Genomic DNA, 46172 nt, shown 5'->3' on the forward strand with positions numbered 1-46172 from the left:
CATGGACTTTCCGCCGGACTCCGCGATGCGTTTCAGTGCTGTAGGATCTTTTGAAAAGTAGCGCGTTTCCAAAAGGCGGCGCGGTTCTGGTCCGAGTTTGTCCATGCATCGGCGCAAGGCGGAAAGCCTCTCGACCGGGGGCGTCGTTTCCTGGAGTTCCTGAGACACCACGGTATCGGCCAGAGATGAAATGATTTCCGGATCGAGCAGTCGCAGCTTGCTGCGATATTTTTTCCGTACTTCACCCATGGCAATGCGCTTTGCACAGGCGATGCAAAAGCCGAGAAAGGCTTCAGGAGTGGAGTCCTGTGGGCCTTTTTTCCATGCGAGCAAGGCGACTTCCTGAATGCAGTCATCCACCACCGAGCGGTCGCTCAAATAGCTGGTGAGAAATGCTCGAACGGACAGCTGAGCTTCCGCCCAAAGCGCGGTGAATGCTTCCGGCGCGGGCTGGGAAAGCGCTGATCGGGCATTCGTTGGCGGACCTTGCGACATTTGCAATAGCTTGTTGGCCAATGGAAAAGAGTTTCCTGACTCAAAAGGCGTGGGGGCGAAATCAGTCATGAAAAGATCGGGTTCATTCGAGACATTCTTGCCTTCGGCCAATCTACCAACATCAAAAAAACGTTCCGGTAAAGAATGCGTTTCAAAATGGAATCGCGCGGAATTCAGAAAATCTGTCAGAATGGCCGGTGGCGGACACTGCATGGTTGTTCAGCGAAAATTACGCAACGACCTACGACCTGCATTTCAAGATATGATAACTCGCCCGATTTTATGTGCCTTGTTAGGCGGAACCCTTGCCACCGCTTCCGCGGAGACGGTTAGCAGCCCGGATGGCAGAATCTCCGCCGATATCCTGATGAACGGCACGCGGCTTTCCTACACGGTATCGATGGATGGAACCGCCGTTCTGGGAACTTCAGCGCTTGGATTCACATGGAATGGAACCGACGTGGGCGATCAGGTCACCATGGGTGAAGTAACGGAAGAGTCCGTAGATGAAACTTTCGCGTCACGCCATGGAGTTCATGCACAGGCGAGGAACCATTATCACGGGAAACGCATCGAGATTACCCACACGCCTAGCGGGAACACTTACATCCTGAACGTTCGTGCTTTCGACAGCGGGATCGCATTTCGATATGAATTGGCACAAAGCGGAACGAAGAATATCAGCGATGAAAGCACGAGTTTTTCCCTGCTTTCCGGCACGCTGATTTCCTCCCAGCAAGGCAAGGACGTGTATGAAAGTATCCCTTCGTCGACTGATGCCCGGAGGTTTGCTTCAGGAACGATCGCAGGCCCTCCACTACTCGGAAAGCTCGCTGGCGACAGGGGTTACATTGCAATTACCGAGTCAGTTCCGGGTCCACAGTTTGGCAATCCATTCCTGACATCCATGTCAGCAGGTGTGTTGAAAGTCACGTATCCGCAGAACGGCGACGGCACTTACGGAGCATCTACAAGCGGCGATCTGCAAACTCCATGGAACGTGGTAATGGTCGGGAGTGACCTGAATGCACTGGTCAATAGTGACATCGTGGAAAGTCTCGCTCCCGCGCCGGATGCTACGGTTTTTCCTGATGGAAATGATACCGAGTGGGCGAAGCCCGGATACTCGTCCTGGGACTGGATGTCGCGGTTTCCGGGCGGCATCACTGCGGAAAATGCCAAGCTGAATTCGTTCTGGGGGAGCCAGCTGGGCTGGACCTACAATACCATCGATGAGGGCTGGGGGAATTGGAATGGTGGCAATCCATGGCCGGAAGTGAAGGAGGTCACGGACTACGCCACTCCTCTCGGCATCAAAACTTTGCTCTGGACGCGTTCAGCTGACCTCGCAACCGAGGCACAGCGCACGGCCTTTTTTACCAAGCTCCGCGATAGTGGCGTCAGTGGATTCAAAGCGGACTTTTTTGATTTCAATTCGGTTTCCCCGGCCGCGAAAGAGCGCGTCCAGTTGGTCGAATCGATTTTGAAGGAAGCGGCTGCTTACCATTTGATGGTGAACTTGCACGGAGTTGCGAAACCGATGGGGCAGTTCAGAACTTATCCGAACTTGCTCAACTTTGAGTCGGTTTACGGCAAGGAGTCCTATCCAGCCGCCAACGTTACCCTCTACTATCCGTTCACTCGCTTCCTCGCCGGTCCTTCCGATTACACGCCACTTGGCCTTCAGGGAAATTTGCAAGGGGCGCAGACCCAGGCATTCGAAATTGCCAGCGTTGCGACTTTTGCCGGTCCGTTGATCACGATTGCCGAGCGCCCGGATCGTGTGGCGGAAAGCCCGTTTGCTCCGGTGATCAAAGGCATTCCGGTTTGGTGGGATGAAACAAAAGTTCTTCCTCAAAGCTCGGTGGGTAGTGCCTCACTGATGGCCAGGCGCAAGGGCGATACATGGTATCTCGTGGTGATGAACGGGCTCAGTGCGAAGAATTACGAAGTCCCGCTGGATTTCCTCACACCGGGAGTGACCTATCAGGCTGAAATCGTCGAAGACTCCAGTGACGAGCTGGTTCATCGCACCGTGACCAGTGGTGATACTTTGAGTGTTGAAGCAGCCTCAAGCGGTGGATATGTGGCGCGATTCACGATCCCTTCCACGGCGAAAATCGATCAATTCCCTTTTGTCACCCATTTCAATACGGGCCGCGGTTCGGTCTATGCGGAGAATGGTGAAATCCTAAGCGAGGAAAGCTGGGCTTCGAATTTGTTAGAAGAGCCGATGCCCAAGATTCTTTGGGATATTTCCAGTGCGGGAACCTTGTTAGAGCCAAAGCTGGATTTTACGGACCCTTATGAAGGTGGTTCTTCGTTGCGGGTCTCCGGGACTCTGGATGCAGCCAATGATTTGAAATTATATGACGCGGATTTGACGGTGACGACCGATAGTCGGCTGGCGCTTTCATTCAAGCGTGGCGCAGTGACCGACTCGAATTTGCAGATCGGACTCGAGTTCGAAGATGCTTCCGGCTCGCCCATTTTCATTGATGTCGGAGCGGCAGAGAATGCGGGGTGGAATGATCGTGAACTCAGTCTTGCAGCCTACGCAGGAAGAACCATCACTGGCATTTCCCTGCGGTTTACAAGTGCGACGACGATCGCGGATTATTCGATCAAGATCGGGCGTTTGGCGATTTATCATACCTCACTTACCTCAGCCGCACCGGTCACCAATCTGCAGGCTCAGAATGTCGAATTCATCAGCTTGGATTCATTCAATGCAACGCTTCAGTGGACTGCTGCCGAAGGGGAAATCAGTTATTATCGGATCTATCAGAAGAATCCAGTATCAGGCGCCCGCGTGTGGTTGGGGGCAACGGCCGGGAGCTCCTTCGATCTAACCGGTGCTTCACGCAAGGATGCGGAAGCTTCCGCGGTTTTGCAAGTGGTCGCCGTTGGCACCAATGGCATGGCCTCTGATGAAGTGGAAACCGAGATTGCGTTGCCGGAAATCCCATCTCTAACCAATCCTCTTGCTGGAACGATCATTGGCACGACGGGATCGTTTCAAGGTTCGGGAAATACCCGGGACAAGGTTTTCGATGACAATGTGACCACATTCTTCGATGCGGCTGTTAGCGATGGAGTTTGGGCTGGCATTGACCTCGGTGCTGATGGGGCGAGCAAGGTGATCGCGCTGCGTTACTATCCACGCGATAGCTGGTCTGCGCGCATGGTGGGCGGCGTATTCCAGGGCGCGAATCAGGCCAATTTCAGCGATGCGGTTACTCTTTTCACCATCGATCAAACGCCCACCGAAGGAACCTATACGCTGGTTCCCATCAGCGTGGATCAAACCTTTCGCTATCTCCGCTATCTGTCGCCGAATGGTGGATGGGGCAATGTGGCGGAAGTGAAGTTTTACGGCCCGGGGACTCCTGTTGCTCCAGAAGTGAACGGGGCGGACCGATCCGAGGGTTCCGTCATTCTGAAATGGTCGACTGTTGCCGGAGCGGATTCCTACAAGGTCAAGCGGAGCATGGTGTCGGGCGGACCTTACGAAGTCGTGGCAGAGAATCTAACCGAACCGGTTTTCACCGATAGCGGACTTTCGCCAGATAGCTCGTATTACTACGTGGTCGTTGCCGTTTCGTCATCGGACGGCGACGGCGTCGATTCTGCGGAAGTCGAAGCCGTGGACGGATTCGTCGCCTGGGCACTGGGAAACGGTTTGCCTGAGACCGCGGGATTTGACGGGGACGCCGATGGCAATGGCATCAAGGATGGCTTGGAATACGCGGTTCCGGCGGGGTTGCAATTCAATCCACCGGATCAAGCACAGGTCGAGTTGTCCGCCGATTTGCGGAATGATCCATTTCTAACAATGGCACTATTTCATTCGTTCGATCTAACCATCTGGTCTGAAGTTCCCTCACTCGAAGACGTGGAACAAGACGGAGTTCCAAGCGGATTTCATCGGGTGAAATTCTTTGATCAAGCGACCGGAGATTTTCAATCGCGTGGATTTTACCGATTGCAGGTATCCCGCTGATTCATCAATCGGACTGATTTGTCTGTTAGAAATTATAATAAAAAAAGCCCCGGGGTTTGCTGGAACACCGGAGCTTTGGAGGTCGGAAATGAAGTGTTGCGAAATCAGCGGTCGGCCACGGATTCGAGGACGTTTTTGAAAATGGAGAGTCCTTCCTCGATCTCTACGGTTGTTGCATTGAGCGGAGGCAGCCAGCGCACGACGTTCGGGCCGGCGGGAACCACCAGCAATCCGGCGTCGAGGCAGAGTTGGCCGATCCAGATCGATGGCATCGCGCCATTTGATTTCGTCTCAATGAACGGGCCGTTGAGCTCGAAACCGATCATGCAGCCGAAAGCGCGGACAGCTTTCAGGATGGGGAGCTCCCACGAGGTTGCGGTATCGGCGATGGTGCTGCCCAGCTGTTTGGCGTGAACCTGGAGCTGATCGCGAAGGATCACCTTGAGCGTTGCGAGCGCGGTGGCGCAGGCGAGTGGCGAACCGCCGTAGGTGCTGCCATGGCTGCCAGCGGCGAGAATGTCGCAGAGGTCCGTGCCAGCGGCGTCGCCGACAGGGCGTTTGCGAGCCCAGAACGAACCCAGCGCATAGCCACTGCCAATGGATTTCGCCCAGCTGATCGCATCCGGCAAAATTTCGTCACCCGGAACGATGGCACGCCATCCGCCGAATTCACCGGTCCGGCCGAGGCCGCATTGGATTTCATCGAGCAGCAACAGCAGATCGTGTTGATCGCGGAGCTTGGCCGCGGCCCGAAGAAACTCCGGGGTCGCGGGCATGATGCCGCTTTCACCCTGCACAGGCTCCATCATGATGGCCACGGTGTTCGGGGTGATCGCTGCTTCCAGAGCGGCGACATCATTGAAAGGAAGGTATTTGAAGCCAGGCACCAGCGGGCCAAATCCGCCGTGGACTTTTTCCTGCGCGGTCGCCGTCATGGTGGCGAACGTCCGGCCGTGGAAGCTGCCGGTGAAGGTCAGGATTTCATGGCGCGGAGTGCCGTCTGCCGCTGGTTTGGCGATGCCGTATTTGCGGGCGATTTTGATCAGCCCCTCATTGGCTTCGGCTCCGGAGTTGCCGAAAAAGCATTTTCCGGGGATGCCGAGGACATCCTCCACCAGAACTTTCGCCAGCTCGCCTTGCTGCGGAATTTGATACCAGTTCGAGACATGGATCAGCTTTGCCGCTTGCTCTTGAATGGCTTGCACGACTTCCGGGTGGGAATGACCGAGCGGGCAGACTGCCACGCCGCCTGCGAAGTCGAGGAACTTTCGGCCCTCTCGATCCCACAGATACGAGCCTTCGCCCCGTTCGGGAGAGAAATCGTAGCGCCGATAATTCGGCATGGTGTATTGATCGAGATTTGCGTCACTCATGGTCGTTTCGAAAAGGGGGAGACGAATGCCGTTTTTCGGCCCCGGCTGCAATGAGATATTTTCAACCGGTTGACTGGTCTCATGGCTGTGATGGCGATCCGCCCATATCGATGGTGTTAGATGCGGTGATGATCGGTAAGTTGGGCGAATGCTTCTACTCCCAACCTTGGTTCACTTGGGGGCGAGCGGCAGTAGATATTTCTGCCAGAACAGATTGGAGAAGCGATCCGTTGGATCGTATTTACGTTTGAGCGCCGCAAAGTGGGATGCGTTTGGGTAGGCTTGCTGGAATTGTCTCAAAGTGGCATGGGGCCGATAGGGTAGGTAATAGCTACCGTCACAGGCTAAGACCGCATCGATCAGGTCTTGGGTGAGTTTCCGCATTTGGTCATCACCGGTCTGTTGATTGGCATAATTGAATAAGATGACGAGAGCGTAGCGATCCTGCCTGGCGTAGCGTAGATAAGTATCGGGATCAGCGCGGACTTTACGAACCGTGATATTGAGCAAATCCATTTGTGGATAACGTGGAATGATTTCGCGGGCGTGTTCCACGAAGGCGTCGAGTGAATCCGGCGGGACGAAGTATTCGTGCAAAATTTCCGCCCGTGAAGGATCCCGATTTGCAAACCAATCGGCGGATAGATTCATGATTTGGTTTCGATCCTGAGTCGAGTTTGCGGTGCCGCCAAAGTGGGATTCAAAATTCCATCGGAGCTCTTTACCGTATTCGTTACCAACGCCGGAGCGGAAAACTTTACGGGCGAGCTGAAGCTTCAACTTGCTCAACCAACTCGCCTCCGGGCTGTTGGAATTCACTTCGCCACTTTGTTTCTCCAGCACGGTGATGAGCGCTTCGTTGAGATACGAAGGTTTTGCCACGCTGATCCTGCCGTAAGCCATGCCTGCATCATGCTGATGGATCATGGATTCATAGGTCGAATGATAGTTCGATAGGCTCGTCCGGGTGGTCGTTGCGCGATATCGTGCGTTATCGGTGACTCGCAGTTTGACATCGGTGATGATTCCGAAAAGCCCGTAGCCGCCGAGAGCGAGTGAGAACAACTCGGGATTTTGGCGACGGCTGCAGTCTCTTATTTTGCCATCGGCAGTAACGATGGTGAAGGCTTCGACGGTGCTGGCGATCGGTGGGGAATCCGGTTGCCAGCCGTGGCAATTGACCGAAATGCTGCCGCCGATGCTGAAGTCGTTGTTCGATTGCATGACGGCAACTGATTTGCCGAAGGAATCGAGATAAGGAATCACTTCGGACCAACGCGCGCCTGCTCCAGCGGTTAGCAAATGGGTAGAAGGATCAAAACTGAGCCGGTTCACCGGTAGCATGTTGATCACCACGCCGCCCGGGGTGAACGTGTGGCCGCCCATCGAATGTCTGGCTCCACTGACAGAGATTTTCTTTCCCTGGGTTTCTTCGGAACGGATCAACCGGGAAATTTCACGAGCTGCCAGTTCCGGATCGGAGGACGGAGTAAAGACAGTAGCCTGATTGGAATACATCCGGCTGGCATCATTTTGTCCCGGTTGAGTCGCTGGCAGCGGATGTCGCAGGTCATGATAAATCGCAGAAGTTACTGGAGCGATTCCGCAGCTGCTGAGCAAAATGCCTAGCGGCACCGCCAGCACGAAGCGGGATAGGCATGAATGAAACCAGGAAGTGCTTTTTAGCATCTGCAACTTCTTGGAAAATCCCGTCTCGATGGCGAGCCGTTTGTGAAAAACAATCAGCCGCCGTCGTGAAAAGGAAAAGCAGCGGGAAATGTCACCGCATCATCACAAAAATGCCACTGGGCCGCTTGACTGTTTCTGATGAAACGAAGTCGCTGCGACTCAGTGGCGGTGAGATGCTGAAAACGGATCAGGCTTCGTTTTTTAGCGACTGCATGTCGATGACGAAGCGGTATTTGACGTCGCTCTTGAGAATGCGTTCGTAGGCGTCGTTGACTTGCTGGATATCGATCATCTCGATGTCGGAGGCGATGTCGTGCTTGCCGCAGAAATCGAGCATTTCCTGGGTTTCTTTGATCCCGCCGATGAGGGAGCCGGTGAGAACCTTGCGACCAAAGATCAGGCCGAACGCTGCCACTGGGAGTGGTTTTTCCGGCGCGCCCACCAAGGTGAGGGTGCCGTCGATTTTCAGCAGGTTCAGGTAGGTGTTGATGTCGTGGTCTGCGGAAACGGTGTCGATGATGAAATCAAAGCTGCCGACTTGAGCTGCCATTTCGTCTTCGTTTTTCGAAACGACAACTTCGTCCGCGCCGAGGCGTTTGGCATCTTCGGTTTTTCCTGGGGAAGTGGTGAAGAGAACCGTTTTGGCACCAAAGGCGTGGGCGAACTTGAGTGCCATGTGGCCGAGTCCGCCAAGGCCGACGACGCCGACTTTATCGCCGGGCTTGATGCCCCAGCGCTTGATCGGTGAGTAGGTGGTGATACCGGCGCAAAGCAATGGCGCGACGGCAGCCAGTTCGAGATTTTCAGGCACGCTGAGCACAAAGGACTCATCGACGACGACACGGTCTGAATAACCACCGAAGGTATGGCCGTCGGTGTGTTTGTCGGGGCTGTTGTAGGTGAAGATCGCACCTTTTTCGCAGAATTGCTCCTGGTGTGCGTCGCATGAGGCACACTCGTGGCAGGAATCGACCATGCAGCCGACGCCGACGAGGTCACCGGCTTTGAACTTTTTCACATGATCTCCGACCTGGGTGATGCGGCCGACAATTTCGTGGCCAGGCACGCAGGGGTAGACCGTGTTGCTCCACTCATTTCGGGCTTGGTGGATATCGGAGTGGCAGACTCCGCAGAAAAGAATTTCGATTTCGACGTCGTGAGCCGTTGGAGTGCGGCGCTCAATCGCCAGCGGCTTGAAAGTGTCAGTAGGGTTGTGGACAGCGTAGGATTTGGTGGAAGTCATGGATGGGAAGTCGGGTTTAACACTCGGTCCGTTACCGAAAGCATCGGATGGGGAAATGGCAACATGTGGATTGCCGTGGAAGCATGAAAAAGGGAGAGGAACCTCTTCCTCTCCCTGGATAAGCGCTTAGGGTTTTCCGCCGAAGGTGACGTAGTCGTCCAAGTCGAGCAGGTCCGCCCAGGTGGCGATGTCTGCGCGGGTGGTGCTGATATCTCCCAGCATCTTGGCAAAATACTGCTTGGTTTCCACATCGTCAGGCCCGCGTTGTTCCATAAAGGCCGACCATTGGGCGATTTCCCATGGCTTTGGTTTGGTGGTCGAGTTTTCCTGAACCCAGGCGAGGATTTCGCCGTCGCCCAGGCCATTTGCGAGTTGTTGCTTTAACTGCTCGGGATCGATACCGGCGTATTCAAGAAACCGCTGATCGAGTGGGCAATTGTAGTGGTACTCGCCATTCTTGCCGGCGAGTTCGGCACGGCCTTTATCGAGCATGCGCGGGAGTAAGACATAGCCACCGAGGCGGGCGCGTGGGCTACGAGGTGGGCGTTGGGTGAGGTCGGGGGTTGGTTCCATGATGTCTATTAATTAGAGAGTGGGGTAGTCGGTGTAGCCTTTGCCGCCTTGACCGTAGAAGGTCGATGGATCGGCTTCGTTGAGAGGGGCAGCTTTTTGGAGGCGTTCGACCAGGTCAGGATTGGCAATGTAGGGCACCCCGAAGGCGACGGCTTCGGCACCGCCGTCGGCGACGATGGCCTCGGCCGTTTCGCGGGTGAATTTTTCGTTGGCGATGTAGGGGCCGCCAAATGCCTTTTTCATCAGCGGGCTGATGCTGTCGTCCGCCTGCTTTTCGCGAGTGCAGATGAAGGCGATGCCGCGCTTGCCAAGTTCAGCCGCGACGTAGGTGAAAGTTTCTTCAGGGGTGGAGTCTGCCATGTCGTGACTGTCACGGCGCGGAGCGAGGTGCATGCCCACGCGATCGGCGCCCCAGACGGAAACCACGGCATCGGTGACTTCCAGCATCAGCCGGGCCCGGTTTTCAATCGAGCCACCGTATTCATCGGTGCGCTTGTTGGTGTGATCCTGGAGGAATTGGTCGAGCAGGTAGCCATTTGCACCGTGGATTTCAACTCCGTCGAAACCGGCCAACTTGGCGTTTTCCGCGCCTTTGCGGTAGGCCTCGACGATGCTGGGGAGTTCGCTGATTTCAAGCGCTCGCGGCGTCACGAACGGCTTCATCGGGCGGATCAGGCTGACGTGACCTTGTGGGGCGATGGCGCTCGGCGCGACCGGCAGTTCACCATCCAAATAGACTGGATCGGATACCCGGCCGACGTGCCAGAGCTGCAGGACAATGTGGCCGCCGGCGGCATGCACGGCGGAAGTGACCTTTTTCCAGCCTTCGACCTGTTCTTCGGACCAAATGCCCGGGGTGTCCGGATAGCCGACGCCTTGGGGGCTGATTGAGGTGGCTTCGGAAATGATCAGTCCGGCACTGGCGCGCTGGACGTAATACTCCGCCATCAGATCGTTCGGCACGCGGCCTTCGCTGGCGCGGCAGCGGGTGAGGGGAGCCATGACGATGCGGTTTGGGAGTTCCCAGGCACCGATTTTCACAGGGTCGTAGAGGGTTGGCATGGTATTGTTCGATTTGTGCCGAACTGTCAGGCTTTTGCAGAAAGCGTCAAATTTAAATTTCGATAATTGTCGAACCAGATTGTAGTGCTAGGGTTCCTTGCATGAAAGTCTACCATCATCCCTCACTTGCCGAGATTCCGTTGCCAGCGGTGATGCAGGCGCTGTCGGATCCATGTCGGATTGCCATTGTAAAAGAGTTGCTGACAGAAAACCGCCCTTTGGCGTGCAACGAAGTACCATTGCAGATTTCAAAGGCAACCCGGTCCCATCATTTTGAAGTGTTGCGTGAGGCGGGTCTGATCCACACCCGGGTGGAAGGAACCAAGTGCATGACCTCGCTGCGGGCGGAGGAGATTGAAAATCGCTTTCCTGGGCTACTGCAGCTCATCATCGAAAAAGAAGCCGCCTGCGAGGTGGAGGAATGAAGTAATTTTTGGCAGCGCCAGGGATTTTTTCGCAAAAAAGCCCGGATTCGACGATTTTTTCTAAATTTTTCAAATTAGGACTTGTCAGGTTCGGCTTCATTCCTAAGGTCGCCGCCCCCACATCACGGCCTGTTCTCGCAAGCGCGAAGCAAGACCGCCACATCAGGGAATCAAATTTATCGGGTGCAGCTCCGGAAAATAGGCTCCTGCGAGGAATCTCGCCGGTGCACCGGTTTGCCCCAATGACTCAACATCTGGGAAAAACAGAACCACGCAGGAAATCATGCCGACCATCAATCAGCTCGTTCGCAAAGGACGCCTCACTCCGGCCGAGAAGTCGAAGTCACCCGCCCTTGTGAATTGCCCTCAGCGCCGCGGCGTATGTCTACAAGTCATGACCCGCACGCCGAAGAAGCCGAACTCGGCGCTTCGTAAAGTAGCCAAGGTCCGCCTTACCAATGGATTTGAAGTTATCGCCTACATCGGCGGTGAAGGACACAACCTTCAGGAGCACTCGATCGTTCTCGTTCGTGGTGGCCGGGTGAAGGACCTTCCAGGTGTTCGCTACCACATCGTTCGTGGTTCACTCGATACTCTCGGTGTCGATAAGCGTCGTCAATCTCGCTCCAAATACGGTGCGAAACGTCCAAAACCGGGCGCAGCAGCTCCTGCCAAGGGCAAGAAGTAATCTCGTCATTTCATCAATCATTTTACCCTAAAACGCCATGCCACGCCGCAAGCGCATTTTCACCAAGCCTGATCGTAGCGATGCCCGCTATGATAGTCCGCTCGTTGGTCACTTGATCAGCAAAATCATGCGCGATGGGAAACGCTCCCTCGCACAACGCATCGTTTATGCTGCCATCGACCGCGCTAACGAAGGTATCGATACCGTTGATCCTCTCGAGGTCATCACCCGTGCCGTTGAGAACGCCAAGCCACGCGTGGAAGTGAAATCCCGCCGCGTTGGTGGTGCAACTTACCAAGTGCCGCTTGAAGTTGCTGCAGACCGTTCTGAGTCGCTCGCGCTCCGCTGGATCGTGAACTACGCCCGCAACCGCAAAGGCACACCAATGCACGTGGCTCTCGCGAACGAAATCAAGGATGCTGCCAACAACCAAGGCAGCTCGGTTCGCAAGCGCGACGACGTTCACAAGATGGCGCAGGCAAACCGTGCCTTCGCTCACTTCCGCTTCTAATCTACCATTCCGCCTCATCTGAGATCACTCTCCGCCGTTTCGACGGCCTCCCACTGTGAATCCTAACTCTCCAGACCGCCCATACGTGCTCGAGCGCACCCGTAATATCGGGATCGCTGCGCACATTGATGCGGGGAAGACGACGCTCACCGAGCGTATCCTCTTCTATACGGGGATGATTCACAAAATCGGTGAGGTTCACGACGGCGCTGCGACCACCGACTGGATGGAGCAGGAGCGTGAGCGCGGAATCACCATCACCTCTGCGGCGGTGACCACTGAATGGTGGCAGCGCGCTGAAGAGGGAACGGTGAAGCTCTTTCCAGAGCAGAAGCAACGAATCAACATCATCGATACTCCAGGGCACGTCGACTTCACTGCAGAAGTTGAGCGTTCCCTGCGGGTTCTCGATGGTGCCATCGTGGTATTTGATGCCGTCGCCGGCGTTCAGCCTCAAACTGAAACGGTTTGGCGTCAGGCTAACAAATATCACGTTCCGCGTCTGGTGTTCGTCAATAAGATGGACCGCACCGGCGCTGATTTCGACAACGTGGTTGCCGAAGTTAAAGAGAAGCTCGGTGCCAATGCGGTCCGGATTCTCATCCCAATCGGTGCTGAAGATCAATTGATCGGCCAGATCGACGTGGTGAACCAAAAAGCGGTTTACTTCTCGGATGACGATAAATTCGGCTCCACCTACTCCGTTCGCGAGCTTGAAGGTGAGCTGAAACAAATCGGTGAAGCCGCCTACGAGGAATTGGTCGCAGCGGTTACCGACATCGATGAGCAGCTCGGCGAAAAATTCCTTCTCGAAGAGCCATTCACTCTTGAAGAGCTCAAACAAGGCATACGCCGCGCCACCATCGCCAATAAGCTGATTCCAGTTGCTGGTGGCTCCGCTTTCAAAAATAAAGGCGTTCAATACCTCCTGGATGCCGTTATCGATTACCTTCCGAGCCCGCTCGACATTCCGGCTGCCGTCGGGATGGATCCTGAGAATGAGGATCACGAAATCGTGGTGCCTACTTCGGACAACGAAAAGTTCGTTTCCCTCGCCTTCAAACTCTGGGCAGACAAGTTCGTAGGCAAACTGGTTTTCTTCCGCGTCTACTCCGGAGTCGTTAAAAAAGGCGATACGGTTTACAATCCGCGGACCCGACGATCCGAGCGCGTTGGTCGTCTCATTCGCATCCAGTCCAATCAGCATACGGACATTGATGCGTGCTACGCAGGTGATATTGCCGCCATGGTCGGCATCAAGAACGTCACCACAGGCGATACTCTCGCCGCTGAGAAACACGATGTGGTTCTCGAGCCTCCCACTTTCCCGGATCCGGTCATTTCGATGGCTGTTGAGCCGAAAACTAAAGCCGACCAGGAAAAACTCGCCCTCGCCCTGGCTCGCCTCTCTGAAGAAGATCCGACCTTCATGGTCAAAACCGACGAGGAAACCGGCCAAACCATTATTTCCGGAATGGGCGAGCTCCACTTGGAGATCATCGTCGACCGCCTCCGCCGCGAGTTCAAGGTGGAAGCCAATACCGGCGCCCCGCAAATCGCTTACCGCGAAACGATCACTGCCTCAGCGGGTGGTGAAGGCAAGCTGGTCAAGCAATCCGGTGGCCGCGGCCAATACGGTCACGTCATTCTTTCCGTCCGCCCGAACGAAAAGGGCAAGGGACTGACCATCGAAAACAAAGTGATCGGTGGCAGCATTCCCAAGGAATACATCAATGCGGTTTACAAAGGCATCGGCGAAGCGATGACCAACGGCACCGTTGCCGGTTATCCGGTGATTGATGTGCATGTCGACATTCTCGACGGTTCCTATCACGACGTTGATTCCAACGAAAACGCTTTCACCATGGCGGCCATTTTCGCCATGCGAGATGCCTTCAAGAACGCCAAACCGATTCTGCTGGAACCGGTCATGGCCGTCGAGGTTTCCACCCCGGATGACTATCAAGGTGATGTCATGGGAGATCTGAACCGCCGCCGCGGCCAGATCCAGAACATGGAATCGAAAGGCAAGCTCGCCATCGTCCGCGCCAATGTTCCTCTCAAGGAAATGTTCGGCTACTCCACCGCCGTCCGCACCATTTCTTCGGGTCGTGCTTCGTATTCGATGACTCCATCGCATTTCGAGCAAGTCCCGAACAACATCGTCGAAGAAATCGCCAGCGATCGTCTTGGCTGATTACTCGCTCTAAAAACTAATAGTTACACTAGAACCACTCCCTAACCATGGAAAACCAGAAGATCCGCATCCGCCTGCGCGCTTATGACCACCGCGCCATCGACCGCTCCGCAGCCGAAATCGTGGAAACCGCCAAGCGCACTGGAGCCCGCGTTGCCGGCCCGATCCCGCTTCCTACCCGCATCGAGAAGTTCAGTGTTAACCGTTCCGTTCACGTGAACAAGAAGTCCGCCGAACAATTCGAGATCCGCACTCACAAGCGCTTGCTCGATATCGTTGACCCGACCGCACGCACGGTTGACGAGCTGAAGAAGCTCAACCTGCCAGCAGGTGTTGACATCACCATCCGCATCTGAGCTGACCGCCCCGTCCAATTCGTTTCCAATTTTTCAATCTCTTAAATTTTCCAAGCAATGTCCCTCGGTCTTCTCGGCAAAAAAATCGGCATGACCCGCTTGTTCGACGAACAAGCCGGAAGCATGATTCCCGTCACCGTCATCGACGTTTCGGGCAACACTCTGCTCCAATCCAAAACCACCGAAACTGACGGCTACACCGCCGTTCAAGTTGGTTTTGACGATCAGAAAGAGCAACGCGTCAGCAAGCCTGACCTCGGCCGCTTCAAGAAAGCTGGCTGCGCACCAAAACGCATCGTCAAAGAATTCCGCTTCGAAAGCGGCGCAACTCTTCCAACCGAACACACTGGCCTTGAGACTTTCACCGAAGGTCAATTCGTCGACGTGATCGGCACCACCAAAGGTCGTGGTTTCCAAGGTGCGGTCAAGCGCCACGGATTCGGCGGTCTCAAGCAGACCCACGGTTCCATGATGCACCGCAGAACGGGTGCCATTGGTTGCCGCTCCACTCCGGGCCGCGTTTGGAAAAACCAAAAGATGCCAGGTCACATGGGTGATGTGCCACGCACCATTCAAAACCTCAAAGTCGTCGCCGTTCGCCCTGAAGACGGTGTTATCCTGATCTCCGGTGCCGTTCCTGGTGCCAAAGGTGGCTACCTCACCATCCGTGCCGCCAAGAAAAAGTCCGCGTAATCGCTGGACCTTCCTGAAACCTCTCACGCCTTAAGCCATGTCAGCCAAGACCTTTACCGAAGCAGACGCCCAAGCCGCCAACATCACGTTGGTTGGACCTGAGCGCGGACGCCAGGCCGTTCACGACCTCGTGACCGCCTATCGTGCCAATCGCCGCACCGGCTCCGCCAACACCAAGACCCGCGGCGAAGTCAGCGGGAACAACAAGAAGATCTACAAACAAAAGGGCACCGGTAATGCACGTCACGGTGACAAACGCGCTCCGATTTTCGTCGGTGGTGGCGTTGTCTTCGGCCCACGTCCTCGCGACTATTCGAAGAAGGTTCCAAAGACCGTCCGCAAGCTCGCCTTGCGCCGCGTTTTGGGTGACTTGGTCCGCGACGAGAAAATCGTCACGGTTGATTCTTTCGCCATCGAAGACGGCAAGACCAAGTCCTTCGTCGCAGCAGTTAGCGCCATCACTCCAAACGACAAGGTCGTGATCGTCGGCAACAACTTCGACGACGCCACCCGCCGCGCTGCTCGCAACGTTGGCTGGACTCAATTGGTGAGCGGCAGCGACCTCAATGTGGAAGAGCTCCTCCTTGCCAAGACCGTCATCCTCGTTGGTGACGCTGTCAGCACTCTCGCATTCCGCACCGCCTGAACCCCGGACCCCATACCGAGAACATGAAAGACATTTACCAGGTTATCAAAAACGTCCGGCTGAGTGAAAAAGCCACTCTGCTTCAGGAGCTCAACAACGAAGTGGTGATCGAGGTTGATCCTCGCGCCACCAAGGTCGAGATCAAACAAGCGGTTCAGCAATTGTTCGGAAAGACCGTTGTTGGAGTCCGCACTGCCAACTACGACGGCAAGCAACGCCGCAAACGCCGCGCCGATGCTGGAACCACCGCACAGTGGAAAAAGGCCATCGTTCGCCTCAAACAAGGAGAATCCCTCGACCTCGTCTAAGTCACACGGCCCATTTTGGCCCGACGCTCCAAACGTAACACACAACCGTTCCGCGAGTCATGCCCCTTAAAACTTTCAGACCAAACACCCCTCCAGCGCGCTACAAGCAGCTTCCTACTTTCGAGGAAATCACCAAGAGCAAGCCTGAGAAGAGCCTTCTCACTCCGCTCAAGCGCAGCGGTGGTCGTAACAACACCGGCCGCATCACCACCCGTCACATCGGCGGTGGTCACAAGCGCCACTACCGTCTTGTCGATTTCAAGCGCAAGAAGCTGGACGTGCCTGCGACCGTGCTCGGCATCGAATACGATCCAAACCGCACTTCCCGCATCGCGTTGATCCAATACACCGATGGCCAGAAGTCCTACATCATCGCCCCTGTCGGCCTTGAAGTCGGAGCGACCGTCATGTCCGGTGAAAACGCACCTGCGAAACCAGGCAACGCGCTGCCATTGAAGAGCATCCCGCTCGGAACATTCATCCATAACATCGAGCTGACCCCGGGAACCGGTGGCAAAATCGCTCGTTCCGCTGGCCAAGCCGCAGTGCTTTCCAACCGCGACGACGAGTGGGCTTTGGTGAAACTTCCTTCCGGTGAAATCCGCCGTTTCCACCTCGATTCGTTCGCAACCGTCGGCCAAGTCGGCAACCGCGATCACATGAACGAGGTTTCCGGAAAAGCAGGTCGCACCCGCTGGCAAGGTGTCCGTCCTACCGTCCGTGGTATGACCATGAACCCTGTCGACCACCCGAACGGTGGTGGTGAAGGTAAGTCCAAGTCCGGTGGTGGTCGCCAGCACCTTCTTTCCCCATGGGGTCATGCGAAAGGTCAGAAGACCCGCAACAAGAAGAAGGGCACCAGCGTCTTCATCGTCGAGTCCCGCCATCAACGGAAGAAGTAATCCTTCAACCTTTCCGATATTCCTAAACCGAAATCATTCCCATGCCACGCTCACTCAAGAAAGGCCCATTCGTCGATCAGAAGCTCCTCGCCAAGATCGATGCCGTCGCCGAAGCTGGATCCGACCGCAAGCCCATCAAAACATGGAGCCGCAAGTCGATGATCACGCCTGACTTCGTCAGCCACAACTTTGCGGTTCACAACGGCAAGACCTTCGTCCCAGTTTACGTCACCGAAAACATGGTTGGCCACAAACTCGGTGAATTCGCACCTACCCGTATCTTCCGCAACCACGGCGGTATTGGTAAGAAATAATTCCTGATCAGATCGCTTCAAGCTTCTCCATCGAAATGTTCACTTCGGGTCATCTCACAGCAGCTCTCAGCGCCTTCGGGCTGCTGGCCGGTGCTGCTGTGTGCCCGGCGCAGAACGCGACGACCGAGGAGCTGCATGGAATGATCCTGAGTCTGCAGGAACAGAACAAAACATTGCAGCGTAGTCTGGTCGAAGCCAATCAGGCTGAAAAGCAGGCTACGGCTGAACTCACCCAAATCAGGGAGAGATTGGAAGCGCTGGGTAAGAATCTTCTGGATGGCGATGAGGATCGCCGGATCCAGGCGTTTGCTGACCTCGCCGTGGAAAAAGATCGTAACAAAGACCTGCAAGCCGCCGCTTCCAAGGTGGCCGCAGTGGTCTACGATTACCTCCGCCAAGCCATCGTTTCCGACCCTGATGCACGACTTCGTGTCGAAACTTCGCTAAGAGAGCTTGACGCCGTTCTCGGACTACGCCAGAAGCCCCGCCCCGAAGTTCGCACCGGTACCCTCCAGCAGGCGACTGTCGTAAGTTTGGATCAAGAAAGTGGCATGCTCGTTTTCAATCTGGGAGAAACCCAGGGTGCGAAAATCGGCATGAGCTTCCGCCTCCAGCACGGCCAGCAACCTTATGGAAAAGCCATCCTCGCGGATGTCCGAAAGGATATCAGCGGCGCCTTCGTCGAGACCATCGACAACCTTCAAGAATCACCCCGTCCCGGCGATCTCGCCATTCTCTTAACCGAATAAGCCTAACCGCTTCTAAATTTTTTAAACCGTCGCGACCCATGGAAGTCAAGAGCACCACCAAATACGTTCGTCTCTCGCCGAAAAAGGCGCGCGACGTTGCCCGTGAAATTCAAGGCCTGCCCGTGTCGAACGCCCTCGACATCCTGACCTTCACTCCGAAGAAAGCAGCTACGCTCATCGGCAAAACGCTGAAAACCGCCATTGCAGACGCTGAGAACAACTACTCGCTCGACACCAACACCCTGGTCGTCAAGGAAGCTGTAATCGGTGCTGGTCCAACACTCCGCCGTTTCATGCCACGTGCCAAGGGCTCCGCAGGTCCCATCCTGAAGCGCACCAGCCACATTTCCATCACTCTCGTAGGCTCCGCTCCCGAGAAGAAGCCAAAGCCAGCTCGTAAAGCAGCTGCCAAGAAAACCGAAACTCCGGCCGCTGAACCTGCTGCAGCCGAAGAACAAGCCTAATCCTCTCTCTTAATCTCATCCCTCACCGACCATGGGCCAGAAAGTAAATCCGATCGCATTCCGCCTCGCCGTCAGCAAAGATTGGCGTTCCAAGTGGTATGCCAGTGGCAAAGACTACACTGACAAACTCCACGAAGATCTCGCGATCCGCGCTTACCTTCGTAAAAAGCTCCAAAACGCAGGTCTTGCCCGCGTTGTCATCGAGCGCGCATGGAACAGCGTGCGTGTCACCCTTCACACTTCCCGCCCAGGCTTGATCATTGGTCGCCAAGGTAAGGAAATCGAAGTGATGACCCGCGACATCAACGCTCTTGCGAAGAACGCCCAGGTCAAGATCGACATTCTCGAAATCCGCAAGCCAGAGCTCGACGCCCAGTTGGTTGCTGAGCAAATCGCCATCCAGCTTGAGCGCCGGATCAGCTTCCGCCGTGCCATGAAGCGTGCGATCCAAACTGCCATGGACTTCGGTGCAGAAGGCATCCGCCTCCGCTGCGCTGGCCGTCTTGGTGGTTCCGATATTGCTCGCGCAGAAGGTTACCGCGAAGGCAAGGTGCCTCTTCAAACTCTCCGTGTTCCTCTTGACTACGGATTTGCAGAAGCTCGCACCCTCTATGGCATCATCGGTGTCAAATGCTGGATCAACAAGAAAGAGGATGATGGCAAGCCAGCTCCTGGCCGCGAACGCGGTGAGCGTGGTGACCGTGGCGATCGCCGCGGTGGTGACCGTCGCCAAAACAACCGCAACTGATTTTTCAATTTACCGAACCCCAAACTTTACTTAGGAGGACCGAGCCATGCCTTTGATGCCCAAACGAACCAAGTTCCGCAAGAGCCACCGCGGAAGCCGCGCAGGCAATGCCCAGCGCGGAACCACTGTCGCCTTCGGTGACTACGGCCTTCAGACTCTCGACCGCGGCTGGATGACCAATCGCCAGATCGAAGCCTGCCGTATTGCTATCAACCGCTCCCTGAAGCGGAAGGGCAAGGTCTGGATCCGGATTTTCCCACACAAGTCGATCACTTCCCGTCCACCAGAAACCCGGATGGGTAAAGGTAAGGGTGCGGTTGATACCTGGGTAGCCGTGATTCGTCCGGGCAACATCCTTTTCGAAGTCGCCGGTGTGCCGGAATCCGCAGCTCGCGAAGCCATGCGCCTCGCATCCTACAAGCTGGGCATTCGCACCCGCCTCGTCACCCGCAATCCGCACGCCTAATCCTTAACCTTCGTCTGAACCATGGCCAAAGCCAAAGACATCCGCGAACTTACCGCTGAAGAAGCTGCCGTCCGACTTCGTGACCTCAAGCAGGAGTCTCTCCACCTTCGCCTCCAAAAGGCGACTGGCCAGCTTGAAAATCCAGCTCGCATCCGCCAATTGCGCCGCGAGACCGCCAGAATCCTTACCGCTCAGAACGCTCGCAAGAGCGCCTGATAACGGCTTCGCAATCACGCCATTTATCCAATTCCCGCCATGAGCGACACTCCTCAGGACACCAAGCCGCACCTTCGCAAGACCCGCGTCGGCGTCGTCGTTTCCAATAAAATGGAAAAAACGATCGTCGTCGAACACGTCGCACGCGTTCCCCATCCGAAGTTCAACAAGATCGTGAAGCGTTCGAAGAAATACTACGTTCACGACGAAGACGCGAAGGCCGCCATCGGTGATCGCGTCCGCATCATCGAAACCAAGCCACTTTCCAAGCTCAAGCGTTGGGCTCTTGAGGAAATTCTTTCTCACTGATGTGCCGCTGAACGCAGTTCATCCCGAATCTCACCACTTCCAAAATTAAGAATCTACTGCCATGATCCAGATGGAAACCACGCTCGACGTCGCCGATAACACCGGTGCACGCAGCGCAAAAATGATCGGCGTGCTTGGCAAACGCACCCGGACCGCCCGCATTGGTGACGTGATCACCGCCCACATCCGCGATTCCATCCCCACGGCTTCCGTGAAGAAAGGCAGCGTCGTCAAGGCAGTCGTCGTCCGCACCGCTTATCCGATCCGTCGTCCAGACGGTTCCATTCTTCGTTTCGATTCCAACGCAATCGTTGTGATCGATAAGGACAACAATCCACGTGGAACCCGGATCTTCGGACCTGTTGCTCGCGAACTTCGCGAAAAACAATTCATGAAAATCGTTTCCTTGGCGCCTGAGGTTCTCTAAGAACCCGCCCGCAGTCCAAATTTATTACCGTAACAACCGATGAGCCGCACCAAGACACACGTCAAAAAAGGCGACCAAGTAGAAATCATCACCGGAGCTCACAAAGGCAAGCAAGGCACGGTTCTTTCCGTGAACGCTGCTAAAAGCCAGGTCGTCGTCGAAGGCGCTCGTCCGGTGAAAAAAGCAACCCGCCGTTCAGAAGCTGATCCGGATGGTGGCATCAAGACCATTGATGGGTCTGTCCATATTTCCAATGTGAAAAAACTGGGCTAAGGCATCTCGCCTTTGCCCGCGCTTAAGCGCAAACCATAGCGCTGACCCGCTGAAACCATGAGTACTACAACACTGCAACAAGCATACAAAGAGAAGGTAGCACCGAGCCTCAAGAAGTCGCTCGGATATGCAAACCCTCACCAAATCCCACGTCTTGAAAAGATCGTGGTCACCACTTGCATGGGAAAAGCTCCCGATCGCAAGGTAGCCGTTGATGACGCTGTCGCCGAAATCTCCAAGATCACCGGTCAAAAGCCATCCATCACGTATTCGAAGAAGGCTGTCGCCAACTTCAAGCTCCGTGAAGGTGAAGCAATCGGTGCCCGCGTGACTCTCCGTGGCGCACGGATGTGGGAATTCCTCCATCGCTTCATCAACATCACCGCTCCCAACATTCGGGACTTCCGCGGGATTTCTTCCAAATCCTTCGATGGTCGCGGCAACTATGCCTGCGGCATTGCCGATCAGTCGATTTTCCCTGAAATCGAACTCGACCAAATCAAGCGCACCATCGGTTTCGATTTGATCTTCGTCACTTCTGCCAAGACTGATGCAGAAGGCCGTGCCTTGCTCACCGAGCTGGGTCTCCCATTCCGCGACGCTAAAAAAGCCGAAGCAGCTGCCGAGTAATTCGGATAACCCCACCATCAATTAAAGGAATCCAATCATATGGCAGTTCTTACCGATCCAATTTCTGACTTCCTCACCCGTTTCAAGAATGCAGCTCGCGCTGGAAACGAGGAATTCACCGCACCCTATTCCAAAATCAAGGCAGACATCGCCGAGATTCTGAAGCAAGAAGGGTATGTCTGGAACTACGAAGTGGTGACTGGCGCACGCACCGAACTCAAGGTGAAGCCGAAGTTCATCGACGGTCGTCCGGTTCTTACCGATCTCAAGCGCATCTCCAAGCCTGGTCGCCGCAAATACGTCGGTGCAGGTGAAGTGCCACGCGTCATGTCCGGCCTCGGCATCTCCATCCTTTCCACTCCAAAGGGTGTTCTTTCCGGTGGCTCCGCTAAGCGTCAGAACGTTGGTGGCGAGCTCCTCGCTACCGTCTGGTAAACCTCAAACTCGCGAAAGGAAAACACTACCATGTCACGAGTCGGTCTCAAACCAATCTCACTTCCTGAAAAGGTCGCCGTCAAACTTGATGGTCGCACCGTCACGGTCGAAGGCCCTAAGGGCAAACTCGACTTCAGCCTTCCAGAAGGCATCAGCCTCACCAACGAAGACAACACAGTCGTTGTCTCCCGCGCTTCGGAACAACGCGAAATTCGCGCACTCCATGGAACCGCACGCAGCTTGATCAACAACATGATCCTCGGCGTTTCCCAAGGATTCGTGAAGGATCTCGAAATCCACGGCGTTGGTCTTCGTGCCGCTGTAAAAGGTCAGGATCTCGACCTTTCTCTCGGTCGTTCCCACCCACTTCTTCACCCGATCCCTTCCGGTCTGACTGTTACGGTCAACGAAAACACCAAGATCAAGGTCGAAGGTATCGATAAACAACTCGTCGGTCAGTTCGCTGCCGAAGTCCGCGGCTACTACCCGCCTGAGCCATACAAGGGCAAGGGTGTGCGTTATGCCGGTGAACATATCCGCCGCAAGGAAGGCAAGAGCGTCGGTAAATAATCAGAACCCGCCGCCCATAACCCCAACTCCATTTCGGCAACATGAGCATGATCAATCGCAAAGGCATTCGCCGTCGTATTCACGACCGCATCCGCCGCAAAGTCATCGGAACCGCAGAGCGTCCACGCCTTGCTATCCATTATTCAAACCAACACATTTACGCCCAAGTCATCGACGATTCGGTAGGCAAGACCCTTGTTTCCGCATCGACCCTCGACAAATCCATCGAAAAGGCTGCCTCAAACAAAGAGAGCGCCCAGAAGGTGGGAGCGCTCATCGCAGAGCGCGCCAAGGGCTCGAACATCAGTGCCGTAGTCTTCGACCGCGGCGGTCACCTCTATCACGGCAAAGTAAAAGCCCTCGCGGATGCAGCGCGTGAAGGCGGACTTCAATTCTAACGCTCACAGATACCCATCATGGTAACTACTCCCGATAACGCATCGTCCGCACCATCTCAAGCTCCACAATCCTCTTATCAAGGAAATCGTGGTCAAGGTGGTGGCGGTGGCCGCGGCCGCGGCCCACGTCGTGAAGAGCGCCAAGCGCCGACCGATTCCGAAGGCAACGAGCTTTCCGAAAAAGTCGTATTCATCAACCGTTGCGCCAAAGTCGTCAAAGGTGGTCGTCGTTTCAGCTTCTCCGCTTTGGTCGTCACTGGAAACAAGCTCGGCAAAGTCGGTCTTGGTTTCGGCAAGGCAAACGAAGTTGCTGACGCCATTAAGAAAGCCAGCGAGAGCGCCCGTAAGGAATTGACCTCAATGAGCATCGTCGACGGAACCATCCCTCACGAAATCTGCGCGGAATTCGGCGGCGGCAAAGTCTTGCTCAAACCTGCATCTCCCGGAACCGGGATCATCGCCGGTGGCGGTGTCCGTGCGGTTTGCGAAGCTGTCGGTATCCGCGACATTCTTGCAAAGTCGATGGGTTCCTCCAACCACGCCAACGTGGTGAAGGCGACTCTCAAGGCTCTTTCCCAAGTCCGCACCCGCGACCAGGTTCTGTCCTCCCGCGGTAAGAAGAAAAAGGAAAAGGCGATCTGAGCCAAATGCTCGAAGTTACCGGAAGAGATCGTGTGAAAATCAGCACTCTTCCGGTAGTTCAAGCTCGTAACATCGAACCAAATTTAACTAATGGAACTTCACAATCTCAGTCCGAATCCGGGCGCGAAGCACCGGGTGAAACGCCTCGGTTCTGGCGAAAGCTCCGGCCTCGGCAAGACTTCCGGTAAAGGAAACAAGGGTCAAAAAGCCCGTTCCGGCAGCGGCACCCGCGTCGGTTTCGAAGGTGGCCAGATGCCACTTCACCGCCGCCTTCCAAAGCGTGGCTTCAACAACTATGACTTCCGCGACAAAGTTGGCGTGGTCAACGTTGGTGACTTCGACGAAATCTTCGACGCAGGAACCACGATCACCGAGGAATTGCTCCGCGAAAACGGTCTCCTCAATGGTCTTGCAGATCGCGTCAAGCTGCTTGGCAACGGCGACGTCACCAAGTCCTTCACGGTAGTGGTATCCAGTGCTAGTGCTTCCGCCCGTGAAAAGATCGAAAAAGCCGGTGGCTCCATCCAAGCTCCCGGTGCTTGATCTCAGCTGAGATCAACATCAATCCAGTCTCTCCGGTGAGGAAGCGCTTGTGCGCTTCCTCATTGTGTTTATAACCCGCGCGTCAGTTTTTTCCCCTACACTTCATGATTTCAGCGTTTGCCAATACCTGGAAAGTCCCGGAGCTCCGTGCCCGGATTGTTTTCACGTTAGCCATTATCATTTTCATCCGCCTCGGCGTCCACATCACTTTGCCAGGCGTGGATGCCTCGGTCATCAAGGAATGGATGGACAATTTCCGCGGTAACGACCCGAAATCCACCGGTGGAGTTACTGCCATGCTACAGGTGTTCTCTGGTGGTGGCCTCACCCACGCTGGCGTTTTTGCATTGGGAATCATGCCCTACATTTCTGCGTCGATCATGGTGCAGCTGATGACGGCAGTGGTGCCTAAGCTTTCCCGTCTTGCTCGCGAAGACGGAGGACGCGAGAAGATCACGCAATACACCCGCTATATCACGATTGGTATCGCACTGGTTCAGGGATATTTTGTTGCCAAAACCCTGAGCAGCACCGGGAAAATCATGTATATGCCGGGCATCGAAAACATCGGCCGCCCGTTGGTGCCGGATCCAAGTGTGCAGTGGTATTGTCTTACGATTCTGACCATTGTCGCCGGGACGATGTTCCTGATGTGGTTGGGCGATCAAATCACAGATAAAGGAGTTGGCAACGGCACCTCGATCATCATCACAGTCAACATTATCGCCGGTTTACCCGGTGCTTTGATTGGCGCATGGAACTATTTCGTTCAGCCTGAGAATCCTTTTATGGCTTTTGTCATGGTGGGTCTCATTATTCTCATGCTTCTCGTGATCGCGGGCACCATTGCGATCACCGAGGCTCAACGCCGCATCGCAGTACAGTATGCGAAACGCATTGTCGGTCGGAAGCAATTCGGTGGGCAAACCCAGTATCTACCACTCAAGGTCAACTATGCAGGCGTGATGCCTGTTATTTTTGCTTCAGCGATCTTGTCCATTATACCGACTACCCTGGGTTTAATTCCGAAACTTTCAGACGAGCCTTGGGTGATGAGTTTGATCCATCAAATGAATGGCGGCACTGCTTTCTACGTCTTGGGTGGAGTCGGCATCTTCCTGTTCTCCTATTTCTGGGTCGCGATGATGTTCCAGCCTTCTCAGATCTCTGAAGATTTGAAGCGGAACGGTGGCTACATTCCAGGAGTTCGCCCGGGTAAGCCAACGGCTGATTTCTTGGATTTCACCATGAGCCGTCTCACTTTTGCAGGCGCCTTGTTCCTGGCTATCTTGTTCGCATTGCCTGTGATTACGGGTAAAGTTGTAGGTCTTCCTGCAGGGTCACCGATTCTCAATTTCTTTGGCGGAACCTCCTTGCTGATCATGGTCGGTGTGATCCTAGACATGATGCGTCAGATCGAAACGCACCTTCTGCAAAAGCACTACGATGGCTTCCTTCGTAAGGGCAAACTCAAGGGGCGCTATGATCGCGCGGGTAACAATTTGCACGCAGACATCGCTTCCAAAAATTCCTTGGTTCTCTTGTGGACAGTAATTGCGATCCTCGTGGTCGCCGGGATTACCATCTATTTCTACAACCAAAGTCACCATTGAGCACGCCTTTGCAAGGCCCGCTCCATATCGTTCTTTTGGGTCCTCCTGCCTCCGGCAAGGGGACCCAAGGCAAAGCCTTGGCAGCCTCGCTTAGCCTTGGCTACCTCAGCACCGGGGCATTACTCCGCGAGCATGTCGAGAATCGGACAGAGCTCGGACAACGCGCCGCACCCATTCTAGCCCGGGGCGAATATTTGCCCGATGATTTGATGTGCCCGATCCTGGGAGATTGGTTACAGAAGCAGACAGGCGGTTGGGTCTTGGATGGATTTCCACGTAGTCTCGCCCAAGCCGAATATCTTGAAAATTGGCTTAACGACCATCAGCAGAAATTATCTGCAGCCCTATCATTAGAGGTGCCATATGATCAATTGTTGACCCGAATTCAGGGGAGAGTTGAGTGCCCAGAATGCCGTTGGAGCGGTCAGATCGCGCAACTCATCGATGGTCAAAAGTGTCCCGTATGCGGGGCGCGTGCGAGTCGGCGGTCGGACGATGACCTTGAAAATTTTCGTAGTCGGCATCGTGAGTTTGTGACGAATACCCGACCGGTGATTGATTTCTACTCGAAAAGGGGGACACTTCACACCTGCGACGCGAGCTCACCTCAGGAAGTCGTTGCCGCGAAACTCAAAGCATTGTTGGTTGCCCCTGAGGCATCCGCCTAAATTTTTAATAGCCGTGCGAAAATCCAGAATTCCTATCAAGTCCGCCCGTGAGATCGATTGTATGCGTGAAGCGGGTGCGACCTCTGCCGCCATCCTGCAAGCGCTGGGCAAGGCGGTCGCACCTGGGGTGACGACAGGGGAGATCGATGCGCTATCTGCTGAATTATTTCGTGAGCACCAATGCAAAAGTGCTTTCCTAGGCTATCGTGGCTTCAAAGGAAATATCTGCATTTCCGTGAATGAGGAAGTCGTCCACGGAATTGGTGGATCACGCAAGATCATGCCGGGTGATGTAGTCGCAATTGATGTCGGTGTGATCAAAAATGGTTTCATCGGCGATAATGCGGATACCATCCCTGTTGGGGATATCCCCGAAGAGACCAAGCGTCTACTGGCGGTCACGGAGCAGTCGTTGTATGAGGCAATCCAGCACGCACGTGCCGGCACGCGCCTTGCCGATCTTTGTGCATCCGTAGAAGCCTTCGTCGCGCCGAAAGGCTTCACCATTGTCCGTGAATTCGTGGGGCACGGTGTTGGTCGGCGTTTGCATGAAGAGCCACAAATTCCGAATTACCGCCCGTCTGGCAAATCACCCATATTGGCGGCTGGAATGACTTTGGCGATCGAGCCAATGGTGAATGCCGGGGTTGCTTCCGTCCGCATCCTTGATGATGGTTGGACCGTCATCACCGAAGACCGCAAGCCTTCTGCACACTTCGAACATACGGTTCTAGTCACCTCGGGTGATCCCGAAATTTTGACTGCACGGCCGCGGATTGCGACACCCGAGCAAATGGGACTCGCAAGCTGGTGATTGCTTTGTAAGAGCAACGTTGCGGCTATAAAGAGAAGGATGCGCCTTTCTCTAGCCATTGTCAGCGAGGCTATGAGATTGTATAGCCAGCTCGGTGCGTAAGTGTGGCGATGTGAGGCAGTTCCTCCTAAACTTGCCTAAAATCCGCAGAGCATACTCAATTTTGCCAGTGGATTATCACCAGAGGTAGTCTTCAGAGGTTACTCACCAGTTGAACATCTTTTCAGGGGTATTCAGCCCATTTTAGTTTCCTTTATGGAGCTATAAGCGTTCGATTCAGAAAAAATCGAGTTTCTAACAATTCAAAATGTGTTTGCGCAACTGGTTGATTCTATGAGCATTCTTCATACCAGAATGGATTCCAATGAGTGGATAGCCTGCCTGGGATGATTTTTTTAGTGAAAATCGTGAGCGTTTTCTCTACTTTGCGCTCGTGACAGTTTCCCCTCAACCTAGTCGTCGCCGTAATCGTCACCAGAAAACGGGCGTTTTCCAGCGAATCAAAAAGTGGATCAGGCTCCGTTTTGCACCTAAATGGGTTCGCGACTATGAGCGATTCCGCGATTGATGACTCGTATTGATATAGCCTTATGAAGCTGAGGCTATCACGCAGCACTGTAGCCGGTTAGTGCTTGGCGTCCTTTGCGATTTTACGAAGCCTTGCCAGCTGGATCTGAGCTTTAGTGCCGTCCGGCAAGTCCGCTGGCTTCGTCAAAATCCGAGCCATGTTACGCTCGAGCAATAATTCGTGTAGCCAGCGCGATTTGCCATTGAACGAGACTTCGACGAATGCGTGAAACCTATCGTCGTGAAATGGGCTATCCCATCGGGTGTAGATGGTGAAGGGGCGTTTACTTAAGAGATTCAGGCTGAAGTTTTTAGCTTTTTGGCCAATCTCGACGGTCTGTTCTGGGGTGAGGTTTCCCATGTCGCGCGCCTGAGATTGGATTCGCTTGAAGTTTGTTTCTCCATTCCGGTAGCGGCGGAAGGCGCTTTCCGGGGCGTCCACAAAATAGAGACGCAGCGTTTTTTGCCGCCCGTCGGGTAACAAGACCAGGAAACTGTCTCCATCATTGCTATGGTGCTCAAGCAGCTGGCAACCACGATAAACCTCGTAGCCACCAACGTGCTCAGCAGATTCGGCAGCTTGCGATTTTTCCTCAGGAGCGGAATGGGGGAGGTCAAAATGATTCTGGCTTTTACCAAAAGAAGACCCTTCAAATTGCTGCACCAGCCATAGCCCGATGGACACGAGTGTGAGCAGGCAGACAAGCCAGGAAGCGCGTTTGGAGCGACGCGGAGTCCGATATGACTTCATGGATTACAGGCCCTTGAAACCGGCGTATTCCTGATAGGTTCCCGTCGGGACTTGGACCGGGCGCCATTCGCGGTTCAGCCGCCGATACTTGTTGATGAATTCCGTAGGGTCTGCCCAATGCTTGGTATCGGCCGGGACACTATTCCGTTGCATGCCAATGGTGATATCGTGACGGATTTCAAAGTGCAGGTGTGCGGCGTACATGCCGTGGTTATTGCCGATTTTTCCGATTTGCTCACCGCGCTTCACTTGTTGGCCGACTTTGACCATGATTTGCAGGAGGTGGCCGTAGAGGGCATCGCAGTACTTGACCTGGCCGTTTTCAGGATCCCGGTAGGCGTAGCGAATCATGACGACATTTCCCCAGCCAACATGAACATCGTAAGCCCAGGTCACGATCCCGTCGCCAATGCTGTAGACGGGATCGCCCAAATCAGTATCGCCGCCATTTCGGCCATTCCAGTCTTCGCCAAAATGTTGGGGGGAGCGGAGTCTCATGCCGCGCGCTTTGTAGTAACCTGCTCCATCCGGTTTCCCGACGGGAAAATCAAATCCGTCAGCCAGATTCACACGTGCGGTCTTTGTGGTTTCGGCGTTAACCGGCATGAGTGAGCCGATCAACGTGATGAATCCAACCAGAAGGCACAGGGGAGATTTGAGGCCAATCGCCATCGGCATCCACTCCAATGCGCGAAAACCAGAGCCGCAAGTGTAAAAGCTGGGTGGAGGAGAGATCAGGGCAGGAAATGGGTGTCAGACTTGATGACCTGAGGAGGCTGAAAGTTTGATCGAGTCCAATCAGGCGACAAAAAAGCCCGTTTCTCCGAAGTGGAAGAAACGGGCTGGTGTAAAATCGGAATCGATTACTTGGAAGACGAAACGTAGCTCGCTTGAGAAGCGCCTTTTTTCAGTTTCTTCTGCTTGATCCAGCTCATGGTGGAGCGGAGTTTTTCGCCGACTTTTTCGATTTGGTGAGCAGCCTCGTCCTTGCGGATTTGGTTGAAGCGAGGATAACCGTTTTCGTATTCCTTCACCCAATCCTTGGCGAATTTGCCGCTCTCAATGTCCTTGAGCTGCTTGGCCATGCGCTTTTTGACGGAGGCGTCGATGATTTTTGGTCCTACGGAAACGTCGCCCCACTCGGCGGTTTCGGAAATCGAGAAACGCATGCCAGCAAGGCCGGATTCGTTCATCAGGTCGACAATCAGCTTCAGCTCGTGAAGGCACTCGAAATATGCCATTTCTGGCTGATAACCAGCTTCAACCAGCACTTCGAAGCCAGCTTTGACGAGGGCGGAAGCACCACCGCAGAGAACGGTTTGTTCGCCGAACAAGTCGGTGACGGTTTCTTCGCGGAAGTTGGTTTCGAATACACCGGCGCGGGTGCAGCCGATGCCGCGAGCCCATGCAAGAGCCTTGGCTTTAGCCTTACCGGAAGCGTCTTGGTGAATCGCGATCAAGCCAGGAACACCCTTGCCGTCAACGAATTGAGAGCGAACGGTGTGGCCAGGGCCTTTGGGGGCGACAAGGATCACATCGATATCCTCCGGCAGTTGGATCAAATTGAAATGAACAGCGAAACCGTGGGAGAAGAGCAGCGTTTTGCCTTTGGTCAGATTTGGAGCGATGTCCTTTTCATAAACCGAAGCAATCACGGTGTCCGGAGTGGCGACAAAAATCACGTCAGCAGCTTTGACCGCTTCTGCCGTGTCCATCACTTCGAAGCCAAGTTTCTTGGCGACTTCGCGGGACTTTGACTTCTTGTAGAGGCCAATGACGACGTTCATGCCACTGTCCTTGAGATTCAGCGCGTGGGCGTGGCCTTGTGAGCCGAAGCCAATCACAGCGAGGGTTTTTTTCTTAAGTGGGACGAGAGAAGCGTCCTTGTTGGTATAGATCTTCGCAGCCATGGCGGATCGTGGGTTGGTTCGATTGAGACACACCCGATCCATCGGGGAAAGGGCGGGCAAAAACCGTGCAGGTCTTGGCAATTTCGGTCAAGCTTTCTCCCTGTAATATGCCGACTCAGTAGCGATTTGTGCCGAAAAAGTGTAAAATTTGAACCGCCTTGGCGAGTTCGACCCCGACTATTTCGGAAAATTCGCTGTTTTCTGAGTGAGGTTCGGTGCGAATCGGCTGATTTGCCACCGCGAAACTCAATAAGCGGTCTTCGGCGGCTTGAGCATGCTGAAACCCGTCATCGCGACGATCCCGATATCCAGAGCAACGTCCCAATGGGTGACGTAGAAATTATCAAGCCGGGCGCGATGGCGTAGATCTTGCGGGCGATTGACCTCTCCGCGGAATCCTTTCACCTGGGCAAGTCCGGTGACGCCTGGTTTCACATAGCGGCGAACGCCATATCTCTCGAAAATTTCACGGAACTCGCAATCGTGTTTCTCCATGTGAGGACGTGGTCCGACGACACTCATGTCGCCGAAGAGGACATTGAGAAATTGCGGGATTTCGTCCAAGCTGGTCTTTCTCAGGAACTGGCCACCTTTGAAGACGCGGGAGTCGCCTTTGGTGACTTGTTTGCTCTCGTCACCGTTGTCGACATGCAGTGTGCGGAATTTGAAGACTTTGAAAGCAACGCCATTTTTTCCAACCCGGTCCTGCTTGAAGAATAGTGGGCCAGGGGAGTGCCTGCGGTGAATCAGCCAAACCATGAAGCAAAGTGGAGGAAGAACTGTGACAACGATCAGGGAGCTGAACGCCACATCGAAGATTCGCTTGATGAATTGGTTCGAGGTGTTTTCCAGAGGTTCGACCGGTGGGGTCAGCACGTCTAGGCGACCCGCACGTTGAAGGTCAAAACGACGGCCGTAGGTACGGGTCAATTCGACAGGTAGCCAGCAACGGAAGCCCAGTCGGTCGCCTTGGCGGAGTAGGCTGATGACTGTGGAATCAGGCAAATGCCGCGGTGGCATGACCAGCATGTCGATCGGCTGCTCGGAAATGATGTCACCGTATTCCTCAGCGCTACGATTGATTCCATCGGTGCATTCGACGCGTTTCACATCCAGCATCGAGTGCAGTTCCTTGATTTCAGGGATGATGGAGTCGCACCATTCTTTTGGCCCCAGGATGAAGGTCCGGAGTCGCCATTCGCTGAGATGCTTTGAGCGCAAGCCACCAGCCCAGCGAATGAGTTGGCGATTTGTTAGATATAAGGCGATCAGTGCAATGGCCGAAAATGCTCCGAGGAAGGTTCTGGAGATTCTCATATCCTGGGAGAAAACCAGCAGTGCGGTGACGCTGGCAATAATCCACATCCACTGGCGGCGGGAAACCGGTGATGCGAGCCTCTTCATTCGGCCGGGTGTGGGGCGGAGGGCGCCGGGGCGGGAAAATGCTTCGAAAATCATGGCGAAAACCATGATAATCCAATATTTGGTATAGGTTTGTAGGGAAGGGAGCCCACTTTTGAGCATCCCGAAAATCAGCAGGAAACAAATCCAATACAGAATGCTGATCACGGCAATTTGGAGGGTGACGAGCAACTGGAAGAAACCTTTTTCGCGGGCAGAGATCATGAATGGTAAACGAGGGAGAGACGACCTAAGCCAAAGCATTAGACGAACCAAAATTGACGTCAAGTAATGGCTTTAAAAGCAGTGGGAAACAAACGAAGCAGAACTTACTGAATTCGGTGCCGTTAGATCGCGCTGAGCATTTTTGCGCAATCGTAAATTTTCGTTGAAGCTCGTTTCCGCTCTAGGTAATTACAATGCCATCAAACGTTTTCTCTCCTTATACGATTTGAGTTTCATGTCATCGATTCGTCGACTTTTGTTGGGGTGGATCGTGCTTGGGGCAAATTTGTCACTTGCCCAAACTCCGGTTCAATTAACGCTCTCGAACACCACTCAAGTTTACGACGGAACGGCGAAATTGCCGACGGTGAGTAGCGATCCAGATGGATTGACCGTACAGCTTTCATTCAATGACCCGTCAACGACCCCGACGGTGACCACGGTTTTTCAATCCATACCCGATCCAGTCGGATCCGCATATCCGTCAATTGCATTTGCGGGGAATAATTACAGTGGGATGGGGGATTACGTAAAACTTGCAGGAAGTGCCCGCTACCTCGATTCCGTGGAGACGGTTCTATCCAGTTACGCCAAAGCTAGTAGCTATCCACAATTGGCGGCCCAGAATCCGGATGGTTACTACCACACGGTCCGACTGCATGTGTTTCAGGCTGCATCAAACTTCGGCCTAAGCTATTTTGCCGAGAAAAGCCAACAAGTGCTGATTCCCTGGGTGCCTGAAGAGTTGAATAGCATCAGCTTCAAGGTCTTATTCAGTTTCCCGGGAAACCTCATTCTACCGAATGATCTGGCTCTGATGGTGAGCTATAACACGAAATCAACTGGCTTTAATCCCATCGGGACCGCTGGCCCCTATGATAAGCTCAATCTCAGCGTGAACACCACTGCTCCTACGGTTGGCACGGATGTCTATGCTGAAGGCTATTTTTACTATTTGCAAAACGGCACGTATTACCTGGCAACATCTTCCTACTCGCCGATGTTCAAGGTCAATGCATCCAGTTCCCCAGCAACGGCCATTGCCACACCGGTCAATGCAGGGAGCTACGAAGTCACGGCGACGGTGACGAGCTCAGGCTACAGCGGCCAAGCAACGTCCTCATTTATCATTCTTCCTGCACCAGTTACCTTAACTCTAGGCAATCTGACTCAAATCGCAGATGGAACACCGAAGTCGGTAAGTTTGTCGACAGATCCAAGCGGAATCAGCACGTCAGTGACTTATGATGGTGCTAGCCAGGTTCCATCGGCGATAGGTCGATACCAAGTCGTCGCCACGGTCACGAATTCGAATTATTCGGGCTCAGCCAGCGCTGAGCTACAGATCGGTTATGACTATGCCTCGTGGATTCAGCAAAGTGTCACGGCAGGAACGATAGGCAGCGATCAGACTGCAGATTTTGCGGATCCGGACGGCGATTCGCTACCGAATTTGCTCGAATACGCATTTGGACTGAATCCTGGCGCGGCGGACTACATGGCTCCTGATTTGGATGTTTCTTCAGAAAACCTCTCCTTGATCTATCGGCGTAATCTCGATGCCACCGATCTCACCTACCAAATTGAAACTGCAACCGATTTGGACTCTGATAGTTGGTCGGAAGCAGCAACAACTGATACCGTGTTGAGCACGGAAGGAAGCATCGAAACGGTTGAAGCGACCATTCCCCGAACTGAGGGCGAGCCGAAGCGTTTCCTCCGACTCAAAGTCACCAGATAATTCCAGTTTACCTTAGCTGGACTCGCCGCTTGATGCGCTGGCAAGAGAGATACTTCCAGACATCAACTGCGCAATTTGCCAAGGGTGCGGCGGTAGATGTGCCACAGGGTTCCGACAAATAACAAGCCTACAGCACTTCCCATACTTCCCCAGAAAATATCGCGCAGATCAAATACTCTGCGCGGGATGAAGAGTTGCCCCACTTCCGCGGCCGAAACAAAGCTGGTTAATCCAAGCCAGACGAGCAGCCACCATTTCAAGATGGCTCTCTTTCGTGTCAAATAGAGTCCGAGCAGAATTCCTAGTGGCAGGAACGGCACTCCAGTCCGGAGTCGGCCATGTCGATCCGCCCAATGCCCGATCGCCCTGGGCATCCAGTGTATTTTCCCCATCGCTGGATCGGGAATCCAGCTGAAATAAAGCACAACCAAGCCGAGGGCGATGGCAATCGCAATCGACAACACTCTGAGCATAAAAAACCACCGGTTCCGAAGAAGCGGTGGCAAGCAAGTAAGACTGAATTTCAGAGGGGTAGAAGTTGCTGGGTTTCAGTATTCAGTTTGCAGGGAAGAAATAAGGATTGTGACCCAGGCATCCTGGCTGGATTTTTGGGTCAGGTCCCAGGCAGGATGCCTGGGCTACGTTCACCATCACTGAAACAAATTCTTCCGTTTGTCCCACAAGAGCATCGGGAATTCGTATCCTGCATTCCAGTAACGCGGAAGAAACGTTTTCGGAGATTGGAAAACCCGAAACAACCAGCCGAGATACATTCGGTCCGCCCACGTTGGAATATTGGCTTGGCCACCCGTCAAAAACGCAATCGCGCCCCCGGTGCAAAGAATCACCGGCCCATTCGGGCGGGGGGAGCTGGGAGGCTGGAGCTGGGAGGGGAGAGCATCTGGATTCTCTTCACTCCCAGCTCCATGCTCCATGCTAAATCCTTTCCGCAGAAACAATCCAAGCTTCTCCTGCTTTCCGCCAGCGATGCAGAGAATGATCCAATCCGGCTTCACTTCCTGCACTTTAGCGGCAAGGGCCTCATCGTTGAAGTCTTCAGCGTTTTTGTAGAACGGTGCCTGGTACCAATGGCGGGTATGTCTAGGAAACCCTTGATCTTCCAAATAGTAGTCGATCCGCTCCTTTTCTGCGGGAGTGGGAACGACCCAGAGGATATTCCTGTCATGAAATGGAATCGCACGTTGCTTCTTTTCACCCACCAACCGTTGCAGAATCTGCAAACCGGAGATTCGCGGCAAATTACGACCGAAACACAGCCGCAACACCAACGCCACGTATCCACCATCGCCGACTGCGAAGTCGGATGCTTGGTAAGATTCCATCAAATGCGGATCATGGCGCATCTGCGCCAGCGACGGAGCCGATGGCACCGTGAAAAGTCCGCCCTCAGAGTCGGCTGATTCAAGAAGCTTGTCAGTCGAACTGTTCCAAAATCGAATTCCAAGAAAGGTTTTAGTCATATCTATTTTATATGAAATTCAAATGGAACCACTGGATTTAAGCCATTCCACAGTCTGGCTAACTCCTTCTTCTAGTGAGTAAGGCGGGGCTCCTATATTGTCTCGGAGGAATGCTCCATCGTGTAACATCTCACATGTTAAATTAGAGAGACGGAAACTGGTTAGAGGAGGATTTTTCATGCCAATAAGCTTTAACAAGTCACCACCGAGAGCAATCGATTTCAAAATGAAATACGGAACTTGCTTAGGGCGGCTGACTTTCATGGCGTCAGCGATTTGATTAGCCCAAGCACTTACTTCGAGTGGTGGTTCATCGCATAAGTAAAAGGTTTTGCCTGAATAAACTTCAGGGTGAAGGTCCATTAACTTCATAAGGTAATGCACGGAATTTCCGACATAACCGAATGATTTTCGGATTTTTTGGCCCTTAGGATGAATATACCGTCCCTTTGAAACCATCATGAAAAAGGTTTTATAAGGAATCTCGAACCAAGGTCCCCATATCGATGTAGGGCGGAATAAGCACCACGGAACTGTGATCCCAGCATTGCGCACAATCTGTTCGCCCTCAACCTTACTTTCGCCGTAAGGGGTGCTTGGGCAGTAATCTTCCTCACCTTTAGGCATGTAGCCAATTTCACAGACCAAGCGGCTGGATGCAAAAAATACACCTTTGACTTTAGTGCACCCTTTAAGGGCATCAATGACAATTCTAACTCCTTCAGTATTTGAGCTATAATCTCCAATTGTTCCACCTAGCAAATCTGTCCTTGCTCCCAGATGATATACGTAGTCGGGATCAAAGTTCTTGAATGCAGCTAGGATGCCACTTCGGTCGAGAGGATCGATTTTTTGAGTTACGTCCTGATGCGCGGGATTGCGCGGATCAAAGGGGTCTAAGCTTAGAATCTCGTGCCCTGCTTTTTTAAGTTCACCAACCAGGTTGCTCCCAATGAAACCGCTTCCACCTGTTACCAAAATCTTCATACCCATTGTTATGCTTTTAATTTGCGCTGCTTAATCACTTGCCCTGGGTTACCTGAAACGATACTCCACGGTGGCACGCTTTTTGTAACTACACTACCAGCTCCTAAAACCGAGTGTTCTCCGATTTCAACTCCGGGGCCTATAAAAACACGAGTGGCAACCCAACTTCCACGGCAAATCCGTGTAGGCTTGTTCATATATGGCATCGTGTGATCCGTATAGTCATGATTTCCCGTAGCAATGTAGACATCGTGGGCTAGTGCGACTTGGTCCTCAAATACGACAGGCTCAAAATTAAGAATTTCACAACGTTGTCCCAGCCAGCAGTGATCGCCTACCTCAAATTTCCACGGAAAATGAATTGCTACCCTTGGTTGGATTTTAAATCCGACACCAATTTTAGCTCCGAACATTCGGAGTATTTTTACTTTCAGAGTTCCCGGCCATGGCAATGGACTCATAAAAATGAAGCATTTGATAAGGTACCAAATGGCTTCAACCGCTTTAGGTCGCCCACGTGAAAAGTTTTTTCGAGGATCGAATTGGTCCAATCGGACCTCCAATTTATCATTTTCCATAAGATAGTTGCTCCAGAAATACCTTGGATGAAGCATCGATCGTAAATCGACTTGCAAAACAATTCTTGGCGTTAGTCTTCATTGCCAGTTGTTCTGTGTTCGATAAAGATGTCCACCTCTCGAACAGCTCTGTCGTGCCTTCTAGCGTATCCCGGGCCACAATTGCCGCATTATCAGCAAGGATCTCTTTCCAGATATTCACCTGGTTAGAGATGAGAACCGGTGTGCCGCAGGCAAGGGCTTCAACGACTGCAATTCCAAAGTTTTCTTGATGGCTGGGCAGAACGAACGCTTCGCAGCCATAAAAAGCTCCCCATTTGGCTTCACCAGAGAGCATCCCCGCGAAAATGATTTTCCCGAGAGCATTGTTCCGAAGTTTCTCGTCAGCTAAACTTTGCATCCGAGTCGCAAATCCTGAGTCCAAGGGACCTGCGATTACTAATACGGGTGGGGGATTATCCAGATCCTTCCAGTTCGTGCAGAGGGTGGTGTAACTTTCGATGAGTAGATCGACACCTTTTTTCTCACTGATACGACTGAGGAATAAATAAAACGGTCGTCCGTTGATATCGACTTTGTTTTGGAATGCTTGAGACATCGATTCCTGAAAGACGGGGACATCGTGAACTCCTAAGCCGGCAACCCTTTCTGAATGAGGCTTATAGGGTTTGAATGGTATGCGAGAGAGCTCTTTTTCGATCTCGCATGTAAAAATCAAACCATCTGCAGAATTGATCAAATGACGCTCTGCAAATAACCAGAACAACCAATTACGAATAGCTTTTACGGGGCGTACAGAGATCTTTTGGAACCACGGATCTAGCATGCCGTGAGGCATCACAAATATTCTAGGTGCGTTAAGATTTTTTAGTTTGCTGGCCTGATAGACAGCGTATGTATGGTATTGCCATAGTCCATGTACAATAACCAAATCATATTGGGACATGTGTGAATGAAGCCAATTCCGAAGTGTCGGATTGTATTTCCATGGTCCCTTTCCAGTCCCAAATGCATGGACTTCAAATTCGTCGTTGAAGTAATTAGGTTTGGGAAAATGATCCAGGCATGCTACCTCATTAATGATTCCACGTTGCTGGAGTCCATGAATAATGGATCTGACCGCCTGACACACCCCTCCAGTCTGGGGATCCATGGTTGATGTTACGTGTAGTATCTTCACGCTTTCCTCCTTCTCACTACCGGTGTTTCGCCCATTGCTAGCATTCGTCCTTTAAAGAAAGTATAGAGAAGGAAAAGACAACAGATCATACAAACGAGGTAGCCAATAATTGCACCTACAGGTCCTCTTACTAAGATTGGGATGAATCCTAACAAGACCAAGTCCGGGACATTTATACCAAGGTAGCGAATCTCCATATGTCTTACCCTTGCCCATATAACTCCGACTAAAACTGCAATTACTGCTACTCCAATGTAACCGAAATCGAGATATGCGTCACCCCCGATAAAAAACGAAAGATTGGGTGTTCCTGCTCCGAAATGGTCGTGTAAATCATTGCCAACCACTAGTCCTCCAACAATAGGCTTTTGATGCCAAAAGTTACGTGGGACGAAAAATAAGAGGATTGCGGTGATGTTTGCTCCCCACATGAAGCCATCTTTCTTTGTAATATAAACTGCGTGCACTAATGTATCGAATAAATCGACTTCTTGAACTTGGAAAGCGCTGCCGCCGCTTCTGCCAAAAGTTAAGTCATTTAGAGCATCAGTGCCAGACCGGCTAGTGATGCTCAAAATGGGCATTACGATGATTATGCCAATAAAAAGTGCGATGTAAGATGTTTTATAATTAACTTTCCCGCCAAATAGAGCAAATGCAACTGGAAGCCATGATCCTAAAAATATAAATCTCGGGCAATTCCAAATATTTAAACATAAAAACATGAGGGCATAGCAGATCAGTAGGATGATGATTTGTCCCGAGCGTAGAAGAAAACCCCAATCGAATTTCCAGCTCTTATTTACTATGACTGAAATAAGAATTGTTGATGTTACTTGTGCAGCTAGGAAACCATAAGCTACGATTTCGACTGATTCCTTATGTCTGCGCGATGCAAGAACGTTTCCCAAACCACCCGAGAAAAAAATGTATCCAACGGTGCCAATGAATCCGCTGATTAGTAAAAGATAAATGTCAGTATTGTACATTCTGACATTCCGCGCAATCCGCTGTTTTTTTGTTTTTTTAGGCGCGAAAAATCTCGCGTTGCCAAAGGTAAAGCCAAGTAGCCATATAAGCACGATGCCCATGGCAGCATACATCTCGGGTAATTTATATTGAACTTTATTGCCGGCGGGTGCTAATGAAGAAAAATAGCCGTCATTTATCGATTGGCATGGACTGACAACGAAAAACATCATCATGCAAAACCATAACATGTCGTCCGTCGAAAGATTTTTACTCCGTATTTGTATTACATTGTAGATTACAATTAAAAAAGCGGGTAATGTCAGAAGCAGTGTCCATAGTTCCCGGGCAGTTAAAGCTGCAAACACCCACATCAAAAAATAGAAGGCTAAACGAAATGGGTTGGAAGAGATCAATTTCCACATGAGTCACGGAAGAAGTTGTTTATGAGGAAGGATTGCTCCTTCTACTGGCTACTCGCAAGAAATAAACAATTTTCCTGAGCTGTCCAATGGACAAAATATTGCATATTTGCATAGCACGAAACAAAAGGAATAGCGATTGGTGACGGTATTCACCAATCTTCGTTGTGCATTTTGCAAACATCTCACTATTACATTCGAATGCGAGGAGACCGATTTTCTTCCATTTCAAACATTTTGCTTTATCGAGTAAAATTTTGTTATCAGGCCCTTGGTAGTGCTGCTCGATCCAACACATGGCGGCTATTCGGGATAAAATTGAACGGGGTTTGACTTTCGTGCTTATTCGTTCCCCGAGGTGTTCTCGATAACACGAATAGGAATGCGGGTTATAAACGCCACACACGCCACCTGAAATGTAACGAGCAAAGAAATCTCCATCTTGATCGGCCGATAAGCTTTCGTCCCAACCCCCGATTGCTCTTGCTCGTTTAACCTCATAAAGTATTGCTCCAGGATGTCCGAATCCATCAAGTATTGCTGACGATAACGGGTTGTTAAAATCAAACGTTTTATGCTCGCGGACTAAATTTTCGATATTATTCTCAAATAGAATGACTTTGCAATTTGAAATGATGAGATTTGTATTATCCTTTAACGCAGCTTCGTATTCCGTGGTGAGCATATTGGGCCCCAGCCAATCATCACTATCGATAAATTTTGCCCAGTCTGCCTTACAAAGTGATAGTCCTCGATTTCGGGCAGCATTTGCACCTTGATTAGTGGCTAATACCTCGGGCCTTATGCGTGCGTCCCTAGATGCTTGATCAAGTAGCCAATTTATCCCTGTTGGATCTTTTGAGCCGTCATCAACTGGAATCCATTCCCAGTTTATTTCTCCTTGATTCAAGAGACTTTGATATAGATGTTGGAGATACTCAACAGGTGTATTGTAAATCGGACTGATTATGCTGATCTGGGGTACATCCATTGCGCGTGATGAAAAATTAAAGCTCAATATGGACTAAGATTTTTGATTAGACCATTCAAATGAATCGGAACTTCGATACTGAATAAGGCGACCCCATAAAACTGTCAACTTCGTTAGATATAAAAGCAGATAACAGGAAACCTGTTGGGCGTAATTGAAGTGTAAATTATATTCTTTCTCTAACTCGTGGATTCGACTCCATTTGGTGAGCGGATTAAGAAGGGCATAAGTTTTTGGTGGGAATGCCATTTTTAAAAGATTGACCACTCGATCTGGAGGGAATCGCTCTGGATATAGCATGCTCAGGTTGCGATACCCCATCGAAATTCTTAGTTTCTTCTTAAGTAGCCCTTTCAAAGAACGGAATGGATGGTATACGATGCGAGCAAGATCCAAGGATGCCGTTGTACCGGCATCCAAAACACGACTCCCGAATTCTCGATCACCAGAGGATCTCAGTCGCTCCTCGAATCCTCCGGATTCGAGAAACAATTTCCTCGTAACAATCAAATTGGCTGTGGGGCAAAACTTTAAATTTTCAAAGTGTTCTGCTATCTGAAATTCGAAGAGTAACTGATATAGTTCTACGCTGCCGCCTTTAGGAGATGGGTGCAAAACGTTACCCGCTAGATACTCAGCTTCACTGCTATGATTTATAGCCTTCTGCAACCAATCAACTTTGAACTCTACACCTGCGTCAATGAATGCAAGGCGTTCTCCGGTTGCTCTCTCAGCACCTTTGTTTCTAGCGTGGTAAGAACCGCCGTTTTTTTGAAGCTTCAATGCTTTGACGCCATGATAACGATTTGCAACGCTTTCTACTTCATCATATGGACCGTCGATAACTACAATGACTTCTACTCCGTTCTTGTCACTACTCGGCATTTGTTGATACGACTCGAGTGTCTCGGTGAGCCCAATAGGATCCTTGCCAACCGGTATGATGATAGAAAGAATCATGAATCAGAGATTTGCGCAGGATTTGACTTTATCCCACATTCTTTGAACTTCCTTTTTCTTCTGCTGTGAGGTGGCTTTCAATTTAGCACGAACTTCTACCATATAGTCTTGGTCAGCACATCGATCAGCAATTTTTGCAGGCCAAGAAGGATCGCTGATACTGGCAATTGCGTCCTCAATCTGAAACTCATTCGCAAGCATCTCGTACTTGTGAGACCAGCTGGTTGCTACACATGGAACCCCTTGAGATAAGCTACTTACAAATCCATGAAATCTTGATGTGACCACAAATAACGAAGAACCAATAGTAGCTTTTATCACTACTGGGTCTTCTGGACATATGACATCAATATTTGCACCTACCTTAGCTTTAATGTCTTCGCACAATTTTAAATCTTTAGGGCCTTCATGGAGTAGCAGGTATGGGTTGAGGCCACGTGATAAAAGCTCTTTAGCGATGGATGCGAAAAAATCTACATAACCACCTTCATTCAGTCCGCCTTTTTCGAGCATTTTTTGGTTAGGAATCAAGCATGGTCTACCTGCGGTTTCGGGAAGTGCAAGCTCCGGTTTAGGGGTCAGGCCAATTGTCATGTCTGCGGAGATCGTGACATTTTTAGCGTCTGGCCTTATTTCTTGAAGATGTTTTAAGGACTCAGGGTCACGGGCAAATATAAGATCTGCATGATCTATAATTAGACCAATTTCATCTTTCAATTGCTGATTCTTAAATGGACCGAATGCTTGGGGCATGAGAATCACTTTTTTGCCCTCTTTTTTCCATCTTTTGATATTCCTGCCAAGGCGTCGATTGGCCTTCTGGTAGCCCCATTGATCGCCATAAGCAAAACCGGAACAATCCAATAAAACTCCAATGTCCGAATCTTTGATGATGCCGAATTTGGAGAGTAGAGTTTTCGGCATCAACTCGGTTATGCGGCCTAGTTCAAAAAATTTCTTCTCTACCCAAAATTTTTGGTAAGCTTTGAACCGAATTCTTTGTTTGTATGGGTGATAAGTTTGTAGCACCAGTGCCGCAGGATTATCAGGAACCTCAATAAGACGTTCGATTACAGACTGGAGCATTAATTCAGCACCTTTATTTGGAAATCCAATGCCTAAAACTTCTATTTTTTTCATATTATTTCAATGGTCTAAAGTTATTAAGCAACTAATCAGTTGTAGCGACACATTGCTTCGAGAGGCGATTTCTCTGAGTAAGGTATTCCACCATCAGGGTCGGGATAACCTATTGCCATGAGCATAATCGGTCTTTCCCATGGACTGAGATTCAATTGTAAATCCATTTTCCTCTCTAGCCGTTCAATGTCTGGCCAGTTGATAGGACATGATGAAAGTCCCAAGGTTTCGAGTGCGAGCATGAAGCTCATGGAAACTAAGCCGCCATCGACGTATATAACGTGGCGATCTCTTTCATCAAAATAGGCGTCGAGCTTGCCAACTAGAACAGCGAGGACAGGGACATTACTTCCGTATCCAGACATTCCCATCGGAATTTTTGATACTTCTTTACATCTGTCATCTTCCAATATCCTGAATTCGAATGGTTGGCGATTACAGGCACTCGGAGACTGTAGTGCGGCGAGTATCGCCTTGTCGATCAAATCACGCTCTACTGACTTCTCTAAAAACCACCTGACAGATCTACGTCGTTTGAAGAGCGTAAAAAGTTCTTCGTATCCGAATGGTAGTACAGGTGAGTCCGATCTTTTGAAAGGAATTGAACTAATCTGACTTGATGATGGCGATGTGATTATTTTCGTGAATTGCTCGTAAGCTTTTTCAATAGGACCTTTTTTGGTGACCGAATCAAAATAACTACCTAGGACATCCATGAACCATTTTAGTTCATTCTTTCTACTAGGATCAGTTTTATCGACAGGGTAGACAGAGGCTAGTGAGGTGATGGTTTCTCCGATATAATCAGCGGCGAATGACTCTCGTCGCGGGCGCATTATCAGGGCTTTCTCCAAGCGGTGAACATTACGCCGCAAGGTAAAGCGATGTGAATCAACATGGTCTGGTGTGAATACGTGTTGGCGCTTGCCAGAATATACCGCCTTCATCTCGCGTACGAATGAAGAATCGAAAAGAAAATAATAAAGAGCAGCTACAGGACCGTTTGATGGAAGGAGCTTTAAATAGTAAGTGGATAAAATCCTTCGAATTCTTTTGATGATCTTCATGAATTATATGGATTGAGCCTTAGGGGATGATTTACCAATAATCAATGTTAGGAAATACCGTATTTGCGATCTTGCACCTAAGCAAAGATCAATCCCGCAGATAATTAATCCGAATGCGGCTAGGCATGATGCTGACGCCCAAATCATGGGTAATCTCTCCATTATTAGTGGCTTGAATAAATATATGAATGTTGACGCTGCTAGAGTCGTTATAGTCGGGTGTATTAGAGCTACTCCTAAATCCTTCATTCCTACAGGTGCTTCATGATACGTATACATTAGATATGGAATGCGGATCAATACGAATGCAATACTCACTCCCCATGCGACACCAATTGCACCGAATGGCAATCCAATTGCCATTGCTGCAACCTGGATTGGAACAACGATCAGAGTCCATTTGACTTGGCGATTGATGGTGTTCAAGGACTGAAACACCCAGCCAGTTGTGATGTTTAAGCAGCCGATAAAGGCGGCTGGAAGAAGCGCAATAAAAAGCGGAACTGCGCCATCCCATTTAGGTCCTAGTGCCAAGCGAATGATTTCACTCGGCATTAGTGCTGAAAACGCAAAAACCGGGAACGAACAAAAAGCAACCATTCTGACCGCTTTTATATAAGATCTTCTATAGCCTTCAGGATCATTCTGCAGACGACTCAAGGCAGGAAGCATTACCTTAGTCATTGGGCCATTTATTTGGCTGATCGGTAGCATGAGTAATTGATAAGCACGAGCATAAAGCCCTAAAGGGCCAACACCCCATTTCCAACCAATTAGCAAGTTATCTGTATTTCGTGAGAAATAGTTTAAGAGATTGAATGCGAGTAAGTTCTTCCCGTAGTGCACATATGCACGAATGCTCGTTTTCTTGGAATACGATTTAGGTCTCCATGGACAAAGCCAAAAGCACACTAACGCGGCAACTAGTGTCGAGACTACCGTTTGGAACACAATCGCCCAATAACTCCAGCCTAGAATTGCTGCTCCAATCGCGGCGGACGCTGCTGCAATTGCTGCAATTATCTCCGCAATGGCGATGGCTTTAAATTCTAAATTTCTGGCCATCAATGCACGATGCTGAAGAGTAGAACCTTCAACAAACAGACTCAGACCAAGAGCTAGAGATATTTTCAATAGCCGTGGTTCTCCATAGAATAGAGCTATTAATGGAGAGCCTGCGCATACGAGTCCTGCGAGTAGGGCTGAGAGTAAAAGATTGAGCCAGAATAAGTTAGAAACTTCTTTTTCTGATATCGTTTCTCGCTGAATGGTTGCTTGTGTAAGGCCCATATCACGAAAAAGAATAATAAAATTCGTTATAATCGACACCATGGCAACCAGACCAAAGTCTGCCGGAGCTATGATCCTAGCCAGGACAAGTGTAGTTCCAAATTGGAGACCTGTTCTCGACATTTGCGAGCCCATCACCAACATTCCGCCTTGAGCAGTTTTTTTTGCTAGTTGAGTATCTTTTTTTGACTCGAAATAGCGATCACAGGTGCTACTCATATAAAATATATTCAGTAATTTTTCTAATCTGAATCTTAATTAGTTAGGCTTTGCGATGTCTGCTCCTCTCCGATTCATTGGAAAGGAGTTTTTATTGTCTGAAATTTTCTTGCTTGGTATTCCTGCGTAAGTACCAGAAGATAAGATGTCCTTCGTTACAATGCTGCTCGCACCGATGACGACATCGTCAACTATTGTTATTTTCCCAAATATTTTAGCTCCATTTGCGAGGTAAACATTATCTCCGATACTTGCAGCACCAGACTCTCTTCCGTTCATGCCAACGACTACACCTGGGTGAATCCTACAGTTCTTTCCGATTCGCGCTGTACCGTTGATAATCACATTACCTGCATGAGCTATCGATAGGCCGGGTCCTATTGTATTTGGTGTAATGTGGAAGCCTAGACATATTTCTAGCCTGAAAAGGCGATATTTCCAAATTTTCTGGCAAATTCTTTTCTTGATCGAATTTGCATCTTTTGTATTAATCCAATATTCCGTTTTTCGCAGCGCGATTTGGTATTTCCAAATCAAATCTTTTTCGGTAGTTGCGAGAATTCCAGGCTTAGATTTGTTTGGGGCAATTGCAATGCGATCAGCCTCAAGATAATATTGCAGGTCTTTTTTGTTTTTTATCATGACTGATGCGCTGATTTGAAGTATTGGATTAATATTATAAATGTAATATTTAGAATATTATATGCACTCGGCTACTATTGATGGTAACTGCCTGAGGTGACTATTCCTTAGCGACGGCGACGTGGTGGCCGTGTTGTTTGAGGAGGGCGTGGCGGCGGGCTTTGTCGAGGTCGGAGGCGACCATTTCGGCGCACATTTCCTCAACGGT

At 51.7% G+C, this 46172-nt stretch carries 51 protein-coding genes (1 of these 51 running past the window's edge); 29 read left to right on the plus strand and 22 right to left on the minus strand.

What is annotated here, in order from left to right; genetic code table 11:
• Positions 1 to 564, minus strand: partial view of a sigma-70 family RNA polymerase sigma factor gene (locus JIN85_RS10270; protein WP_200270307.1) — the 5' portion only. 81 nt of this gene lie to the left of the window's left edge; the window shows 564 of its 645 coding nt (coding positions 1-564); the start codon lies at positions 562 to 564; the stop codon falls past the left edge of the window.
• Between the two features lie 193 nt (positions 565 to 757).
• Between JIN85_RS10270 and JIN85_RS10275 the strand changes: the two genes are divergently transcribed.
• On the plus strand, positions 758 to 4498 hold the full coding sequence (locus JIN85_RS10275; RefSeq protein WP_200270308.1) for a glycoside hydrolase family 97 N-terminal domain-containing protein: 3741 nt from the start codon (positions 758 to 760) through the stop codon (positions 4496 to 4498).
• 104 nt (positions 4499 to 4602) lie between these two features.
• Here the strand turns inward: JIN85_RS10275 and JIN85_RS10280 are convergent, their stop codons facing one another.
• The 5 genes from JIN85_RS10280 to JIN85_RS10300 form a co-directional block, all read right to left on the minus strand.
• Complete coding sequence (locus JIN85_RS10280; RefSeq protein WP_200270309.1) at positions 4603 to 5871, minus strand: aspartate aminotransferase family protein; 1269 nt, start codon at positions 5869 to 5871, stop codon at positions 4603 to 4605.
• Between the two features lie 171 nt (positions 5872 to 6042).
• Positions 6043 to 7560, minus strand: coding sequence for an FAD-binding protein (locus tag JIN85_RS10285; protein ID WP_200270310.1), 1518 nt, complete (start codon positions 7558 to 7560; stop codon positions 6043 to 6045).
• Positions 7561 to 7747: 187 nt separating this feature from the next.
• A complete protein-coding gene (locus JIN85_RS10290) occupies positions 7748 to 8803 on the minus strand; it encodes an NAD(P)-dependent alcohol dehydrogenase (RefSeq protein ID WP_200270311.1) in 1056 nt (351 codons plus the stop codon).
• Between the two features lie 126 nt (positions 8804 to 8929).
• On the minus strand, positions 8930 to 9376 hold the full coding sequence (locus JIN85_RS10295; RefSeq protein WP_200270312.1) for a DUF5069 domain-containing protein: 447 nt from the start codon (positions 9374 to 9376) through the stop codon (positions 8930 to 8932).
• A 12-nt stretch (positions 9377 to 9388) separates the two neighbouring features.
• Positions 9389 to 10438 carry an alkene reductase gene (locus tag JIN85_RS10300; protein WP_200270313.1) on the minus strand — a complete coding sequence of 350 codons (1050 nt, stop codon included), beginning with the start codon at positions 10436 to 10438 and terminating at the stop codon, positions 9389 to 9391.
• 101 nt (positions 10439 to 10539) lie between these two features.
• On the opposite strand from JIN85_RS10300, the gene JIN85_RS10305 reads away from it, so the two are divergent.
• The 27 genes from JIN85_RS10305 to map all read left to right on the plus strand — a co-directional run bounded on the left by JIN85_RS10305 (position 10540) and on the right by map (position 27443).
• The gene (locus tag JIN85_RS10305) at positions 10540 to 10863 is read left to right on the plus strand and encodes an ArsR/SmtB family transcription factor (protein ID WP_200270314.1); all 324 of its coding nucleotides are present in this window, start codon (positions 10540 to 10542) and stop codon (positions 10861 to 10863) included.
• 283 nt (positions 10864 to 11146) lie between these two features.
• On the plus strand, positions 11147 to 11551 hold the full coding sequence (rpsL, locus tag JIN85_RS10310) for a 30S ribosomal protein S12 (protein WP_200270315.1): 405 nt from the start codon (positions 11147 to 11149) through the stop codon (positions 11549 to 11551).
• Positions 11552 to 11588: 37 nt separating this feature from the next.
• Positions 11589 to 12062 (plus strand): 30S ribosomal protein S7, encoded by a 474-nt coding sequence (gene rpsG / locus JIN85_RS10315; protein WP_200270317.1) that lies wholly within the window; start codon positions 11589 to 11591, stop codon positions 12060 to 12062.
• Between the two features lie 55 nt (positions 12063 to 12117).
• The gene (gene fusA, locus JIN85_RS10320; protein ID WP_325109005.1) at positions 12118 to 14259 is read left to right on the plus strand and encodes an elongation factor G; all 2142 of its coding nucleotides are present in this window, start codon (positions 12118 to 12120) and stop codon (positions 14257 to 14259) included.
• A gap of 47 nt (positions 14260 to 14306) precedes the next feature.
• A complete protein-coding gene (gene rpsJ, locus JIN85_RS10325) occupies positions 14307 to 14615 on the plus strand; it encodes a 30S ribosomal protein S10 (protein ID WP_200270320.1) in 309 nt (102 codons plus the stop codon).
• 57 nt (positions 14616 to 14672) lie between these two features.
• Entirely contained in the window at positions 14673 to 15308 is a 636-nt protein-coding gene (gene rplC, locus JIN85_RS10330; protein ID WP_200270322.1) for a 50S ribosomal protein L3, read from the plus strand.
• Between the two features lie 37 nt (positions 15309 to 15345).
• On the plus strand, positions 15346 to 15954 hold the full coding sequence (gene rplD, locus JIN85_RS10335; RefSeq protein WP_200270324.1) for a 50S ribosomal protein L4: 609 nt from the start codon (positions 15346 to 15348) through the stop codon (positions 15952 to 15954).
• A gap of 23 nt (positions 15955 to 15977) precedes the next feature.
• Positions 15978 to 16262: a 50S ribosomal protein L23 gene (gene rplW / locus JIN85_RS10340; protein WP_200270326.1), complete on the plus strand. Its 285-nt coding sequence runs from the start codon at positions 15978 to 15980 to the stop codon at positions 16260 to 16262.
• 59 nt (positions 16263 to 16321) lie between these two features.
• Positions 16322 to 17164: a 50S ribosomal protein L2 gene (gene rplB, locus JIN85_RS10345; RefSeq protein WP_200270328.1), complete on the plus strand. Its 843-nt coding sequence runs from the start codon at positions 16322 to 16324 to the stop codon at positions 17162 to 17164.
• A gap of 41 nt (positions 17165 to 17205) precedes the next feature.
• Positions 17206 to 17478, plus strand: coding sequence for a 30S ribosomal protein S19 (gene rpsS, locus JIN85_RS10350; protein ID WP_200270330.1), 273 nt, complete (start codon positions 17206 to 17208; stop codon positions 17476 to 17478).
• A 35-nt stretch (positions 17479 to 17513) separates the two neighbouring features.
• Positions 17514 to 18227 (plus strand): hypothetical protein, encoded by a 714-nt coding sequence (locus JIN85_RS10355; RefSeq protein WP_200270331.1) that lies wholly within the window; start codon positions 17514 to 17516, stop codon positions 18225 to 18227.
• A gap of 38 nt (positions 18228 to 18265) precedes the next feature.
• Positions 18266 to 18691 (plus strand): 50S ribosomal protein L22, encoded by a 426-nt coding sequence (rplV, locus tag JIN85_RS10360; RefSeq protein ID WP_200270334.1) that lies wholly within the window; start codon positions 18266 to 18268, stop codon positions 18689 to 18691.
• A gap of 31 nt (positions 18692 to 18722) precedes the next feature.
• Entirely contained in the window at positions 18723 to 19439 is a 717-nt protein-coding gene (gene rpsC, locus JIN85_RS10365) for a 30S ribosomal protein S3 (RefSeq protein ID WP_200270336.1), read from the plus strand.
• 46 nt (positions 19440 to 19485) lie between these two features.
• Complete coding sequence (gene rplP, locus JIN85_RS10370; RefSeq protein WP_200270338.1) at positions 19486 to 19905, plus strand: 50S ribosomal protein L16; 420 nt, start codon at positions 19486 to 19488, stop codon at positions 19903 to 19905.
• Positions 19906 to 19926: 21 nt separating this feature from the next.
• Positions 19927 to 20121 (plus strand): 50S ribosomal protein L29, encoded by a 195-nt coding sequence (gene rpmC, locus JIN85_RS10375; RefSeq protein ID WP_200270340.1) that lies wholly within the window; start codon positions 19927 to 19929, stop codon positions 20119 to 20121.
• Between the two features lie 39 nt (positions 20122 to 20160).
• A complete protein-coding gene (rpsQ, locus tag JIN85_RS10380; RefSeq protein ID WP_200270343.1) occupies positions 20161 to 20430 on the plus strand; it encodes a 30S ribosomal protein S17 in 270 nt (89 codons plus the stop codon).
• 61 nt (positions 20431 to 20491) lie between these two features.
• Complete coding sequence (gene rplN, locus JIN85_RS10385) at positions 20492 to 20857, plus strand: 50S ribosomal protein L14 (RefSeq protein WP_200270345.1); 366 nt, start codon at positions 20492 to 20494, stop codon at positions 20855 to 20857.
• A 39-nt stretch (positions 20858 to 20896) separates the two neighbouring features.
• A complete protein-coding gene (gene rplX / locus JIN85_RS10390) occupies positions 20897 to 21130 on the plus strand; it encodes a 50S ribosomal protein L24 (RefSeq protein ID WP_200270347.1) in 234 nt (77 codons plus the stop codon).
• Between the two features lie 57 nt (positions 21131 to 21187).
• Positions 21188 to 21760, plus strand: coding sequence for a 50S ribosomal protein L5 (rplE, locus tag JIN85_RS10395; protein WP_200270349.1), 573 nt, complete (start codon positions 21188 to 21190; stop codon positions 21758 to 21760).
• Between the two features lie 39 nt (positions 21761 to 21799).
• Positions 21800 to 22195: a 30S ribosomal protein S8 gene (gene rpsH, locus JIN85_RS10400; protein ID WP_200270351.1), complete on the plus strand. Its 396-nt coding sequence runs from the start codon at positions 21800 to 21802 to the stop codon at positions 22193 to 22195.
• A 30-nt stretch (positions 22196 to 22225) separates the two neighbouring features.
• On the plus strand, positions 22226 to 22765 hold the full coding sequence (gene rplF / locus JIN85_RS10405) for a 50S ribosomal protein L6 (protein ID WP_200270353.1): 540 nt from the start codon (positions 22226 to 22228) through the stop codon (positions 22763 to 22765).
• A gap of 41 nt (positions 22766 to 22806) precedes the next feature.
• Positions 22807 to 23163 carry a 50S ribosomal protein L18 gene (gene rplR / locus JIN85_RS10410; RefSeq protein ID WP_200270354.1) on the plus strand — a complete coding sequence of 119 codons (357 nt, stop codon included), beginning with the start codon at positions 22807 to 22809 and terminating at the stop codon, positions 23161 to 23163.
• An 18-nt stretch (positions 23164 to 23181) separates the two neighbouring features.
• A complete protein-coding gene (gene rpsE / locus JIN85_RS10415; protein ID WP_200270356.1) occupies positions 23182 to 23805 on the plus strand; it encodes a 30S ribosomal protein S5 in 624 nt (207 codons plus the stop codon).
• Between the two features lie 90 nt (positions 23806 to 23895).
• Positions 23896 to 24348, plus strand: coding sequence for a 50S ribosomal protein L15 (gene rplO, locus JIN85_RS10420; RefSeq protein WP_200270358.1), 453 nt, complete (start codon positions 23896 to 23898; stop codon positions 24346 to 24348).
• 104 nt (positions 24349 to 24452) lie between these two features.
• Entirely contained in the window at positions 24453 to 25961 is a 1509-nt protein-coding gene (secY, locus tag JIN85_RS10425; protein WP_200270360.1) for a preprotein translocase subunit SecY, read from the plus strand.
• The gene (locus JIN85_RS10430) at positions 25958 to 26629 is read left to right on the plus strand and encodes an adenylate kinase family protein (protein WP_200270362.1); all 672 of its coding nucleotides are present in this window, start codon (positions 25958 to 25960) and stop codon (positions 26627 to 26629) included. Before secY ends, JIN85_RS10430 begins: the two co-directional genes overlap by 4 nt.
• 13 nt (positions 26630 to 26642) lie before the next feature.
• The gene (gene map / locus JIN85_RS10435; protein WP_325109023.1) at positions 26643 to 27443 is read left to right on the plus strand and encodes a type I methionyl aminopeptidase; all 801 of its coding nucleotides are present in this window, start codon (positions 26643 to 26645) and stop codon (positions 27441 to 27443) included.
• Between the two features lie 625 nt (positions 27444 to 28068).
• Here the strand turns inward: map and JIN85_RS10440 are convergent.
• The 4 genes from JIN85_RS10440 to JIN85_RS10455 all read right to left on the minus strand — a co-directional run bounded on the left by JIN85_RS10440 (position 28069) and on the right by JIN85_RS10455 (position 32297).
• Positions 28069 to 28761 (minus strand): hypothetical protein, encoded by a 693-nt coding sequence (locus JIN85_RS10440; protein ID WP_200270364.1) that lies wholly within the window; start codon positions 28759 to 28761, stop codon positions 28069 to 28071.
• A gap of 3 nt (positions 28762 to 28764) precedes the next feature.
• Positions 28765 to 29439 (minus strand): murein hydrolase activator EnvC family protein, encoded by a 675-nt coding sequence (locus JIN85_RS10445; protein WP_234047355.1) that lies wholly within the window; start codon positions 29437 to 29439, stop codon positions 28765 to 28767.
• A gap of 185 nt (positions 29440 to 29624) precedes the next feature.
• On the minus strand, positions 29625 to 30671 hold the full coding sequence (gene ilvC, locus JIN85_RS10450) for a ketol-acid reductoisomerase (RefSeq protein WP_200270366.1): 1047 nt from the start codon (positions 30669 to 30671) through the stop codon (positions 29625 to 29627).
• A 246-nt stretch (positions 30672 to 30917) separates the two neighbouring features.
• Positions 30918 to 32297 carry a sugar transferase gene (locus JIN85_RS10455; RefSeq protein WP_200270368.1) on the minus strand — a complete coding sequence of 460 codons (1380 nt, stop codon included), beginning with the start codon at positions 32295 to 32297 and terminating at the stop codon, positions 30918 to 30920.
• A 235-nt stretch (positions 32298 to 32532) separates the two neighbouring features.
• On the opposite strand from JIN85_RS10455, the gene JIN85_RS10460 reads away from it, so the two are divergent.
• Positions 32533 to 34038: an MBG domain-containing protein gene (locus JIN85_RS10460; RefSeq protein ID WP_200270370.1), complete on the plus strand. Its 1506-nt coding sequence runs from the start codon at positions 32533 to 32535 to the stop codon at positions 34036 to 34038.
• A gap of 62 nt (positions 34039 to 34100) precedes the next feature.
• Here JIN85_RS10460 and JIN85_RS10465 read toward each other — a convergent pair whose 3' ends face one another.
• The 12 genes from JIN85_RS10465 to JIN85_RS10520 form a co-directional block, all read right to left on the minus strand.
• Positions 34101 to 34511, minus strand: coding sequence for a VanZ family protein (locus JIN85_RS10465; protein ID WP_200270372.1), 411 nt, complete (start codon positions 34509 to 34511; stop codon positions 34101 to 34103).
• Positions 34512 to 34688: 177 nt separating this feature from the next.
• A complete protein-coding gene (locus tag JIN85_RS10470) occupies positions 34689 to 35519 on the minus strand; it encodes a WecB/TagA/CpsF family glycosyltransferase (protein ID WP_200270374.1) in 831 nt (276 codons plus the stop codon).
• A gap of 18 nt (positions 35520 to 35537) precedes the next feature.
• Complete coding sequence (locus JIN85_RS10475) at positions 35538 to 36506, minus strand: NAD-dependent epimerase/dehydratase family protein (RefSeq protein WP_200270376.1); 969 nt, start codon at positions 36504 to 36506, stop codon at positions 35538 to 35540.
• A gap of 8 nt (positions 36507 to 36514) precedes the next feature.
• A complete protein-coding gene (locus JIN85_RS10480; protein WP_200270378.1) occupies positions 36515 to 36967 on the minus strand; it encodes a DapH/DapD/GlmU-related protein in 453 nt (150 codons plus the stop codon).
• Positions 36968 to 37073: 106 nt separating this feature from the next.
• Positions 37074 to 38237, minus strand: a complete 1164-nt coding sequence (locus JIN85_RS10485) for a glycosyltransferase (protein WP_200270380.1) — start codon at positions 38235 to 38237, stop codon at positions 37074 to 37076.
• Between the two features lie 23 nt (positions 38238 to 38260).
• A complete protein-coding gene (locus JIN85_RS10490) occupies positions 38261 to 39658 on the minus strand; it encodes a hypothetical protein (RefSeq protein WP_200270382.1) in 1398 nt (465 codons plus the stop codon).
• A gap of 19 nt (positions 39659 to 39677) precedes the next feature.
• Entirely contained in the window at positions 39678 to 40646 is a 969-nt protein-coding gene (locus JIN85_RS10495) for a glycosyltransferase (protein ID WP_234047359.1), read from the minus strand.
• A 33-nt stretch (positions 40647 to 40679) separates the two neighbouring features.
• Positions 40680 to 41606: a glycosyltransferase family 2 protein gene (locus tag JIN85_RS10500; protein ID WP_200270386.1), complete on the minus strand. Its 927-nt coding sequence runs from the start codon at positions 41604 to 41606 to the stop codon at positions 40680 to 40682.
• Positions 41607 to 41609: 3 nt separating this feature from the next.
• Complete coding sequence (locus JIN85_RS10505) at positions 41610 to 42746, minus strand: polysaccharide pyruvyl transferase family protein (protein WP_200270388.1); 1137 nt, start codon at positions 42744 to 42746, stop codon at positions 41610 to 41612.
• A gap of 35 nt (positions 42747 to 42781) precedes the next feature.
• Positions 42782 to 43813, minus strand: a complete 1032-nt coding sequence (locus tag JIN85_RS10510) for a nitroreductase family protein (protein WP_200270390.1) — start codon at positions 43811 to 43813, stop codon at positions 42782 to 42784.
• A gap of 3 nt (positions 43814 to 43816) precedes the next feature.
• Positions 43817 to 45322 (minus strand): lipopolysaccharide biosynthesis protein, encoded by a 1506-nt coding sequence (locus tag JIN85_RS10515; protein WP_200270392.1) that lies wholly within the window; start codon positions 45320 to 45322, stop codon positions 43817 to 43819.
• 39 nt (positions 45323 to 45361) lie between these two features.
• Positions 45362 to 45964, minus strand: a complete 603-nt coding sequence (locus tag JIN85_RS10520; RefSeq protein WP_200270394.1) for a serine acetyltransferase — start codon at positions 45962 to 45964, stop codon at positions 45362 to 45364.
• Between the last annotated feature and the right edge of the window lie 208 nt (positions 45965 to 46172).

The organism is Luteolibacter pohnpeiensis, from assembly GCF_016595435.1.
Classification (GTDB): Bacteria; Verrucomicrobiota; Verrucomicrobiia; order Verrucomicrobiales; family Akkermansiaceae; genus Luteolibacter; species Luteolibacter pohnpeiensis.

What these genes read in the sequence shown, in the direction of transcription:
- JIN85_RS10355 (WP_200270331.1), top strand. Translation starts at nt 17,514, where the DNA reads ATGTTCACTTCGGGTCATCTCACAGCAGCTCTCAGCGCCTTCGGGCTG.
- rplP (WP_200270338.1), top strand. Translation starts at nt 19,486, where the DNA reads ATGCCTTTGATGCCCAAACGAACCAAGTTCCGCAAGAGCCACCGCGGA.
- rpsC (WP_200270336.1), top strand. Translation starts at nt 18,723, where the DNA reads ATGGGCCAGAAAGTAAATCCGATCGCATTCCGCCTCGCCGTCAGCAAA.
- rplO (WP_200270358.1), top strand. Translation starts at nt 23,896, where the DNA reads ATGGAACTTCACAATCTCAGTCCGAATCCGGGCGCGAAGCACCGGGTG.
- JIN85_RS10470 (WP_200270374.1), bottom strand. Translation starts at nt 35,519, where the DNA reads ATGACTAAAACCTTTCTTGGAATTCGATTTTGGAACAGTTCGACTGAC.
- rplN (WP_200270345.1), top strand. Translation starts at nt 20,492, where the DNA reads ATGATCCAGATGGAAACCACGCTCGACGTCGCCGATAACACCGGTGCA.
- JIN85_RS10475 (WP_200270376.1), bottom strand. Translation starts at nt 36,506, where the DNA reads ATGAAGATTTTGGTAACAGGTGGAAGCGGTTTCATTGGGAGCAACCTG.
- rplW (WP_200270326.1), top strand. Translation starts at nt 15,978, where the DNA reads ATGAAAGACATTTACCAGGTTATCAAAAACGTCCGGCTGAGTGAAAAA.
- secY (WP_200270360.1), top strand. Translation starts at nt 24,453, where the DNA reads ATGATTTCAGCGTTTGCCAATACCTGGAAAGTCCCGGAGCTCCGTGCC.
- JIN85_RS10520 (WP_200270394.1), bottom strand. Translation starts at nt 45,964, where the DNA reads ATGATAAAAAACAAAAAAGACCTGCAATATTATCTTGAGGCTGATCGC.
- rplX (WP_200270347.1), top strand. Translation starts at nt 20,897, where the DNA reads ATGAGCCGCACCAAGACACACGTCAAAAAAGGCGACCAAGTAGAAATC.
- JIN85_RS10455 (WP_200270368.1), bottom strand. Translation starts at nt 32,297, where the DNA reads ATGATCTCTGCCCGCGAAAAAGGTTTCTTCCAGTTGCTCGTCACCCTC.
- rplB (WP_200270328.1), top strand. Translation starts at nt 16,322, where the DNA reads ATGCCCCTTAAAACTTTCAGACCAAACACCCCTCCAGCGCGCTACAAG.
- rplD (WP_200270324.1), top strand. Translation starts at nt 15,346, where the DNA reads ATGTCAGCCAAGACCTTTACCGAAGCAGACGCCCAAGCCGCCAACATC.
- JIN85_RS10440 (WP_200270364.1), bottom strand. Translation starts at nt 28,761, where the DNA reads ATGAAGTCATATCGGACTCCGCGTCGCTCCAAACGCGCTTCCTGGCTT.
- rplR (WP_200270354.1), top strand. Translation starts at nt 22,807, where the DNA reads ATGAGCATGATCAATCGCAAAGGCATTCGCCGTCGTATTCACGACCGC.
- JIN85_RS10510 (WP_200270390.1), bottom strand. Translation starts at nt 43,813, where the DNA reads ATGAAGATCATCAAAAGAATTCGAAGGATTTTATCCACTTACTATTTA.
- ilvC (WP_200270366.1), bottom strand. Translation starts at nt 30,671, where the DNA reads ATGGCTGCGAAGATCTATACCAACAAGGACGCTTCTCTCGTCCCACTT.
- JIN85_RS10460 (WP_200270370.1), top strand. Translation starts at nt 32,533, where the DNA reads ATGTCATCGATTCGTCGACTTTTGTTGGGGTGGATCGTGCTTGGGGCA.
- JIN85_RS10295 (WP_200270312.1), bottom strand. Translation starts at nt 9,376, where the DNA reads ATGGAACCAACCCCCGACCTCACCCAACGCCCACCTCGTAGCCCACGC.
- rpsL (WP_200270315.1), top strand. Translation starts at nt 11,147, where the DNA reads ATGCCGACCATCAATCAGCTCGTTCGCAAAGGACGCCTCACTCCGGCC.
- rpmC (WP_200270340.1), top strand. Translation starts at nt 19,927, where the DNA reads ATGGCCAAAGCCAAAGACATCCGCGAACTTACCGCTGAAGAAGCTGCC.
- rpsG (WP_200270317.1), top strand. Translation starts at nt 11,589, where the DNA reads ATGCCACGCCGCAAGCGCATTTTCACCAAGCCTGATCGTAGCGATGCC.
- JIN85_RS10485 (WP_200270380.1), bottom strand. Translation starts at nt 38,237, where the DNA reads ATGGATCCCCAGACTGGAGGGGTGTGTCAGGCGGTCAGATCCATTATT.
- rpsQ (WP_200270343.1), top strand. Translation starts at nt 20,161, where the DNA reads ATGAGCGACACTCCTCAGGACACCAAGCCGCACCTTCGCAAGACCCGC.
- rpsE (WP_200270356.1), top strand. Translation starts at nt 23,182, where the DNA reads ATGGTAACTACTCCCGATAACGCATCGTCCGCACCATCTCAAGCTCCA.
- JIN85_RS10300 (WP_200270313.1), bottom strand. Translation starts at nt 10,438, where the DNA reads ATGCCAACCCTCTACGACCCTGTGAAAATCGGTGCCTGGGAACTCCCA.
- rplF (WP_200270353.1), top strand. Translation starts at nt 22,226, where the DNA reads ATGTCACGAGTCGGTCTCAAACCAATCTCACTTCCTGAAAAGGTCGCC.
- JIN85_RS10305 (WP_200270314.1), top strand. Translation starts at nt 10,540, where the DNA reads ATGAAAGTCTACCATCATCCCTCACTTGCCGAGATTCCGTTGCCAGCG.
- JIN85_RS10480 (WP_200270378.1), bottom strand. Translation starts at nt 36,967, where the DNA reads ATGAGTCCATTGCCATGGCCGGGAACTCTGAAAGTAAAAATACTCCGA.
- JIN85_RS10290 (WP_200270311.1), bottom strand. Translation starts at nt 8,803, where the DNA reads ATGACTTCCACCAAATCCTACGCTGTCCACAACCCTACTGACACTTTC.
- JIN85_RS10505 (WP_200270388.1), bottom strand. Translation starts at nt 42,746, where the DNA reads ATGAAAAAAATAGAAGTTTTAGGCATTGGATTTCCAAATAAAGGTGCT.
- JIN85_RS10495 (WP_234047359.1), bottom strand. Translation starts at nt 40,646, where the DNA reads ATGGATGTACCCCAGATCAGCATAATCAGTCCGATTTACAATACACCT.
- JIN85_RS10445 (WP_234047355.1), bottom strand. Translation starts at nt 29,439, where the DNA reads ATGCCGATGGCGATTGGCCTCAAATCTCCCCTGTGCCTTCTGGTTGGA.
- rpsH (WP_200270351.1), top strand. Translation starts at nt 21,800, where the DNA reads ATGGCAGTTCTTACCGATCCAATTTCTGACTTCCTCACCCGTTTCAAG.
- rpsJ (WP_200270320.1), top strand. Translation starts at nt 14,307, where the DNA reads ATGGAAAACCAGAAGATCCGCATCCGCCTGCGCGCTTATGACCACCGC.
- rplC (WP_200270322.1), top strand. Translation starts at nt 14,673, where the DNA reads ATGTCCCTCGGTCTTCTCGGCAAAAAAATCGGCATGACCCGCTTGTTC.
- JIN85_RS10490 (WP_200270382.1), bottom strand. Translation starts at nt 39,658, where the DNA reads ATGTGGAAATTGATCTCTTCCAACCCATTTCGTTTAGCCTTCTATTTT.
- rplE (WP_200270349.1), top strand. Translation starts at nt 21,188, where the DNA reads ATGAGTACTACAACACTGCAACAAGCATACAAAGAGAAGGTAGCACCG.
- JIN85_RS10285 (WP_200270310.1), bottom strand. Translation starts at nt 7,560, where the DNA reads ATGCTAAAAAGCACTTCCTGGTTTCATTCATGCCTATCCCGCTTCGTG.
- rplV (WP_200270334.1), top strand. Translation starts at nt 18,266, where the DNA reads ATGGAAGTCAAGAGCACCACCAAATACGTTCGTCTCTCGCCGAAAAAG.
- JIN85_RS10280 (WP_200270309.1), bottom strand. Translation starts at nt 5,871, where the DNA reads ATGAGTGACGCAAATCTCGATCAATACACCATGCCGAATTATCGGCGC.
- rpsS (WP_200270330.1), top strand. Translation starts at nt 17,206, where the DNA reads ATGCCACGCTCACTCAAGAAAGGCCCATTCGTCGATCAGAAGCTCCTC.
- JIN85_RS10465 (WP_200270372.1), bottom strand. Translation starts at nt 34,511, where the DNA reads ATGCTCAGAGTGTTGTCGATTGCGATTGCCATCGCCCTCGGCTTGGTT.
- JIN85_RS10500 (WP_200270386.1), bottom strand. Translation starts at nt 41,606, where the DNA reads ATGATTCTTTCTATCATCATACCGGTTGGCAAGGATCCTATTGGGCTC.
- JIN85_RS10515 (WP_200270392.1), bottom strand. Translation starts at nt 45,322, where the DNA reads ATGAGTAGCACCTGTGATCGCTATTTCGAGTCAAAAAAAGATACTCAA.
- JIN85_RS10275 (WP_200270308.1), top strand. Translation starts at nt 758, where the DNA reads ATGATAACTCGCCCGATTTTATGTGCCTTGTTAGGCGGAACCCTTGCC.